This window comes from Brevundimonas pishanensis (genome assembly GCF_022750635.1).
In the GTDB taxonomy this organism is placed as follows: Bacteria; Pseudomonadota; Alphaproteobacteria; order Caulobacterales; family Caulobacteraceae; genus Brevundimonas; species Brevundimonas pishanensis.
On sequence record NZ_JAJKBG010000003.1, the window covers coordinates 109,690 to 165,504 of the forward strand.

Below are 55,815 nucleotides of genomic sequence, written 5' to 3' on the forward strand. Positions count from 1 at the left end.
CGCTCGTATTGCGGTGCGCGTCGAAGGCCTTCTTGTAGATGCTGTAGTATTTGGGCCAGACGTCCTTGGCGAAGCGGTCGTGCTCGCTCTTCAGATAGTCGGTATCCTTGGCATCCGAGGCCTTGGGCTGGGTCGCTACTTCGCGCGCCAAGGCCGCCGTATCGACGGCAGTTGCCTCGGGCGCGACCTCCGTTTTGACGGCGAGACGCCACAGGGCGTCGCCTGCAAAATAGAGGGCACCCAGCAGACACAAGGTGGCGACCAATAGGCCGCCAATACGCAGAGCCTGAAGATAAGCGGTCTCGATACGTTCGAGCCGCTGCTCATTAAGCCACGGTTTCCGTTTCATTTTCCCCCCAAAAGAAACATCCGGCAAAGAGAATCGCCGGATGTCTAATTGTGGCGGAAAAGTGGTAAAGAAGCCTGAATGGTTAAGCTTAGGAGAGGGCTGACTTCTTCTCTTCGAGTTCGAGCCATTCCAGTTCGATAGCTTCGAGATCGGCGCGGGCCTTTTCGGCGGCCTTCATGGCCTTGTCGAAAGCGGCGGGGTTTTTGCTGTAGAGATCGGGGTCGGCGAGTATAGCGTCCTGCTTTTCGATCTCTGCGGGCAGGGTTTCCAGCAGCTTTTCGATCTCTTCGAGACGGCGAGAGTCTTTGTACGAAAGCTTGGCTTTCTTGGTGGGAGCGCGATCAGAAGGCTCCGCCTTCTCGACCCGACGCGCTCCTGCCGGCGCTGTTGCTACGGGTTTGGGCGGCTGGATGAAGCCCGGGTTCTGGCGCACGAAGTCCTGCCAGCCGCCGGGAGTTTCCACGATGTCGCCACGGCCGTTCATAGCGATGGTCGAGGTGGCCAGACGGTCTACGAAGTCGCGGTCGTGGCTGACCAGGATCAGGGTGCCGTCGTAGCCGTCGAGCAACTCTTGCAGCTTGTCCAGTGTGTCGATGTCGAGGTCGTTGGTCGGCTCGTCGAGCACCAGCAGGTTGGCGGATTTCGCCAGAGCGCGGGCCAGAAGGAGGCGGTTACGCTCGCCGCCCGACAGGGTGGAGATCGGCTGGCGCAGTTGGGCTTCGGAGAAGAGGAAGTCCTTGGCGTAGGCGGCGACGTGTTTGGGGAAGCCGCGCACGATGATGCTGTCACCGCCGCCCGGCGTCAGGGCGTCCCACAGGGTCATGTCGGACTTCAGGCCTTCGCGGGACTGGTCGAGGTAAAGCGGTTCGAGGTTGGCACCCATGCGGACGGTGCCCTCGTCGGGAGCCAATTCGCCCAGCAGCACCTTGACCAGAGTGGTCTTGCCCGCGCCGTTGGGGCCGACAATCGCCAGACGGTCGCCGCGGATGATGCGGGTGGTCAGGTTCTTGAAGATGGTGCGTTCGCCGAAGGACTTTGAAACGCCTTTCAGATCGGCCACCAGCTTGCCGGAGATGGCACCGGAATCCACGCCCATATAGAGGTCGCGCGGCACGTCCTTCATCTTCTCTGCGCGTTCGGCGCGAAGGGCGGCAAGGCTGCGCGCACGGCCTTCGTTGCGGGTGCGGCGGGCAGTGATGGAGCGGTAGAAGGTCTCGGTCTCGCGCTCGATGGTCTTGGTGAGCTTTTCGAGAGCGATGGCTTCTTCTTCCAGCACCTTGGCGGCCCAGTCGTCGAACTCGGCAAAGCCCTTGGACAGGGTACGGACCTTGCGGCCTTCAAGCCAGTGGACGGTGTTGGTGACGCGGTTCAGGAAGGCGCGGTCGTGGCTGACGACCAGAACAGCGAAGCGGGCCGCGATCAGCTCTTCTTCGAGCAGTTCGATGGCCAGAATGTCGAGGTGGTTGGTCGGCTCGTCGAGCAGCAGGACTTCCGGCTCTTCGGCGAAGGCCTTGGCCAGCGCCGCGCGGCGGATCTCGCCGCCGGAAAGGCCTTGGGTCGATTTCTCGGGGTTGAGGCCGAAGGTGGTCAGCCAGCTTTCGGCCGTCCACGTCTCGGCAGCGCCGGAGGAGGCATAGTCGAGCAGGGTCTCGCCGGTGATGACGGGTTCTTGCGGCACATAGGCAAAGCGGGTGCCGGCCTGCACGGCGCGGTCGCCGCTGTCGGCTTCGATATAGCCCATGACCACCTTCATGAGGGTGGACTTGCCGGCACCGTTGCGGCCCACAAGGGCGGCACGAGAGCGGGGCTCTACGGCAAGGTCGACGCCGGAAAACAGCGGGCGCTGTCCGTCCTGAAGGTGGATGTCTTTAAGTGCAACGAGGGGAGGTCTGGCAGCCATGGGGCCGCCTATAGCCGATGGGGCGTGCGGCGGCTATGGGGCGCTTGTTGACGCCGGATCATGGTTGCACGCAAGGCTTACCGATCAAGACCGCGCGTTATTTGGGGGCGTGTAGCATCCAGATCCTGGTGCGGGCGTTGCAGGTCTGGTGACTGCGCGGGTTAAAGTAGTGCGGGTTTGTAGGATTTTAGGGAGGGGCGCTATGTCTCCGATGACGTGGTTGACGCTGGGTGGGGCGATTGTGTGCGAGGTGATCGGCACCAGCCTGTTGCAGGCGTCGAACCAGTTCACCAAGCCCTTGCCGACTATTGGTATGGCGATATGTTATGGCGCGGCGTTCTATCTGCTGAGTTTGACGCTGAAGGCCATGCCGGTGGGGTTGGCCTATGCCATCTGGAGCGGGTTGGGGGTGGTGTTGATATCCGCGATTGGTCTGGTGGCGTTCAAGCAGCGTCTGGATCTGCCTGCTATCCTTGGGCTGGTGATGATTGTGGGCGGCGTGATCGTGATTAACCTGTTCTCCAAATCGGCCGTGCACTGACCTATGGTCAAGTCGGGGGCGACAGGGGGCGGATTAGGGCCTATAGGCCCCGCCATGTTGCCTTTCTGGAAAACCAAGTCTCTGTCCGAAATGTCTCCACAGGAATGGGAGAGCCTGTGTGACGGTTGCGGACTGTGCTGTCTGGTGCGGTTCGAGGACGAGAATACGGGAGATGTCGTGCCGACGCGCGTACACTGCCGTCTGTTCGATCCCATGAAATGCACCTGCACCGATTATCCGAACCGTAAGGAACAGGTGCCAGACTGTATCAAGCTGACCCCGAACAACATCGAGGCCCTGGGCTGGATGCCGAAGTCGTGCGGCTATCGCCGCGTGCACGAAGGACGTGATCTGGCCTGGTGGCACCCGCTGGTGTCGGGCGATCCGGAAACGGTCCATCAGGCAGGGGTGTCTGTGCGTCGGCAAACCGTCAGCGAGACTGCGCTGAAAGAGGCCGAGGACGCTTTGGACTTCGAGGCCGAAGAGTGGAACGAGGAACGGGGACTGCTCAGCCCCGAAGAGGCCGCGAGGCTGACAGACGAGGGCTAAACACTCTCGGGGGAGGGGGCGTCATGTTGAGAGCGTACGCAGAAGAGATCAGCGAACGAGTCCGGTTGACCGCGCACTGGCCGCCTGTGCAGGCGGAGCATTGGTTCAAGCAGTTGGAAGTCCTTGGCGAAATGCTGCTGGACGCCGAGCCGCGCGTCGTGGTGATGCCCACTGACGGGCAGATGCAAATCTGTCTGGCCATCAAGCGCACCATGCAGGTGCAAGAGGGCGTGATCCTGTCGGGCGCGGCGCTGGAGGGAAGTTCCTATCCGGTCTGGGCAAGTACGCCTATTTTCCGCGAAGGCAGCCTGCACGGGGCGATGGTATTTCTGGCACCGCCAGAGCGGCCCGAGCCCGATGTGCGCGAGCGGGAGCTGATCCTGCAATTGGCCCGCGTGGCTGCCGACCTGTCGGCGGGCGAACAGGCCGACCGCAAAGTGGCGCAGCGCGATGAGATGCTGACCATGATCGAGGAAATGTCCGGCGTGGGTTGGTGGAGTGTCGATAAGGCCGACAACCACCAGACCTGGTCCAAGCGGGTATTCGAAATTCACGGAATGGACCCTGCGGAGGGGCCTGTTCTGATCGAGGAAGGTTTCGACTTTTACGATGCCTCGGAGCTGAACCAGGTCAGCAAGGGGATCCAGCACGGCCTGCAGACGGGCGAAGGCTACACGCTGCGCATGCATTTGAGGCGCAAGGACAATGAGCGGCGGATCGTGGTCAGTCGTTCTGCGGCGGTGAAGAATGCCGCGGGCGAGTACGTCGGAATGTTCGGCGTTTTTCGCGACATTACCGACGAAGAAGCGCTGCTGGACAAGCTGAGGCGCAACGAGGCGCGTTACCGCCTGCTGGCCGAGAACCTCAGTGACGTGATCACCCGCGTGAAGATGGACGGCTCCAGCAAATACATCTCGCCCGCGATCAAGCAGTTGCTGGGTTGGACGCTGGAGGAGATGTCGGGCCAGTCGACCGACTATGTTTACGAGGAAGATCGCAAACACGTTCTGGCCGCGATCAAGCAGGCGGTGAAAACCGGCACTCCGACGCGTCTGGAGCACAGGGCGGTGCATCGCGATGGCCGCATTATGTGGGTGGAGTGCACCTTCAAGGCAGTCGGTGACGAGCAGGGCAAGGTGGATGACGTTGTCGTTGTGATCCGCGATGCAACCCAGCGCAAACAACTGGAGGCGGACGTCATCGAGGCCAAGGATCGGGCCGAGAAGGCGGCTGCGGCCAAGAGCGAGTTTCTGGCCAATATGAGCCATGAATTGCGCACTCCCCTGACCAGTGTGGTGGGGTATGCCGGTTTGTTGAAAGACTCTGCCGGTTTGACCCCCGAGCAGAAACTGTATGCCGCCCGGATCAGCGCCTCATCGGAAGCGCTGTTGTTGGTCATCAACGACATCCTTGATTATTCGAAGCTGGAAGCGGGCGCGGTCGAACTTGACAAGTCGCCTTTCTATCTGCGCGAGCACATCGCCCAGACCGTGGGGATCATTGCCAACCAGTGCGATGCCAAGGGACTGGAGCTGAGAACGGAGCTGGATGCCCGACTGCCGGAGGTGCTTTCGGGGGATGCCGGACGTTTGCGGCAGGTGACGCTGAACTTCCTGTCGAATGCGGTGAAGTTTACCAGCAGCGGTTCGGTCTCATTGAGGGCGTTCGGTACAGAGACGCCGGAGGGCCGGTATCGCGTCAGGGTCGAGGTGGCCGATACGGGGATCGGGCTTAGCCCCGAGAAGGCCGATCTGGTCTTCGGGCGCTTTACGCAGGCTGATGCGTCGACCACACGAACCTATGGCGGGACGGGGCTGGGCTTGGCCATTTCCCGGCATCTGATCGAACTGATGGGCGGGAACATCGGCTATGAAAGCGCGCCCGGCGAGGGGGCGACCTTCTGGTTTGAAGTGCCTCTGGACTTCGACTTTGCGCTGCCGGTTTCGGTTGCGGTTGAGACGACGCCGGCAATCGAGGTGCAGGGGCGCATTCTTCTGGTCGATGATGCAGCGGCGAACCGTGAACTGGTGACGATTATTCTGTCGTCGCTGGGGCTGGAGGTCGAGGCGGCAACCAACGGGGTCGAGGCGGTGACGGCTGTGCGTCGTGGCGGCTTTGATCTGGTGCTGATGGATGTGCACATGCCGGAGATGGATGGCTTGGCGGCAACGCGCGAAATCCGGCGCGGCGAGGGAGCCGGACGGAGGCTGCCGATCATTGCGTTGACGGCCAATGTTCAGTCGGAACAGATCGAGCGGTGTCTGGCGGCGGGGATGGACGATCACTTGTCCAAGCCGATTCAGGTCGGGGAACTGGCCGAGGCGATACGGCGCTGGCTGGCGCAGGACTAAGGCGGAAGGCCCTCGCAGATGCGGGGGCCTTTTTGTTTTGGTGCGCCCATTGGGCGGGGCCAATGGCTGTAAAAATAAGGGATTGGTGAAGGGAGGCGGGCGTTTTCGCGCCTGTGGACGCTGGTGCCCTATGGTTTGGGTATGGCGGGAAATGGGGCAGCGGAGATCGGAACTGTTCAGCAGTGGCTGGATCAGGTGTTCGGGCAGCTGCAGGCCATGGTCGATCAGGCGGTTGAGGTTCTGATTGAGGCTGGCCCGCCGAAGGATGTGGCGGAAGCGGAAAAGCGGGCGCGGGCGGTGGGTGTGGTGGCACGCACGGCCAAGGCGGTGGCGGCGCTGAAGACCAAGCCCACTAAGGTTTCGGGAGAGGCGGAGGATGATGTGGCTGGACAGGGTGAAGTGATTGATGAGGCCGAGGAACAGCGCCTGCGAGCTGAGCTCTTCGCTCGCGTCGATCGTCTTTTCGAGGTTGCCGAACAGAAGGGATATGGTCCGAAGCCTGATCGAACAGGTGGAGGCGGAGCGGCTGTCGCGGGTGTTGGGGACGACGCCGCCTGTGAGGCCCGAACAGGTTTGTAATCCGCCCGACGAAGGGTGGCGGACCTGGGTGCTTTTGGGCGGTCGGGGCTCTGGCAAGACGTTTGCTGGCGGGTTCTGGATGAACGAGTTGGCGCGCAAGGGGGCGATGAGTTTCGCTCTGGTCGGGCCAGCGTTTCATGATGTGCGCGAGGTGATGGTCGAGGGGCCGTCAGGACTGCGTGCGCTGGCGGGGCCGGATAATCGGCCGCGCTGGGAAGCCAGTCGGCGGCGGCTGGTTTGGCCTTCGGGGGCGGCGGCCTATGGGTTTTCGGCAGAGGACCCCGACAGTCTGCGCGGGCCTCAGTTTCATGCGGCGTGGGCGGACGAGTTCTGTGCGTGGCGCGAGCCGGAGAAGGTTCTCAGCAATCTGAGATTTGGGCTGCGGCTGGGGGATGACCCCAAGCTGGCGGTGACGACGACGCCTAGGCCGATTGCGGCCTTGCGGCGGTTGTTGGCCGAGAGCGGCGTGGTGACCAGCAGGCTGTCCACGCGGGATAACGAGGCCAATCTGGCTCCGGGTTTCTTGAGCCATCTGCGGGCGCTTTATGCGGGGACGCGGCTGGAAGCGCAGGAGATGGAGGGGCTGATCGTCGAGGCGGACGGCGCTCTGTTTCGTGCGGAGGATTTGGCGCGGGCGCGGGGGAATGTTCCGGTGCGGCTGGAGCGCGTGGTGGTGGCGGTGGACCCGCCCGTCACGGCGCATGGCGATGCCTGTGGGATTGTCGTGTGCGGACGGCGCGAGGGCAGAGCCTATGTGCTGGCTGATCGGTCGGTGCGGGGCTTGTCGCCTGTGGGCTGGGCCAAGGCGGCGGTGAAGGCGGCCGAGGATTTTGATGCCCAGTTGGTGCTGGCCGAGGCCAATCAGGGGGGCGAGATGGTGCGGACCCTGATTGCGCAGGTGGACGGCGAGGTGCCGATCAAACTGGTGCATGCGACGCGGTCCAAGAAGGCGCGGGCGGAGCCTGTGGCGGCTTTGTACGAACAGGGACGGGTCGTTCACTGCGGGGCGTTTCCGGCGCTGGAAGAAGAGCTGATGGCGATGGGGAGCGAGCATCAGGGGCACAGTCCGGATCGGGCGGATGCCTTGGTGTGGGCGGTGACGGATTTGCTGTTGGCGGGAAGAACACAGCCGAGGTTGCGGGCTTTGTGAGACGCGCAGGCCGCGTCGGGTCGAGAAGGCGGAGCCTTCTGACCGCGGCCAACCAAGAAAGATACCCCCTCCGTCATGGCGGTGCCATGACACCTCCCCCGCAGGGTAGGGGAGGAGAAAACATCAGGCCGTGTCGGGTCGAGAAGGCGGAGCCTTCTGAGCGCGGCCCACTCAAAATGGAGAGCATGAAATGGGTTGGTGGCAGGGACTGGGCCGCAATGGCGGAGCTGTGCGTGAGGAGAAGGCGAGCAGGGCGGGGGCTCTGATTGCGCTGTCGGGTGTGGGACGGGCGCAGTGGACTCCGCGCGATTACGGGCATCTGGCGCGTGAGGGGTTCGGGAAGAATCCGGTGGCCTATCGCTGTGTACGGCTGATTGCCGAGGCGGCGGCGTCTTGTCCGATGAAGGTGATGGTCGGGGGCGTGAGGGATGATGCGCATCCGCTGGCCAGGCTGATGGACAACCCCAATCCGGAGCAGTCGGGGGCGGAGTTGCTGGAGGGGCTTTATGCGTCGTTGCAGACTGCGGGTAATGGTTATCTGGAGGCGACCGGGGATGCCGATGGCGATGGGGCTCCGGACCAGATCTGGGGCTTGAGGCCGGATCGGGTGAAGGTGGTGCCGGGGGGCGATGGCTGGCCGGTGGCGTGGGAATATGGGGTGGGCGCAAAGAGCGTTCGGATCGGGCGACACGGCGATGGCTGGTCGCCCGTTTTGCATCTGAAGCTCTATCACCCGACGGATGACCACTATGGCTTCTCGCCACTGGAGGCGGCGGCGTTTGCCATTGATGTGCACAATGCCTCGGGGGCTTGGAACAAGGCGCTGCTGGACAATGCGGCGAGGCCGTCCGGGGCGCTGGTCTATGGCAGCCGTGATGGCGAGCGGCTGACGGGCGAGCAGTTCGAGGCGCTGAAGGCAGAACTGACGGAGGCGCATGCAGGGGCGCGGAATGCGGGCCGTCCGCTGCTGCTGGAAGGCGGGCTGGACTGGAAGCCTATGAGTATGAGCCCTGCCGAGATGGATTTTGTCGGCGGAAAGAATGCGGCAGCGCGGGAGATTGCGCTGGCGTTCGGGGTGCCGCCGCAGCTGCTGGGTGTGCCGGGGGATAGCACCTATGCCAACTATCGCGAGGCGAATGCGGCGTTCTGGCGCGGGACGGTGGTGCCGCTGGTGCGGAAGGCGGCGGGGGCGATGACGGGTTGGCTGGGCGGTCGATTTGCGGACTGCCGGATCGAGGCGGATCTGGATGCTGTGCCGGCGCTTCAGGTGGAGCGCGATGCGCTGTGGGCGCGGGTGGATGCGGCAAGTTTCCTGACGGTGGAAGAGAAGCGGAAGCTGGCGGGGGTGACCTCATGACAGTGATCAAGAAGATACCGGTCGCGCTGCTGGTCGCTTTGGTGGTGCAGACGATTGGCGGGTTGGTGTGGGCTGGCGGGGCGGCCGCGCGGATCGGGGCGCTGGAGGTGAAGGTGGCCGAGCAGGCGCTGGTGGCGGAGCGGCTGGCGCGGCTGGAGGCGCAAGGGGAGGCGATGCGGGCCTCGCTGGAGCGGATTGAACGTCAGCTGGAGGGGCGCAAGTGAGGATCGAGGGCTATGCGTCGCTTTGGGGCGTGGCGGACCTGAACGGCGATGTGGTGCATCGCGGGGCCTTTGCCGAGAGCTTGGCGCGGACCGGAGCCGAGGGGGTGCGGATGCTGTGGCAGCATGACGGGCGCGCCGTGATCGGGCGCTGGGAGCGGATGACCGAGGACGAGCGGGGCCTGTTCGTCGAGGGCTTTATCGGTGACTGGTCGGCGGAGGCTCGAATGGCCAAGGCCGTGTGTAAGGCAGGCGCGGTGGATGGCTTGTCGATCGGCTTTCGCACGGCGCGGGCACGTAAGAGCGGACGGTTGCGGGTGCTGAGTGGGGTCGGGTTGTGGGAGGTGTCAGCGGTGACGTTTCCCGCCTGTCCGGGCGCAAGGCTCAAGGTTGTGAACGCGGTAGCGGCGGCTTAGGTTATCGTTGCTACTTGAAAGGGCAGGCTAATGCGGGCGAATCCTTGGGTTGTAATGGTGGCGAGCGGGTTGGCGCTGATGGCTTGTAAGCCTGAAAGGGAGGCGCGTGGGCCGCGAGCCACGAACGTCGAGGGTGCTGCGCCCAATACCCGCTGGACCCTGTGGGATGGTCGGGCACCAAGCCTTATGTATTTCGACGCGGGCCTGTCGGTGATGTCGTTTGGATGTGCGGGCACCGGTTTCGTAGCCTCTGTGAATGGGTTCGAGGCGGCGCAGGCGTGGCCTCAGCCGGAACTGTCATTCCGGTTTGGCGATGAAGTGGTCACGGGCTTGCCGGATGCGGCGGTTCAGGAGCGCGGTGTAAGCCTGTCGATCCGTAAGTCTGTGAGCGACAGACTGCTGATGGCTATGGATACCGCGTCCGAGGTCAAGGTTAGCTTCAATGGACAGGAGCGCGAGGTTGCCCTGCCCGAACGCACGGTCGACGCATTTTTGGGGCTTTGCAGGACGATGACGGCACCGGCAATGCGTTGACGCTCAGGCGGTGAGAAGGGCGCGGAAGGAATCGCTGAGCGGCGTGGATTTGCCGTTGATAGCGCGCACATAGGTCAGAGTGATCTCGGTGAGTTCTGTGTCTTCGCGCGAGATGCGAATGGTGAGTTGCAAGCTGGAGTTGCCGATGCGGGTGGGGGTGACGTGACAGGTGATCAGGTCGTCCGGCTTGGCAGGTGATTTGAAAGCCAGATGGGCGTCAACGACGTAGAGCTGGAGGAAGTCTTCGACGGTGGAGGTACTAGCACCCAACTGGCGGAAGTAGTCGGTGCCTGCGACGTCGGCGTAGATCAGATAGTTGGCGTTGAAGACGACGCCTTGGGGGTCTGCCTCGTTCCAGCGGACGCGGATGGGCGTGGAGAAGGTCATAGGATTTGCATTGGCCGTTTGGGAAGGGGCGCGAGGTGGCTATCGGGTAGCGACCGGGTTGCGAGGTGTGCCTGATGCGGAGGTGTGGCGCGGCAAAACGGCCAGCGCGCGACCGGCATATGGTGGAACAGACACGACTACCCCCTCAGGTATGAACTGGGGGGACTATGGAACGGTGGTCTGCGTTTGTCGCGAGGAAATGCGCGGTTGAGATCAGCGGCGGGCGGGGGCAGCTCCGGCGTCGGTGATCGAAGCGCCTTGGACGGACCAGAGCTTGCCGCCCGCAACCGCGTAGATTGGAATGCGCGCGTAAAGGGACAGGAAGACATGCACCTCGAGCGGTTGGGGGGCGACCACGATTGAAGTGGTCAGCGCGACGGAGTTCGCCGGTTTCTCCAGATTTAGGCACGAGGTGGAGAGTTGTTCGCGCTTTAAGACAGTCTTGCCGTCTGCACTGATGTGGAAGCGATAGTGTCCGCCCATAGGAACGACGGTCGACTCGGTGGTGGAGGCGAGCAGCCAGACCAGCCAGCCGTCGCTGTCAGGATCATCGAGCATAACGGCATTGTAGCGGGCGGCGCAGCGTAGATCAGAGGTGGTGAGGTTGGTTCCTGCGGTCAGGCGGGCGTTGAACTGGGCCCGTTGTTCCGGCGGGAGTGTGGGGTCGCTTGCAGCGGTGACGCGACCAGCGCGGCCATCCGCATCGACGGAGATGTCGAAGGCGGCGCTCGGGTTCGAGGTGTCGCCGGTGAGGAACCGGACCAGATGGCCCTGGTTCTTGGGAATGACGATCCAGCCGATCAAGCCCTGAGGTGGGGTGCCATTTGAGCTGGCCAAAAGTGCGTCGGTGGCGCGGGCGGCGGCGCGATCCTGAAGGTAGATGGCTGAGCCGAGAGCGCCCGTCTTTTGTAGGGACCAGGCTTCGACCTGAGTCACCGGCGTTTGGGCTTGGGCGAGCGGGGCAACGAGGGCCGCGACCAGGCCGAGGAGGGGGAGATAGGGCTTACAACGCATGACACGCTCACCAGTGGCTGTGGAGGAAAGATCTCGCACGCCGACGGTACATGCGGTGGTGTGGGATGCAACCTTGGGTTTATTATGCGGTTAGCGGCGAAGCGCAGGGAAGGCGTAGCGTCCGGTTTTGGCGGCGTCGGCGGTGTAGATTTCGTAGAGGCGGCGGAAGGCGCTGCGATAGGCCGTGCAGATAATAAGCGCAGCGAGCGCTGCTACGACCCAGATGTACTGGGGGTGAGCCGACTTGTTGGATCTGAACCAGAAGATTTCGAACCAGACGACGGCGAAAAGCCCGAGGACTGAGAGAATGCTTGGAAAATTTCTCAGCCAGTTCAGAGAACGAGGCAGAGGAAGCGGGGCACCCAGTTTGTAAATCAGCATTTGAATGATGTGAGGCCCAGTGTCGATTTCCGGAAGACGGACGTAGGGGGCACTCGCTCCAAGACGTTTGGCACCGAAGAGGCCGCTGGTAACCTTTTGCAGCGGGGACGCGACCATGAAGGCGGGATCCTCTCCGCGAGGTGGAGACGGCCGGTACAATCTGGAGTCGCTGTACATCGATTGCGGGATCGCAAGGGGCAGTAGCGCGATCACTGTTCCGAGGGGCCAAATGGGAACGTCGTTGAGCAACCGGCCAAGCTGCAATCCTAGGTAGCTGAACGGCACAAGGCTGACGATTGCTGGTCTCAGGAGCTCGCGAAACCAAGACGCATCTGACTGATTTTCGGTGCGTTTGGTGCGGTTCCACATGCGACTGACAGTATCCGCGTAGCGCGGGTTTTCAAGGGGAAAAGATGAAAGAAGTCAAAAACGTATCGGGTTCGCCTGAGGCGCGTGAAGTCGTGCGCGAAATGATGGTGGCGTTTGAGGCGTTCAAGAGCGCCAATGACGAGCGCGTGGCGCAGATCGAGAAGAAGGCTGCGTCCGATACTCTGCTGGAAGAGAAGGTGGCGCGTATCGATCGGGCGGTGGTTGCGGCGCAGGCGAAGCTGGATCGTATGGCGTCGCAGGGGCGTCGTCCTTCGCTGGCTGGTGAAGGTGGCGAGGTGAACTCGGCTCCGGAGGCGAAGGCTGCGTTTGATGGCTATCTGAAGACGGGCTCGGTGGGTGGTCTGGAGATGAAGGCAGGCATTTCGACGGGCGCTTCGTCGGGTGGTTATGTGGTGCCGGCGGAGACGGAGCGTGCGATTGAGCGCCGTCTGATGGCGGTTTCGCCGATGCGGGAGATTGCCTCGGTGCGTACGGTCTCGGGAGGTGTGTTCAAGAAGCCGGTCTCGACGGCGGGTGTGGTTGCGGGCTGGGTCGCCGAGACGGCGGCACGACCGGAGACCGATCCGGCGACGCTGGCGCTGTTGGAGTTTCCGGCGGCTGACCTTTACGCAAATCCGGCGGCCACGCAGGCGCTGCTGGATGACGCGATGGTCGATCTGGACGAGTGGCTGGCGGGCGAGGTTGAGGATGCCTTTGCAGCCCAAGAGACATCGGCCTTTGTGACCGGTAATGGTACCAACAAGCCCAAGGGTTTCCTGAGCTATGACACGGTGGCTGATAGCGCCCATGAGTGGGGCAAGATCGGCTATGTGGCCAGTGGTGCGGCGGGTGCGTTTGCGACCGAAAATGCGGCGGATAAGCTGATCGATCTGATCTATGCGCCCAAGGCCCAGTATCGTGCCAACGGCCGCTTTGTGATGAACCGCAAGACGCTGTCGGCGATCCGCAAGTTCAAGGACAGCGAGGGCAACTACATCTGGGCTCCGGCGCAGCGTTTGGGCGAGACGTCTTCGGTGCTGGGTTATCCGGTGACCGAGATCGAGACGATGCCGGATGTGGCGGCGAACAGTCTGTCGATTGCGTTTGGTGACTTCCAGCGCGGTTATCTGATTGTCGATCGTGCGGGTGTGCGTGTGCTGCGTGATCCGTTCACCGCCAAGCCCTATGTGCTGTTCTATACGACCAAGCGTGTCGGCGGTGGTGTGCAGAACTTTGATGCGATCAAGGTGATGAAGATGGCGGCTTCTTAAGGCCGCGTCGGGTCGAGAAGGCAGAGCCTTCTGACCGCGGCCAAGCATGAAAGTGCCCTAGCGTTCGTGCCGCGGGCACGAACTGCTTGAGGGCGCCCGCCGGAGGCGGAAGGGCCGCGTCGGGTCGAGAAGGCAGAGCCTTCTGACCGCGGCCAAGTGTGAAGCGTAGAGCCAAAGGGCGGTCCGTGGGGGCCGCCCTTTGGCGTTCTAAAGGGGTGAACGATGGCTGCTGCAGTCTCTCTGGCGGAGGCCAGGGTGTTTTTGAGGGTGGAGCATGAGGCGGAGGATCAGTTGATCCAGACGCTGATTGATGCGGCGGTGGCGCGGGTGTCGGGGGAGGTGGGGTTGAGCCTGACTTCGACGTCGCCGGCACCGTTGAGGCTAGCGGTGCTGATGCTGGTGCTGCGGGCGTATGAGCGGGGTGAGCAGGCGATGGATGTTGCGCCGGTGGAGGCGTGGATTGCGCCTTATCGGGTGGTGCGCCTTTGAGGGTTTTAGCGACGGTTTGGCGGGGTGCGGAAACGCGCACGGCGCAGGGGGGCGTGGCGGTCTTCTATGAGGCGGTCGGGTCGGTTTGGCTGAAGCTGGGGGCGCGACGTCGGACGACCAAGGGCGAGGCGGAGGCTGCGGTGGTGGTTGAGACGCTGAGGGCCGAGGCGCGAGCGGATCCTAGGTTGGAGGAAGGTCTGCGACTGAGGTTTTCGGGCGCGGAGTGGTCGCTGGTGATGGTGGATACGTCGGAGGCTGCGGGGCGTGTGAAGCTGGAACTGGAGCGGGTGCGATGACGGATTTCGCGGGCGTTCTGGCTAAGGGCGTGGTGGCGGCGCTGTCGGCGGAAGCGGGGGTACAGGCGCTGCTGGGTGATCCGGTGCGTGTGTTCGATGCGGCACCCAAGGGGGCGGTGGCTCCGTATCTGGTGATCGGGCGCGGGGGCGAGGTGCCGCTAAAGGGCGATGGCGGGGGCTGTGAAGTCCTGCTGTCGCTGACGGGGGTGAGCCGGTTTGCCGGACAGGAGGAGGCGCGGGCCGTGGTGGCGGTGGTGCGCGAGGTTCTGGACGGACTGGCCGTATCGGATGGCGGCGTGACGGGTGTCGTGCGGGTGCGCGGAGCCGAGGTTTTTGCGGGCAGCGAGGGGCGGGTGTCTTACGGGACGGTGCGTCTTCGCGCGGTGATGGAGGGATAGATGGCGGTGCAGAGCGGGCGCGACATGCTGCTGAAGATTGCGGGCAGCGGCGGGACTTTTGTGACGGTGGCGGGTCTGCGGGCGCGCACGATTTCGCTGAATGCCAAGACGGTGGATGTGACCGATGGGGATAGCTCTGGGCGCTGGCGCGAACTGCTGGCCGGGGCGGGTGTGAAGTCTGCGGCGGTGTCGGGGCAGGGGATTTTCAGGGATGCGGCGTCGGATGCGCTGATCCGCGAGGCCTTTTTCGAACAGTCGGCCAAGCGTTGGCAGTTGGTGGTGCCGGACTTTGGTGTGCTGGAGGGGCCGTTCCTTGTCAGCGCGCTGGAGTATGCGGGCGAGCATGAGGGCGAGGCGAGCTTTGCGCTTTCGCTGGCCAGTGCGGGCGCGGTGGAGTTTTCGGCGCTGTGACCAATGCGGTGAGGGGCGAGGTCTGTGTGGAGTTGGCCGGAGCGCCGCGCCGTCTGTGCCTGACGCTGGGGGCGTTGGCGGAGATGGAGGCGGGGTTGGGCGTTGTCGGCATGGGGGCCTTGGCCGAGCGGATGGTGTCGATGTCGGCGGGCGATCTGATGGTGGTGCTGGCGGCCCTGCTGCGCGGGGGCGGTGAGGGGGAGTTGGCGGATCGGCTGGGGGCTGCGGCGGTGGAGCCTAGGTGCGCAGCGGAGGCTGTGGCGGCGGCGTTCAGGGCGGCGGTGTGACGGCGGATGCCAAATCCGCACATGTCTGGGGCGTGATGCTGAGGCAGGCGCAGGCGATGGGGATATTGCCCGAGGCGTTCTGGCGGCTGTCGCTGAGGGAATGGCGGATGCTGACGGAGAGCGCGGGGGGCGGTGGTGTGAGCCTGCCGCGCGGGGTGTTGGACGAGATGATGGAGCGGTGGCCCGATGGCGGACGAGTTTGACGGTTTGGGCGTGGCCACGGCTGAGGCTGCGGCGGCGCTGGAGGGGCTGAAAGAGCCTGCGCAGAAGGCGGCGGGGGCGATCGAGGAGGCGTTTTCGAAGGCGGGGGGATCGCTGTCGCGGTCTCTGATGCGGGCGGCCAAGGATGGCGAGGTCTCGATGGCCGAACTGGCGCGGGCGGTGATCGGGGCGATCAATGCCAGTGCAGGTGTGCTGGCCAAGAATGGCGGGCTGGGGGAGGCGCTGTCGGCGGCGGTCGGGGGCGTATTTTCGGGAGCGCGAGCTGATGGCGGCGCGGTTGCTGCTGGCGGGGCTTATCTCGTGGGGGAACGCGGGCCGGAGGTGTTTAGGCCCGGTGTTGGCGGGAGTGTGGAGCCGATGCGCGGCGCTTCGCCTGTCGTCGTCAATGTGATGGTGGATGGCGGGCCGCAGGCATTGCTGAGATCGGAGGCGCAGGTGGCGCGGATGATGGCGCGGGCGGCGGCGCTGGGGATGCGCTGAGCCTGCGGGGCCCTAGTGATCTGATAGGCGGTTCACTGTCTGCGAAGGGGAGCATGGGTGGATTCATTTGGACCTGACGAAAAAAGGGCAGCCGTGGCTGCCCTTTTCTGTGGTTGTGACCCGATTTAGAGGCCCTTGGGATTGGGGCCGTATTGGTTGGTGCCCGGTTGGCTGTCGGTGACGCCGATCCAGATCAGGAAGCCGATGCTGGTAACCAGCATGATCAGGACGCCGAGGCCGATGGCTCCCAGACCGCCTGCTGTGGCGAGCGCAGATGCGTCGCCGGTAGCAGCCGCCGCGAGGAACGCACCAGCCCCGCCGGCGAACATCACGAATGAGCCAATGATGACGCCTGCATAAGGGATGAGGGTGAGCCAGCCGGACTTGCCCATGTCATGCAGGCGTTTGACGGTGATGGCCACGTTCGGCCAGATGAGGGCCAATCCGATGACCATGTTGATCAGCGGAATGAAGCTGGTGACGAAGCTTACACCAAAGAGGATCAGGAAGCTGATCCAGAAGTCCTGACGGCGCAGGCGGCCATCAAACTTCAGTAGAGCATATTGCCAGTCGTAGCCGCTGCCGTTGAGGGCGGCGGCTGCTGTGCCGCCGGAAGCCGCACCGAAGGCCGCGGCAGGAGCCGTTGCCGTTGTCGCACTGGCGACTGCATCGCCGAGGATAACGATCTGGGTAGCGGTGGAGCCGGTGGGCACGAAGTCCACGGATTGGCCGACTTTGATTTCACTGCCGGTGTGGATGTCGTGACGGGCGAACAGGTAGGGCTGTCCGTCCTGACCCTTGATCGATCCGGTGCTTGAAACGGTGTCGTAGCTGGTGATCTCGCCGCGCAAATTCATCTCCTGAAGGAAATCGACGTCTGCCGAAATGGGGCGGAACAGTGGCGCAGGCGCAGGGGCACTGCAAGCTTAGGTTTAGAGGTATTTTCAATGTTTGATGAAGTACGTTTGCCCGCGCGCCTTGCGTTCGGGTCAACAGGCGGGATCGAGCGTCGCACCGAAGTGGTGGAATTGGCGTCCGGTCACGAGCGGCGGTCGACGCCCTGGGCGATGGGGCGCAGGCGTTATCTGATCGGCGCGGGCCTGCGTTCGCTGGACGATATGGCTGCGCTGACGGCCTTCTTCGAGGCGCGGCAGGGGCGGTTGCGCGGCTTTCGGTTCAAGGACTTTGCGGACTTCAAATCGTGCATGCTTTCAGGCGAGGTGACGCCTTACGATCAGGTGATCGGGACCGGCGGCGGTGACCTGAAATTGTTTTCGCTGGTTAAGGCGTACGGGGACATGGTTCGTCCGATTGTGAAACCCGTTGCGGAGACGGTGTGCGTGGCGGTTGATGGGGTCGAAACGCACAGCTTCAGCGTTGATGGAGCGAGCGGACAGGTGACGCTTTCGGAGGCACCGCCTGCGGGGGCTGTGGTGACGGCGGGGTTCTTGTTCGACACGCCGGTGCGGTTCGATACGGATCGGCTGGAGGTGACGCTGGAGAGCTTTGAGGCGGGACGAATGGCGGCGGTGCCGCTGAAGGAAATACGCGGGGCGTGAGCTGCGCGACGGGATGATGATGGGGAGCTGTTTGGCTCCCCTTTTTTGTGCTTGGGGGATCGATGCGGGAGTTGGAAGGGGCGCTGGCAGCGCGGATCGAAAGCGGGGCGGCGAGGCTGTGTCACGTCTGGCTGTTGGAGCGTCGGGACGGGGTGAAGCTGGGGTTCACGGATCACGACCGCGATCTGGAGTTCGAGGGTGTGGTCTGTCGGGCGGGAAGTGGCTGGACCCTGGGCAGTGGCGAGGCTGTGTCTGGAATGGAGGCGGGTGGTTGGTCGGCGTCGGGGGCGCTGGACGATGAAGCGCTTTCGGAAGCGGACATCCAGGCAGGGCTATTTGATGCCGCTGATGTCGAGCTGTGGCGCGTCGACTGGGCCGATGTTTCGGCGCGGGTGAAGCTGTGGGCTGGAACGTTGCGGAAAATCCGGCGTGAGGCGGGAGCTATTGTGGCCGATCTGGAAGGCCCGATGGCGGTGCTGGATCGCGTGGTGGGGCGAACATACGGGCGCGACTGTGACGCGGTGCTGGGGGATGAACGGTGTGGGCTGTCGGCGGAGGTGATCGGGGGGCGTCGGTGTGACCGGACGTGGAGAACCTGTGTTGAAGAATTCGCCAATGGTCTGAACTTTCGTGGGTTTCCGGATATGCCGGGCGCTGACTTTGTCCTCACGCGGGCGACGGGCGGCGTGCGCCGTGACGGGGCGAGTCGCCGATGAAGGGCGAGGCGATGGTGAAGTCGGCGAGGGGTTGGCTGGGGACGCCCTACCGACATCAGGCCAGCGAGAAGGGCGTGGGTGCGGACTGTCTGGGTCTGGTGCGCGGCTTGTGGCGTGAAGCTTACGGGGCGGAGCCGGAAACTGTGCCGCCGTATCGGCCCGAGTGGGCCGAAATGGGTGGCGAGGAGACGCTGTGGGCGGCGGCGAGGCGTTGGCTGGTCGAGAAGCCGCTGGAAGAAATGGCGATTGGCGATGTGCTGCTGTTCCGAATGGAGGCGGGGAGCGTGGCCAAGCACTGTGCGGTTCTGTCGGACGTATCGGGGCCGGAGCCGAGGATGATCCACGCCTATTGGGCGCGGTCGGTGGTGGAAAGCTGGATGGGGGCATGGTGGCAAAGGCGGCTGGTGGCTGTCTTTGGCTGGCCCGAGGGAGTGTAGGCGATGGCCAGTGTGACTTTGTCGGCGGTGGGCGGTCTGTTCGGCGGGGCGCCGATTGGCGGGATGCTGGGCCGGATGGTGGACGAGCGTATCGTCAGCAGCTTGCAGCCGACGCGACAGATCGGGCCGAGGCTGGAGAGCCTGAAGCTGCAAGGCTCGGCCGAAGGTGCGCCGATGGCCTGTGTGTTCGGGCGGGCGCGGGTGACGGGGCAGGTCATATGGGCTGCGCGGTTTTTGGAACACAAGCGAAAGGCGTCGGGCGGCAAGGGCGGACGTAAGACGGTCGACTATGGGTATTCGCTGAGTTTTGCGGTGGCGCTGTGTGAGGGCAAGATCGACGGCGTGGGTCGCGTTTGGGCTGACGGTATGCCGATGGACCTAACGGGCGTGACGTGGCGGTTGCACCGTGGTGGCGAGGGGCAGGTGCCCGATCCGCTGATCGAAGCGATTGAAGGGGCGGCTCCCGCCTATCGCGGGGTGGCCTATGTGGTGTTCGAGGATCTGAGCCTTGAGGCCTTTGGCGATCGTGTTCCGCAGTTGGCGTTCGAGGTGTTTCGTCGCGCGCGAGGAGATGAGCCGAGGCTGGAGGACCGGCTGGAGGGCGTGTGCCTCATTCCGGGGGCGGGCGAGTTTTGTCTGGCGGATGAGGTAGTGCTGAGGCGCGAGGGGTTTCTGCGCCACGTGCCGGAGAATGCGGGATCGGGGCTGGCGCGGCCGGACCTTGAGGTGTCGCTGGATCAACTGACGGCGCAACTGCCCAATGTGAAGCGGGTCAATCTGGTCGTGGGTTGGTTCGGGACGGATGCGCGGGCCGAACATTGCCGGATCAAGCCGGGGGTGGAGCGTCGGGACAAGCCGACCGATCCGCTGGAATGGGGCGTGGCGGGGCTGGACCGCGCCGGTGCGCACCTGATTTCGGATGTGGACGGGGCGGTGGCCTATGGCGGGACGCCGTCGGACCAGACGGTGCGGCAGGCTATCCGTGCGCTGAAACGGCGCGGGCTGGAAGTGGTGATCTATCCGTTCGTGTTCATGGATTGCGAGGGCTATCCGTGGCGCGGGCGAGTGACAGGGCGCGATGGTGCGCAGGCGGCGGCGGATGTGGCGGCGGTGTTCGGCACGGCCTCGGGATGGGGGCTGAGGCGACAGGCGTTGCACTATGCGAGGATGGCGCAGGAGGAAGGTGCAGACGGGCTGATTATCGGCTCGGAGATGCGAGGACTGACGCTTACGCGTGATGCGGCGGGCGGGTTTCCGGCGGTGGCGCAGTATCAGGCGCTGGCGGCAGAATGTCGGGCCGAGGCGGGGGCGCAGGTGAAGCTGGGCTATGCGGCGGACTGGTCGGAATATGCGGGCCTGAGGGATGGTGGGGAGGTGAGGTTTCACCTTGACCCGCTATGGGCCGATCCGAATATCGATTTCGTGGGGATCGACTGGTACCCGCCGATGGGGGACTGGCGTGAGGGCGCGGGCGGCGCGGATTCGGAAGCGTTCGCGGGGCCGTGGGATGCGGACTATCTGGCGCAGCAGGTGGCCGGCGGGCGCGACTTTGACTGGTACTATGCCAGCGCGGCGGATGAGGCGGCGCAGGTGCGCACGCCGATTGTGGACGGGGCCTATGGCGAGGACTGGGTCTGGCGGGTCAAGGACCTGAAGGGCTGGTGGTCGAACCGTCATTACGAGCGGGTGGACGGGGTGCGGGAGGCAACGCCGACCGCCTGGGTGCCGGGGATGAAGCCGGTGCGGCTGACCGAGTTTGGCTGTGCGGCAGTGGATCGCGGGGGCAATGCGCCCAATCTGTTTTCGGACCCCAAGAGTACGGAAAATGCCCTGCCGCCCTATTCAACGGGGGCCCGCGATGACCGGATGCAGAGGACGTTGCTGGAGGCGGTGCTGGGGCATTTCGATGATTCGGCCAACAATCCTCTGTCCGCGGTCTATGGCGGGCGGATGCTGGAAGGGGCGGACGCGTGGTGCTGGGATGCGCGGCCCTATCCGGCGTTTCCGGCACGGGGGGACCTGTGGGCCGATGCGGGGGCGTGGCGTACGGGGCACTGGCTGAACGGGCGTATGCAGGGTCAGGCGGCGGATGTTGTCGCGGCGCTGTTGAAACGTGCGGGGCTGGAAGACGGCGACTACCGCGTCGAGGGGATTGTCGGGACGGTTTCGGGCTTGGTGATTGACAGACCTATGACGACGCGGGCGGCGCTGGGGCCGTTGCTGATGGCGGTAGGTGCGGTCGCGGCGGACAAGAGCGGTAGGATCGTTGTGTCTGGAACCGGCGCTGTGGACGTCGAGTTCGGGCTGGACGCGCTGGCTATGCCGCAAGAGGGCGGGCCGGTGGTCGCGACGCGCGAACTGGTCGATCAGCCGCAGGGCGTGCGCGTGCGGTTTATCAGCGAGGCACAGGACTACAGCACCGGAGCGGTGATGGTGCAGACCGACTACGTGGTAGAGCGGGCCCAAGGCGCTGCGCCCTTGGGGCATGTGCTGGATATGGACCTGCCCATGGTGGTGGGGCCGGGTTTCGCTCGTTCGGCGGCAAGGCGGGTGCTGGAGGCGGTAAAGGCCGAGACGCTCACGGTACATCTGGGACCACTGGAGGCTTTGCGGCTGGAAGCGGGAGACAAGGTCTCGCTGGAGGGCCGTGACGGTGTCTGGCGCGTGGAACGGCTGGCCTATGAGGAGGAGGTGAAGGCCGAACTGGTGCCGTGGTTGGCACTGGACGAGGAGGACCTTGTCGAGGATTGGCGCGGCGGAAGCGGGGACGTTGAAGTCGTCGGTGCGCCCTGGTTCCGTGTGCTGGATCTGCCGGGACTGCCCGGTGAAGAGGATGATGCGCGAGCTGTTGTGGCTGTGGCGGCTGATCCTTGGTGGCCGATGGTGGTTCACGGTGGGGCGAGCGCTGAGGCGTTGACCGCTAGAGCGGAGATCAACGAGTCGGCCGTCGTTGGCGAACTGTTGTCGCCGCTGGGGGCTGGACCTGTGGACCGGTGGGATCGGGCTAATGCCGTTCGACTGCGATTAGGTGGAGGCTCTCTCCAGAGCCTAGGGGGCGGTGCGGTTCTGGATGGCGGCAATGCGCTGGCTATCGAGAGCGGCGAAGGCTGGGAGGTTATGCAGTTCCGTGATGCGCAACTGGTTGGCGAGGATGAGTGGGTTCTGACCAACCTCTTACGGGGCCGGTTGGGTACCCGAGCGGAAGCCGAGCGGGGAGCCGTAGTCGGGGCTGCTGTCGTGGTGCTGGGCCGCGATATGCCGCGTTTGACGGTGGACGAGGGTGAGCGGGGGCTGTCGAGGATTTGGCGTGCTGGTCCCAAGGGGCTGGCACCGGCGGGCCCGCGCATTACCCAGAGCGATGCGGTGTGGCGAGGACGTGCGTGGATGCCGTGGCGACCTGTTCACTTGCGGCTGACACAGGTTGAGGACGGGCTGAGGCTGACCTGGACGGCGTGTGTGCGCGGAAGTGGTGACGGATGGCACGATGACGACGCGGTGGCCGGTGTCGTGCGGTTCCGTGTGCGCGTGCTGTCAGGCGGGCAGGCGGTGCGCGAGTGGGAAGTAGAGGGGGGCGAGGCGCTCTATTCCACGGCTGATCTTGCTGCCGATTTTCCCGAGGGGATGGCCGGAGGTACGTGCTTTGGTGTGTCTCAATGGGGGGATCGATGGGGTTGGGGCGATGAGGCGTTAATCATCCCCTGAACATCAGGCTCTTCCGGAAGCCAGTCCGATGCCCTAACTGACGGGGGAGTGTTTATTAGAACCCCGGAGTGCAACGAGCGTGGCTGGTGATCCCTACAAGGAACTTGGCGTTTCCAAAGGCGCGAGTGCCGACGAGATCAAGAAGGCCTTTCGCAAGCTGGCGAAAGAACTGCATCCGGACAAAAACCCCGGAGACAAGGCAGCCGAAGAGCGTTTCAAGCGCGTAACCGGGGCCTTTGATCTGTTGGGTGATGCTGAAAAGCGGGCCAAATATGATCGCGGCGAGATAGATGCCGACGGGCGCGAGCAGTTCCGTGGCTTTGGCGGCGGCGGTGCGCGTGGTGGGCCGGGCGGCGGCTTCTCGGGCTTTGGCGGTTCGGGTGATCGCGGCGGCTTTGAAGATATCGACCTGTCGGATCTGTTTTCCGGATTTGGTGGGGGCGGGGCCGGTCGCGGTTTCGGCGGCGGCAAGGGGCAGGACATCCGTGCCACGCTGGAAGTCAGCCTTGAGGAAGTGATCGCCGGCACGACGCGTCGTATCCAATTCTCGGATGGTCGCATGGTGGATGTTGCGATTCCGAAAGGGGCATCGGACGGTCAGGTCGTTCGTCTGAAAGGGCAGGGCGCACCGGGTCGGACCCAGTCGGGCGATGCCATGATCGAACTGCGCATCCTCCCGCATCCGCTTTATCGCCGTGAAGGCGCGGACCTGCATATGGACCTGCCGGTCTCGGTACCGGATGCGGTTTTGGGCGGCAAGGTCACTGTGCCAACGCCTGAGGGCAAGGTGATGATGAGCATCCCCAAAGGCTCGAACTCGGGCAAGGTTCTGCGTCTGAAAGGGCGCGGGGCGTTCGCCGAGGGGCGTCGCGGGGACCTGCTTGCCAAGCTGATGGTGACGTTGCCGGAAGAGTCCGACGAGTTGCTGGAGCGCTTCGCCGAGGACTGGCGCAAAAATCGGCCCTACACGCCGGGCAAGTGATGGCTTATGGCAGGGCTGCGTCTCTTGGCGGGTGAGTCACGGGACGTTTGACCATAGCGCTAGTTCCGGGGCCGGATATGACTGCCAAGCCTGTAGTGAAGCCTGAACGTCCGTGGTTTTCAGCGGGGCCGACGGCCAAGCGTCTGGGCTATAAGCTGTCGGCGCTGCCGGAGAACCTGCAGGGGCGCGGTATTCGTGCGCCCGAGGTAGTCGAGCGGTTTGCCTATGGCCTGCGCCTGACGCGCGAGGTTCTGAACCCGCCTGAAGATTACGTCATGCTGTACACGCCGGGGTCGGACACCGGTGCTGTCGAGGCGGCGCTGTGGGGCATGTTGGGGCCAAAGCCGGTGACGGTGGTGGCCTATGAGAATTTCGGCCTGACGTGGGCCGAGGATGTCCGCGATCATCTGAAGCTGAACCCGACGGTGGTGAAGGCCCCGTGGGGAGAGTTGCCGGACCTGTCGCAGGTCGATTGGTCGAGCGATGTGGTGTTCCCTTGGAACGGGACCACCTCGGGCGTGAAGATGCCGGATGGCGACTGGATCGCTGCGGACCGCGAAGGTCTGAGCATTTGCGATGCGACGTCGGCGGCATTTGCCCAGCCACTGCCTTGGGACAAGCTGGATGTGACGACCTTTAGCTTCCAGAAGGCGTTGGGCGGCGAGGCTGGCATCGGCGTGATGGTGCTGTCGCCGCGTGCGGTGGCGCGTTTGGACGAGAATGTGCCGGCCTGGCCTGTGCCGAAGGTGCTGCGTCTGACGGGCAAGGACGGCAAGTTCGATAGTGGTCTGGCCGATGGCGTGGCGATCAACACCTTCTCGGTGCTGACGATCGAGGATTGGATCGACGCGCTGGAGTGGGCGCGCGAGATCGGCGGGCTGGATGCACTGATTGCGCGGACAAAGGCCAACTACGAGGCGCTGTCGGCATGGGTGGAACGGACGGACTGGATCGATTTTCTGCCGGAACGCGAGGACATCCGATCCACGACCTCGGTGTGCCTGAAGTTTACCGATGCACAGGTTTCGGCGTTGGATGACAAGGGCCAGAAGGCTTTTGTGAAACGGTTCAAGGCGCTTCTGGAAGGCGAGGGGGCGGTGTTTGACATGGAGCCGCACCGTAATGCGCCGCCGGGTCTGCGCCTGTGGTGCGGATCGACCGTGGAGACGGCCGATGTGGTGGCGGCAGGGCCGTGGCTGGAGTGGGCGTTCGCGACGGCGGTTAGCGAAATCGGCTAATGCTGCTTTCCAAGCGCGACAGCCGATGATTCAGGGGCTATAGGCTGCTACCGCGTTTTACTCGCGGAGATCAGTGCAGTGGCTAATGTTGCGGTAGTCGGCGCCCAATGGGGTGACGAGGGCAAGGGCAAGATCGTGGACTGGCTGTCCAATCGCGCCGATATGGTGGTGCGGTTCCAGGGCGGCCACAACGCGGGGCACACCCTCGTTGTCGATGGCAAGGTCTACAAGCTGGCGCTGCTGCCTTCGGGCGTGGTGCAGGGCAAGCCGTCCATCATCGGTAATGGTGTGGTCGTGGACCCGTGGCACCTTGTGAACGAGATCGAGAAGATCGAGGCGCAAGGCGTGCATATCGGTCCGGATATCCTGACGATTGCCGACAATGCCTGCCTGATCCTGCCGGTCCATCCGGCGCTGGATGTAGCGCGTGAAGCGGCGGCGTCGGCTCCGGGGGCCAAGATCGGCACGACCGGTCGCGGTATCGGTCCGGCCTATGAAGACAAGGTTGGCCGCCGTGCGATCCGCGTCTGCGATCTGGCCAATGAAGAAGACCTGAAGGTCAAGATTGACCGTTTGCGCTCGCACCATGATCCGCTGCGTGCGGGTCTGGGGCTGGAGCCGATTGATCCGCAGGCTCTGTTGCAGCAGCTTCTCGAGATCGCGCCGAAAATCCTGCCCTATGTGAAGCCCGCTTGGCGTGTGCTGGATCAGGCCAAGAAGGACGGCAAGCGCGTGCTGTTCGAAGGTGCGCAGGGTGCCTTCCTTGATGTCGATCACGGCACTTATCCCTACGTGACTTCGTCCAACACTGTGGCCGGTCAGGCTGCGGCAGGATCGGGTCTGGGACCGCGTGGTGTGGGCTATGTGCTGGGCATCGTGAAAGCCTATACGACTCGCGTGGGTGAAGGCCCGTTCGCGTGCGAGCTGAACGACGAGGTGGGTGAGCATCTGGCGACCGTTGGTCGCGAAGTGGGTGTGAACACCGGTCGTGCCCGTCGTTGTGGCTGGTTCGACGCCGTGCTGGTGCGCCAGTCAGTGGCGATCAATGGCATCGACGGTATCGCCCTGACCAAGCTGGACGTTCTGGATGGCCTGAAGACGCTGAAAATCTGCGTCGGTTATCGGATCAACGGCGAAGTGTTGGATTACCTGCCTTCGAGCCTGAAGGATCAGGCAGCGGCCGAGCCGGTGTTTGAAGAGATGGAAGGCTGGGACGAGAGCACGGGCGGTGTCCGCAGCTTCAAGGACCTGAACGCCAAGGCGACGAAATATGTGCGCCGTATCGAGGAACTGATCGGTGCACCGGTGGCTCTTTTGTCGACCAGTCCCGAGCGTGACGACACCATTCTGATGCGTGATCCGTTCCAGGGATAAAACGGCGAACAAGCGTAGCAGAAACAACCTATGCTTAACCGGTAATAGCTAAGGCTGATCTCCTGACAGGAGGTCAGCCTTTGTTCGCTCTAGACACCAAATCCATGCAAAAGATCGCGCCCGTTGTGCGGCGCGTGGTGATTGTCGATCCCAATCCGGCAGCGGCCAAGCTTATGGCGGACCTGCTGAAGGGGTTTGGTAGTCGTGATGTGGCTATCGAGGCGGACGAGGCGCGGGTGATCGATCTCGCCCGTGAAATGGAGCCCGGTCTGTTTATTCTGGAGCGGAGCGGGCCGCGTCTGGACGGGGAGCATCTGGCCAAAAGAATCCGGCGCTCGTCGCTATCGTCGCGTCGCGCGCCGATCATCATGGTGACGGCTGAGGCGACGGCTTCCTCGATCAAGGGCGCTCGCGATGCGGGTATCCATGAGTTTCTGAGAAAGCCGTTCACGAGCGGCGACCTCTATCGTCGGGTCGAGAACCTTGCCACCAAGCCGCGCGACTGGGTCGAAGCGGTAGGCTACGTCGGGCCCGATCGCCGCCGCTTTAACTCGACCGATTATGCGGGGCCGCGCAAGCGCAAGGCTGACAACGATTCCACGCCCTCGATGGAGTCGATGAAGGAGCAGGCGCTGCGGATTCTGGTCTCTGCAATCAACCAGTTCGCGAATGACCCTGCGCAGGCGGTTCGCGCCATTCGGGAACAGGCGCGCACGCTGAAGGCTATCGCGGTGAAGACCGGCGATGCCAATCTGGCGATGGCTGCGGTAGGGCTGGAAGCAGAGATTGATTTAGGGCGGATCAGTCGCGACCAATTGGCGGGGCCAGTGAAGGCCTTGCTGGCGCTGGTTCCAGACTTGAACGTTTCCCGAGCGGGATAAGAAAAAGGGCGGCTGGAGTGATCCACTCGCCCTTTCGCTTCGGGGGGGGAGGTCGTAAGGCCGGTCAGGCCGTAGCGAGATTGCGCTCGAGTGCGGCGGCCTGCATGGCCTTTTGCAGCTTCTCGAAGGCGCGGACTTCGATCTGGCGGACGCGTTCGCGGCTGACGCCATATTGGCCAGCCAACTCTTCCAAGGTGACTGGATCATCCTTGAGGCGACGCTCGGTCAGGATGTGCTTTTCGCGGTCCGTCAGTTCTTCCATGGCTTCCTGAAGGAGCGTCATGCGGATGCCGCGCTCTTCGTTCTCGGCCAGTTGGGTTTCCTGGCTCACGGCCTCGTCGTCGGCCAGCCAGTCTTGCCATTCGGACTCACCATCGGCGCGCATAGGAGCGTTCAGCGACGAGTCACCGCCGAGGCGGCGGTTCATGTCGATGACTTCCTGCTGGGTCACGCCCAGCTTGGTTGCGATCTGTTCGAGGTGTTCAGGCAGAAGGTCGCCTTCTTCAAAGGCCGAGATCTGGCTCTTGGCTTTGCGCAGGTTGAAGAACAGCTTCTTCTGGGCCGCGGTCGTGCCCATTTTGACCAGCGACCACGAGCGCAGGATGTATTCCTGAATGGACGCACGGATCCACCACATGGCGTAGGTGGCCAAGCGGAAGCCTTTGTCGGGGTCGAACTTTTTGACAGCCTGCATCAGGCCGACATTACCTTCGGAAATGACTTCGCCGATCGGCAGGCCGTAGCCGCGATAACCCATGGCAATCTTTGCCACGAGGCGAAGGTGCGATGTCACCAGACGGTGGGCCGCTTCAGGGTCCTCATGCTCGGACCAGCGTTTGGCCAGCATGAATTCTTCGTCTTTGGTGAGCATCGGAAACTTGCGGATTTCCGAAAGGTAACGGGACAGTCCCTGTTCAGGCGACATTACCGTCAGAGTGGTGTTAGCCATGTGGTCCCTCCGACCGTTGCAAGAGCAGGCACTGCGGATGTGGCCACCCCTGTGCACCACTTCCTCGCCTCTCAATGGTTCGAGATAGAAATCCGTTGCATGAATTTAAAGAGGCGAAACCGCGACAGATTTGCCTTTTTTACGTCATCACGCGCCAATCGGATCAATGGCTCGATGTTAGATTAGTAACTAACACAGAGCTTGTTTCTAATCAAGCGCAACGAGACGCTCTTCCAAGGCCTGCATGTCGGCGGGGAGGGGCGTCTCGAAGCGCAGTGCCTGACCGGTCACTGGATGGACGAAGCCCAGTACCGAGGCGTGAAGGGCCTGGCGGTGGAACTGTAGCTCTTCGAGGGCGGTACGGATCGCAAGAACCGGCGCACCTGATCCGTACACCGGATCGCCTAGCAAAGGCGCGCCTTTTGAAGCCATGTGCACGCGGATCTGGTGGGTTCGACCAGTGTGCAGGGTGCAGGCGACGCGCGAGGCCATGGGAGCCGCGCCGGACTTAGCGGGGATGCCGTATCGAGCCTGCACGACATAGTCGGTGATGGCTTGGCGGCCCGAGGATTTCAGCACAGCCATCTTTTTCCGGTCGTGCGGCGAGCGTCCGATCAGGGTCTCGATCCGGCCTTTGTCCGGCGACGGCGCACCCCGCACGAGGGCGATATAGGTGCGTTCGATGTCGTGTGTGGCAAACAGGGCTGATAGACCTGCGTGGGCCTTATCAGACTTGGCAGCGACCATCACGCCCGAGGTGTCTTTGTCCAGACGGTGGACAATGCCCGGTCTGGCCACGCCCCCAATGCCAGAGAGGCTGTCACCGCAGTGATAGAGCAGGGCGTTGACGAGGGTACCCGTCTCGCAGCCGGGAGCCGGGTGGGCCGCCATGCCGGATGGTTTGTCGATGACGATAAGGTGCTCGTCTTCGAACAGGACGGTGAGCGGAACGTTTTCCGGTTCCGGATCGGCGGCGGTGACCGGCGGAAGGGTGATTTCATAGACGCCGGTGGTCGCTTTCGCCTTGCCCGAGGTGATCACTTGGCCGTCTTTGCTAACGGCACCTTCTGCGAGCAGGGCCTGCAGGCGAGCGCGCGACAAGGTCGGGAACGCTTCGGCCAGCGCCTTGTCCAGACGTTGGCCGGCGGTTTCGATCTGCGCTTGTAGGATCTCGGCGCTGTCGTCGTCGGTGTGCAGGGTATCAATGGCCATAGGGCCAGATAGCATGCGTCGCGCCGTGTTGGGCAGGGCCTTAGGACAGGGTGTAGCCCACCAGCCGCCATTGGCCGTCGTCATCGCGGCGGAAGGAGACGACTTCTTCCATCACCTTGGCATTGTTGCCCGTGGTGGCGAAGCGCACAGAAACGTATTGGCCGGGGGGCAGGCCGCCGCTGGCATCGGTCACAGGCACACGCATAACCGACATCCATTCGCGGTTGCGGATCGTGCCCAGAAGGGCGCGTCGTTGGGCGATATTGGCGATGAAGCGATCTTGCGGAACGGACGACTTCATTACTGGCGAGGCCAGTTCCCATACTGTGCCCATCTCGTAGCGATCGATGGCTGCGACGATGACCATACTGGCGTCGAGATACACGTTGGGGCCCGTGGTCTGCGCTTCGACTGCACGGGAGGCAACTAGCGCGGGCACCGCCATGCCAATGGCAAGAACCGCAGCGTATCGAGCTAGGTATCGGGTTCTGATCACGGGAGTTCCATTGGTGAGCTGAGAAAAGACGGGCCGGACAAGCGTAACGGTTGTCCGGCCCAGTTGTTGCGCATCAGAATAAAATGGGCGGGACCAAATGATCCCGCCCGTGAGGTTCCTTAGAACTGGAAGCCTACGCCGACGGCTGCACCGCCCTGGCTGCGGGTGTTGTAGGTACCCGTAGCGCGAAGGACGAAGCGGCCATCAGTGGTGTAACGCGAGTAACCAACGGCCAGAGCCTGTTCGTTACCCCAGGTCGAGACACCCATACCGACCATGTTGGCACCCGGCTCTTGTGCTTGCGGGATCGTGCTCATGGCCATGGCGGCGGCGGTACCGCCGTTGGCATCGCGGCGGTAGTCCTCAAGTTGGCCACCCAGGCGGTTGATCGCAGTATCCGTGTAGTTATTGGCCTGAAGCAGGGTGTTCGACAGACCGGCATTCAGCTGGCGAACGTTCACGGCATCCATCGGGTCGACACCGTCGGCCAGATTGGTGATGCGGTCACCGTTCATGTTGATGCCGTTCTGGTTGATCGTCGGACCGTTGGCGATCGAGATGCTTTCCAGATTGGTCATGTTGCGGTTGACCGAAACGGTCACGCCGTCAGCACTCTGGGTTTTGACGATGTTCTCGCCCGGGATGAACTGTGCATAGCCACCCGGCACAACGAACGACGGTTCCGGGTTGGTCGAGCCACCCGAGCCGTTGTTGCCGCCGTTGTTCGACGACGAGATCGCCGCACGCAGAGCGTCCTGAACATTGTTGTAGACCGTATCGCCGACCGCGATCTGCGCCGAGAAGGTGTTGGTCGCAGGGTCGTAGGTCGAGGTCGAGCTGAAGGCTGCGGCCAGTTGGTCGCCCAGTGCCACCAGTTGGCTGCCGTTAACAGCATGGTTGCTGGTTTGCGACAGGACGCCATCGGTGACACCGGTGATGCGACCGCTCTCGCCGTCATTGATCACCACGTTGCCGAAGCGCGGGGCGCTGGCCATCTGGACAATGACTTCGCCGGTCGAGGCATCGGTAGCGGTGCGGATGTTGCCGGCGTCATAGTTGCCAGCCGTAGAGGCATCGCCGCGGATCGACAGGGTTTGGCCGTTGGTACGACGTACAACGCCGCCGTCATTGCCGGTGAAGTTCACGCCGATGTCGCTAGCGGCTGCCGCGACGGTGTTGTCGACGTAGTCCTTGTTCGCGATGTGGCTGCCGTCGGTGATCGGACCGGTGTATTTCGCACCCGTGCTGTCGACCGTGAAGTTCGGACCGACGTTCAGTGCATTGGTGGTGATACCCGAACCGTCAACCACGGTGCTGCCGACGGTCAGGCTATTGCCGATGGTGACATCGTCGGCCAGATCGAAGGTGACATCGTTCGAGGTGGCGGTCTTGCCGACCACGATGTTGCCATCGGTGTTCGACAGATCGATCGAGTTGCCCGTGGCGCTGGCCGTACCAACCGCGGTGGCGTTGGCACCGTCGGCGCTAATGTTCCAGCCGGCACCGGTGGTGCTGGATAGGGTGTTGAGTGCCTGGTTGGTGGCATGCAGTTGCGAGCCGTTCACCGCGTCGGTCGAGTTCGCGTCGAGGCGACCTGCGGCGACGTTGGTGATGGTGCGCTCGTTGCCGGCCGAACCGATGCTCACCGTGCCGACCGGGGCGGTACCTGCAAAGTTGTAGGTGGTGCCTTGCAGAGTGGTCGAGGCGGTGCCCGCAGCAGCCGAAGTCGATGCATTCGAGCCCAGCGCGATGCTGTCGGCGTGGGTTGCCTGGGCGTTGTAGCCAAAGGCCATCGAACGATCGGCCGTAGCCGTCGAGTTTGCACCGTAGACCGAAGCGTAGTTGCCCGACGCGACGTTGTCCGCACCGAAGGCCTGGGAGTAGTTGCCCGTGGCCTGGTTGTTTTCGCCGACGGCCTGCGAGTTGTCAGCCGAGGCGGTGTTGTTCAAACCGATCGCTTGGGATTGGTTGCCGGAAGCCAAGTTGTTGTTACCGAAGGCTTGCGAGTTTTCACCGCTCGTCTCGTTGTCGGCACCGTAGGCTTGCGAGAAGTTACCAGAGGCCAGGTTGGCAATACCCATGGCCTGGGCGCGTTCACCATCGACCTGGTTATTGGCACCGATCGCCTGCGAGTATTCGGTCGACGTATAGTTCTGATAGCCGATGGCCTGTGAGTAAGCGCCTTCGGTGATGTTTTCACCGCCCATAGCCATCGAACGTTCGCCGTAAGCAAGGTTGCTGGTGCCGAACGCCTTTGCATACTCGCCTACGGCCTCGTTATCGTCGCCGATTGCCTGGCTTTGGGTGCCATTGGCTTGGTTGCCGGTGCCGATGGACAGGCTGTTGTTACCGTCAGCGGAGTTATTGGAGCCGATGGAAGTGCTCTCGTTGCCGATAGCGGTGACATTAGGACCGATGGCGACTGCATCGGCACCCGTGGCCCCGTCCGAGTTGACGTTGCCCTTCGGCGTGCCGGCGTCGTTGATGCTGACATAACGGGCGGTCCCCGATGCTGCCGTCAGGTTTTGGAGAACCTGATTGGTCGCGAACAGCTGCGAGCCATTGACCGCATCGGTCGAGGCCGCATCGATGCGGCCTGCGGCAAGGTTGGTCAGTGTGCGTTCGTTACCGGCAGAGCCGATGCTGAAGGTACCGACCGGAGCGGTGCCCGCGAAGGCATAGGTGTTGCCGCCAATGGTGGTGTTGGCGGTACCGACAACAGCGGACGTCGTTGCGCCATCACCCATAGCGATGCTGCGAGCTTCGGTCGAACGAGCATCGGCACCGAAGGCCAGACCGTTGGTGCCGTCAACGCGAGCCCGTGTACCGACGGCGACACCCTGGTTTACGGTCGACACCGACTGGCTACCCAGAGCCACCGTGTCGGTGACATTTAGCGGAGTCGTGTTGACCAGGATGGGTTGTGCGTTCAGCGGGCTCTCTACGGAGCTAGCAAGCGTACCGGCGCGATTACCGATTGCGATGTTGCTGTTACCGTTCACATACGCACCCGCACCGTTACCCGTTGCGATGTTGTAGTTACCGGTCACGCCTGTACCCGCCCAATAAACCTTGAGCGTTGTTGAAGAAGCCATTGACCTGGGTGCCGGTGTAGCTGCCGAGGGAAACGTTATTGTTTCCGCTGACGGTATTGCCGCTTTCCCAGCCCAGCGCCATGTTGCGCGAACCGGTGACAGTATTACCTGAACGCGTACCGATGGCTTGGTTGTTGAAGCCGTCGACGGTGCGGCCGGCACTGTCACCGAAGGCTTGGTTGTTGTTGCCGGTGACGGTGCTGCCGGCACTGTCACCGACAGCGATATTGCTGTTGCCGCTGACATTCTGGCCCGCGAAGCTACCGATAGCGAGCTGGGTGTTAGAGGTCGCGGTCGTGCCGATACCGGCCTGACGACCGATCACAATGCTGTCCTGACCCTTCGCCTGGGTTTCGTTACCAATAGCGACAGAACGCAGGCCTTCCGCAATCGCGGCACTACCGGCTGCAATCGAGTTGTTGGCCAAAGCTTGGGAACGCTCGCCCAATGCGGTTGCCCGTTCGCCGGTGGTGAGGGTATTGGCACCCAGCGAGGTGCTCAGGCGTGCGGCCTGGGCGTTGTTACCCATGGCTACAGCCGAGTTGCCACCTGCGATGGTGTTTTGGCCGATGGCGATGCCTTCGTTGTTGTTGGCGCGCGCATTGAAGCCCAGCGCGACGGTGTTGTTACCGGTGGAGGCGGCATCCGGACCGATGGCGATGGCATTGTTGCCGGTTGCACCATCGGAGTTGACGTTACCGGCAGCCGCGCCGGTGCGGCGGATGCTGACGTACGGAACCTTGCCTGCCGTAGCAGCAAGCGCGCTGACAGCCTGGTTCGTTGCGAACAGTTGCGAGCCGTTGACTGCATCGGTCGAGGTTGACGTCAGGCGACCTGCGGCCAGATTGGTCAAGGTACGCTCGCTACCGGCGGCACCGATGCTAACCGACGAAGTCGGGGCAACGCCGGCGAAGGTGTAGTTGGTGGTGCCGATAGTGGTGCCGGACGTGGCAACCGCAGCATCCGAGATCGATCCGGAACCCAGAGCTACGCCGTTGGCGACGTTCACTTGGGAGGCATTGCCCAATGCGGTTGCGCCGCTGATGCCATCGGCAATGGCGACGTTGTTACCCAGCACGAAGCTGTTGTCTGCGCCCAGACCAATCGTGTTGTTGTTGCCGACGCTGTACGAGTTAGCGGCGTCGATGATGCTAGGGTCGCCGATCGCACCGGATGCATTGCCCCGCACGATATTGCCGGTACCAATAGAGATCGAGTCAGCGCCCGTAGCTTGGGCGCCTTCACCCATGGCGATGGCGCGTGCGCCGGTGGCTTTGGCGGCTTGGGTGGCGCTGCTGCCGATGGCGATTGAGCCGATACCCGTAGCAATAGCACCGTCGGTGGCGGGGGTGCCATTTGCATTCAAGCGGCCCGAGCCGATAGCGATGGCATAGTTGGCACCCGCTTCGGATCCGTTACCCAGAGACATGCCACTGTCAGCAACGACCTTCGTTGCCGAGGTTCCGCTGCCTGCAAAGGAGCCGATGTTGATGTTGCCGTTACCCTGAGCATAGCGGCCGGCATAGCTACCGACCGAGACGGCGTAGTTGGTCTGGCTGATGCCACCCGCTGCCATACCCAGCGAGGTATTTTCCGAGCCCGTAACATTGTAGCCGGCAAGGAAGCCGAAGTTGGAGTTGCCGCTGCCCGTAACGTTCGAGCCAGTGTTGCCGCCACCAACAGCGGTGTTCATGGCACCGGTGACATCGCGACCCGCGTTGTAGCCGATGCCAACATTGTTCTCGCCTTGGGTGTTATAGCCAGCGCCATAGCCTACGCCCGTGCTGCGTTGGCCCGAGCTATAGGCACCGGCGTTTGTGCCAACGAACGCCGAGAAGTCGCTGCCTGCTGTGGCCGACGTACCGATAGCTACCGACTGCAGACCCGATGCCTTGGCATCGTGACCCATGGCAATCGTGCCGGTATTGGTGGCCGTAGTGTTCATGCCGATGGCGATCGAGTTGTCGCCGGTCGCACCATCTGAGTTCACATTGCCCTGTGCTGTCGGCAGAGCATTGATGCTGACAAACTCGGATTTACCAGCCGAAGCGGCCAGCGCGTCTACAGCCTGATTGGTCGCAAACAGCTGGGAGCCATTCACGCCATCGGTCGAAGCTGCGTCGAGGCGTCCTGCGGCGAGGTTGGTCAGGGTGCGCTCGCTACCTGCCGAACCGATGCCGACCGAGCCTGCGGGGGCGGTACCAGCGAAGTTATAGGTGGTGCCGCCGATCGAAGCGGAAGCCGTGCCTACAGCCGCGTCGGCGGTAGAGCCTGCGCCAAGCGCGACGCTATTTGCGGTCGTGGTGTTGGCAGCATGACCGATCGCTACCGACGAACTGCCTTCAGATACGGACTCTGCACCAAGGGCGATCGTATTGTCGCCGCGTGCTTTGGCACCCGCGACAGCATTACCGCCGACGGCTATAGAGCCTACACCGGTGGCATACGGACCGACCTGGGTCATGTTCCCGGTGGCGGCATCCAGCGTAGCTGCGCCGATGGCGACCGAGTAATCGCCACGTGCTTGTGCGCCCGTACCTACCGAGGTTGCGTAATCAACGTCGACTACATTGCCAAGCGACCCCGGTGCCTGCGAGGTTACCGATGCCGACATTGCCCATACCTGTAAGGTAGCGACCCGAGTTTGCACCGACGGATACGCCGTAGTTCGAGCGCGCGTTCTGGCCTGCGTACGCGCCCATCGACGTGTTCTGGGAACCGATCGTCTGGTAGGCAGCGGCATAACCGAACGAAGAGTTCAGATCGCCGACCACGCCGGTGCCAGTGCTGCTGGAACCGAGGGCAGTGTTACGCGAGCCGACGACGTTTTGACCCGTCGAAAAACCAATAGCGGTATTGGACTCGCCGGTGGTGTTCGATCCCGCGCCAGTGCCTAGACCCGTAGAGCGGATCCCGGCTGCGCCTTGACCAGCCCCCGTGCCGACGAATGTAGAGCTATTGCCCGTCGCGGCCGAGTTATAGCCGATCGCAACCGACGATTGACCACTGGAGGTCGCGGTGTTGCCGATGGCAGTCGCGTTATTCTGGGATGCGGTCGCGCCTACGCCGATGGCGACGGTGTTACCGCCACTGGCAGTAGAGTCTGCGCCCACAGCGGTACTGGCAGATCCCGTGGCATCCGCGCTGTTACCGACTGCGGTGGTGGTGAGCTGGGTGGCAGTCGCGCCATCGCCTACAGCGACGGATCGTCCTCCAGTTGCGACGGCACCCGGCGTGACTTGCTGTGCTTGACCGGCGGTGGCAGTAGTCAGTGCGACCGTCGCAACGGCGCAGAGAAGCGCCTGCTTTTGCGAAATCTTCATAATCCACTCCAGAAACTAATGGTTTGCTGAAGCGAACAAGCGGTCGGTTAGGGATTAGTTCCGACCAAAGTCGGTAACTTGGCCATTATTTACCCTGCTTTGCATTTTTAAATATTTGTAAAATCATGAATCTATTGTTCACCAGATTGCCTATGCGCACGAATATTAATTGAGCTTAAGCATAAATAAAAACTCCCTCGCAGTTGGCTGCGAGGGAGCTTGAAGTCTTCGGTGTCTAATCTTAACCGATTTGCGGATCGAGCGAGCCCGAAGCGTAACGCTTGGCCATTTGGGCGGTGGACAGCGGCTTGATCTTGTCGGCCATGCCTTCACAGCCGAACTGCTGATAACGCTCTTGGCAGAGCTTGCGCATCGCTTCCTTGGCAGGCTTCAGATAGTAGCGCGGGTCGAACTCTGCCGGCTTCTCGGACAGCATCTTACGGATGGCACCCGTCATGGCCATGCGGTTGTCGGTGTCGATGTTCACCTTTCGCACGCCGTTCTTGATGCCGCGCAGGATCTCGTCGATCGGCACGCCCCAGGTCTGCGGCATGGCACCGCCATAGGCGTTGATGATGTCCTGCAGATCTTGCGGCACCGACGACGAGCCGTGCATGACGAGGTGAGTGTTCGGCAGGCGGCGGTGGATCTCTTCGATCACGTTCATGGCCAGCACTTCACCGTCCGGCTGGCGGGTGAACTTATACGCGCCGTGCGAGGTGCCCATGGCGATGGCCAGAGCGTCGACCTTGGTGGCCTTCACAAAGTCGACAGCTTGGTCCGGATCGGTCAGCAGGGCCGAGTGGTCCAGCTTACCTTCAAAGCCGTGGCCGTCTTCGGCTTCGCCCATGCCGGTTTCCAGCGAGCCCAGAACGCCCAGTTCGCCTTCAACCGAAACGCCGCACGAGTGGGCCATTTCAGTGACGCGGCGGGTGACGTCCACATTGTATTCGTACGAGGCCGGCGTCTTGGCATCTTCTTCCAGCGAGCCGTCCATCATCACCGAGGTGAAGCCGTACTGGATAGCGGTGGCGCAGGTCGCCGGACCGTTGCCGTGGTCCTGGTGCATACAGACCGGAATGTGCGGATACAGCTCAACCAGAGCGTCGATCAGACGGGCCAGAACCACATCGTTGGCATAGGAGCGGGCACCGCGCGAAGCCTGAATGATCACCGGCGCATTGACGGCGTCGGCGGCCTCCATGATGGCCAGGCCTTGCTCCATGTTGTTGATGTTGAAGGCGGGCAGGCCGTAGTCGTTTTCAGCGGCGTGATCGAGCAGCTGGCGCAGGGTGATGCGTGCCATCAGAGGTCTCCAGAAACGGTGTGTCTTTGAGGTCGGACTTACAGCGGGTTCGCCGTGAAGTCACGTTATACGGGTGATAAGCAAAGGGACGGACACACCGGGCATCCGTCCCTCTAACAAAATCAGGCGCGGAGCGCTTCGACGCCCGGCAGTTCCTTGCCTTCCATCCACTCGAGGAAGGCACCGCCAGCAGTCGAAACAAAGGTCATGTCGTCGACCACGCCAGCGTGGTTCAGAGCAGCGACCGTGTCACCGCCACCGGCCACAGCTGTCAGCTTGCCAGCGGTCGCCAGCGAGGCGGCTTCCTTGGCCGCAGCCACGGTCGCAGCGTCGAACGGCGGAACCTCGAACACGCCCAGCGGGCCGTTCCAGATCAGGGTCTTGGACAGACCCATAGCGCGGGTCAGGCGGGCCACGGTTTCGGGCCCTGCATCGAGGATCAGGTCGTCAGCAGCGATACGGTCCAGCGCGCGAACGCCGTGCTCGATGCCCGGCTTGACGCCCTTGGCCACAACCACATCGACCGGCAGCAGCAGCTCACATCCCTTCTGGCGGGCTTCTTCCATGATCTCGCGCGCGGTGTCGGCGAGGTCTTTCTCGCAGAGCGAACCGCCGACATCGACACCTTGGGCGTGCAGGAAGGTGTTGGCCATGCCGCCGCCGATGGCGAGGTAGTCCAGCTTGGCGACGAGGTTCTTCAGCAGGTCCAGCTTGGTCGAAACCTTGGCACCGCCGACGATACCGATCACCGGCTTGACCGGCGTGCCCAGAGCCTTGTCCAGAGCTTCCAGTTCGCGGCGCATGGACTCGCCAGCATAGGCCGGAAGAACGCGGGCCAGACCCTCGGTCGAAGCGTGGGCGCGGTGCGCGGCCGAGAAAGCGTCGTTGACGAAGATGTCGCCGATTTCAGCCAGAGCCTTGGCGAAGTCTGCGTCGTTCTTTTCTTCGCCCTTTTGGAAGCGAACGTTCTCCAGCAGCACCACGCCGCCAGCGTCGGTGTCGGCCAGAGCGGTCTTGGCTTCATCGCCGATGCAGTCGTCAGCGAAACGCACCGGAGCACCTAGCAGGGCTTCCAGCGGCGCGACGACCGGCTTCAGGCTCATGGACGGCACGCGCTCGCCCTTGGGGCGGTCGAAGTGGGCCAGCAGAGCCACCTTGGCACCGGCTTCACGCAGCTTGTTGATGGTTGGCAGGGCCACGCGCAGGCGGGTGTCGTCGGTAACAGCGCCGTTCTCCATCGGAACGTTGAAGTCCACGCGGACGAGGGCGATCTTGCCGGAAAGGTCTTTAGCGTCGTCGAGAGTGCGGAAGGTCATTTTTAGCTCTGGGTCAAAGCGTGATCGCATGAGCGATAGTGGACGTCGGGACAGCTAGTCCGGCCGTGTCGAAGGCGTTGCGGTAACGATTACAGGTGCGAGAGTGGCGCGGCGTGGCTTGAGTACCGCATCAGCCTGGGCGAGAAACTCTGGCATAGACGAGAAATGGCTACGGTTTTCTACACCCGGCAAGCCCGGATCACAGGCAACGCCCAAGATGGAGTTTGAGGGCAGGTCCGTCATGGATGTCTCGTTGTTGAGACGTACAAGGGGCTGACCGCTCGCTGCGTAGCTGATTTGCTGCGACCTGCGATAGCGAAGTGATGAACAATCGAAATCGATGACTGTCGAGAGGACGTCGATCTTAATCCCGCGGTGTTGCATGGCGCTGGCCGTTTGGGATGTCAGCAACTCTACGACAATAAGCGCAGGATCTTGCGGGTGTTGGCCTCGAGCGACCAAGCCGTAAACGTCGAGAGGTCCATTTCCGACCACGAGCTGACCTTCGAAAGAAGTCACGGGCTCGGCTGTCAGATCGGCAATCGAGAGGTGTGGCGACTGTTGCGTGTCCTTGCTCTCAGCTTCGCAGGCCGGGAGCAAAAGCGACAACACAACAGCCGCCACAAAACGCATTAGAGGAACTTGGCCATCTGCAGGGCGGTGTCCGACATGCGGGTGGCGAAGCCCCACTCGTTGTCGTACCAGCTCAGCACGCGCACCAGAGTGCCGTCGATGACCTGGGTCTGCGGCAGGGCAGCGGTCGACGAAGCGGCGACGTGGTTCAGGTCGATCGACACCAGCGGATCGGTCGTGGTGAACAGGACACCCTTCATCGGGCCGTTGGCCGCAGCTTCCAGAGCGGCGTTGACTTCTTCCACGGTGGTGGCACGGCCAGCGACGATCTTCAGGTCAACGACCGAGACGTTCGGGGTCGGGACGCGGATCGACGAGCCGTCCAGCTTGCCCTTCAGTTCCGGCAGAACCAGACCCACAGCCTTAGCGGCCCCGGTCGAGGTCGGGATCATGGACTGGGCTGCAGCGCGGGCGCGGTACAGGTCCTTGTGCATGGTGTCCAGCGTCGGCTGGTCGCCGGTGTAGGCGTGGATGGTGGTCATGTAGCCACGCTCGATGCCGACCAGTTCGTTCAGAACCTTGGCAATCGGTGCCAGGCAGTTGGTGGTGCACGAAGCGTTCGACACGATGATGTCGTCGGCGGTCAGGGTCTCGTGGTTCACGCCGAAGACGATGGTTTTGTCGGCGTTGTCAGCCGGAGCCGAAACCAGAACGCGTTTGGCACCTGCGGTCAGGTGGGCCGAAGCCTTTTCCTTCGAGGTGAAGATGCCGGTGCACTCGAGGGCGATGTCGACCTTCAGTTCGGCGTGCGGCAGCTTGGCCGGATCGCGCTCTGCAGTGACCTTGATCTTGCCGGTGCCGACGTCGATCCAGTCTTCACCCGAGGTGATGGTGCCCGGGAAACGGCCGTGGACCGAGTCATAGCGCAGCAGGTGTGCGTTGGTCTCAACCGGACCCAGGTCGTTGATCGCCACGACCTCGATGTCCTTGCGGCCATGCTCGACGATCGAGCGAAGAACAAGACGGCCGATACGGCCAAAGCCGTTAATGGCGACGCGAACGGTCATGGTTGGATCTCCAAGTCAGGAACGACGAAAGTTTGGCGTCTCAATGGGACGATGAGCGCGCAAGTGCAAGCCTTGGGCGCTCACAGATGGCGAACATCAGTTACAGGAACAGTTTTTTCGTCCAAAAAACAGCAGGCCCGACCCGGCTGAGCCGGATCGGGGCGCGTGGCTGTTCGAGAATCAGCAGCATTTGAAACCGCCACCTGCACCAAAGCGTCGCGCTTCATGCAGGCGGAAGAAGGCGGTTCGATCCATAGGCGGATCCTCCGGATGATTAGCTCGGGCATGGGCCACATAGGCCTCATAGTCCGGTTGTCCGATCATCAGGCTGGCCGTGCGACGCGCGTCCTTGCCCCAACGGAGCAGGGTGTCGCGACAATCGCACAGCGTCTGGGTCAGAGCCTGATCAGGCACGGACCGAGCCTTCCAACTGCAGTTCGGCTTCCGACGGGATTTCCACCGCCGTCGGGTTAGGGTTGGCCAGAGCCTTACGGCAGGCCAGCACCGAATAGATCAGGATTACCACCACAACGATCAGGAAGCCGGCCGTCAGTGCCGAGTTCACATAGTCATTGAAGATGATGTGCTGCATGTCGGCGGCAGACTTGGCAGGGGCCAGAAGCTCGCCCGAGGCTGCGGCCTCCTGATACTTGCGGGCGTGCGACAGGAAGCCGACGCGCACATCCGGATGGAACAGCTTCTGGAAGCCTGCCGTAAGGGTGCACACCAGCAGCCACGCCGCCGGCACTGCAGCCACCCACGCGAACCGCTGACGCTTCATCTTGAACAGGACAACCACACCCAACATCAGCGCGATTGCGGCCAGCATCTGGTTGGCGATGCCGAACAGCGGCCACAGGCTGTTGATGCCGCCCAGCGGATCGACCACGCCCGCATAGAGGAAGTAGCCCCACAGACCGACCGTCAATGCGGTGGCGATGACATTGCCGGTCCAGCTTTGGGTATTGCGCATCTTGGGCACGGCCACGCCCAGCAGGTCCTGAATCATGAAACGGCAAACACGGGTACCCGCATCCACAGTCGTCAGGATGAACAGTGCCTCGAACAGAATGGCGAAGTGATACCAGAAGCTCATCATCGCCTTGCCGCCGATGACGCTCGACAGGATGTGCGCCATGCCGACAGCGAGGGTGGGGGCACCGCCCGCGCGCGACAGGATCGAATGTTCGCCGACGTCCTTGGCCAGTTGGTCGAGGGCCTCGGGCGTAATGTGGAAGCCCCACTGGGCCACAGCCGCAGCCGCGGAGTTCACATCGGTGCCGATGACCGCCGCCGGACTGTTCATCACGAAATAAACGGCCGGATCGAGCACACTCGCCGCGATCAGCGCCATGGCAGCCACAAAGCTTTCACATAGCATGGCCCCATAGCCGATGAGCGGGATCTGGCTTTCGCTCTCCAGCAGTTTGGGCGTAGTGCCCGACGAAATCAGGGCGTGGAAGCCGGAGACCGCGCCACAGGCGATGGTGATGAACAGGAACGGGAAGAGTGCGCCCGAGAAGACCGGACCCGAGCCGTCAATAAACTGGGTAACGGCGGGCATCTGCATGTGCGGGCGGACGATCAGGATGCCGATGGCCAGAGCTGCAATCGCGCCGATCTTGAGAAAGGTCGACAGATAGTCACGCGGGGCCAGCAGCAGCCAAACCGGCATAACCGAGGCGAAGAAGCCATAGGCCATCATCGCGATCGCCAGCGTTGTCCCTGACAGGGTAAAGGCCGGACCCCAAACAGGGTGATAGGCCACCTGACCGCCCAGAATGATCGATCCGATCAGAAGCACCACGCCGATGAGCGACACCTCGCCCACACGACCGGGGCGCAGGTAACGGGTGTAGAGGCCCATGAAGATGGCGATGGGAATGGTGGCGGCGACGGTGAACGTGCCCCACGGGCTCTCGGCCAATGCCTTGACCACGACCAGTGCCAGCACCGCCAGAATGATGACCATGATCATCAACACGCCGACTTGCGCGATGATACCGGGGATGGGCCCCATTTCGGTGCGGACCATGTCGCCCAGTGACTTGCCGTCGCGGCGCGTGGACATGAACAGCACCAGCATGTCCTGAACGGCACCGGCGACAACCACACCGACCAAAATCCACAACATGCCGGGCAGATAACCCATCTGCGCTGCCAGTACCGGCCCGACCAGAGGGCCTGCGCCTGCAATGGCCGCAAAGTGGTGGCCGAACAGAACATTGCGCGGGGTAGGGACGTAATCCAGCCCGTCGTTGTGACGGACCGCAGGCGTCGGACGGTTCGGGTTAAGCTTCAGGACCTTACCGGCCAGATATCGCGCATAATAGCGATAGGCGATGGCGTAGATACAAAGGGCGGCCGTTACCAGCCACACGGCGCTGATGCTCTCGCCCTTATGTAGCGCCAAGACCCCGACCGAAATCGCGCCGAGTATGGCAATGGCCCCGAATATGAGGCCGCTCTTTAGCTTACCCAAAATAGTATCCTCCCGCGCCGCCTGAAAAGCGGTCTTGCGGAAGGATACTGTTACCCAAAAACGCGGATGCGCAACCGCCGGTACGGGAATGGGCGACTAAGGTCGTAAGCGTTCTAGCTTAAGCTTTGACAGGCTTGACCTTTCGGGCGGCCTCGGTGGCGCGCGTACGGGCGATATCGGTGGTCTCGCCACGCGCGATTGCGACACCCATTCGACGGCGCTCGAAGCTTTCTGGCTTGCCGAACAGGCGCAGCTCCGAGGTCGGTACGGCCAGAGCCTCGGCCACGCCATCATAGGCAATGCCGTCCGCTTCCATCCCGCCATAGATGACGGCGCTGGCCGCCGGCTCGCGCAAGGTCACATCGACGGGAAGGCCGAGGATGGCTCGGGCGTGCAGGGCGAACTCGCTCTGCTGTTGGCTGCCGAGGGTCACAAGGCCGGTATCGTGTGGACGCGGGCTGACTTCCGAGAACCAGACCTGATCGCCCTTCACGAACAGTTCGACGCCGAACACGCCCCAGCCGCCCAGAGCGTCCGTGACCTTGGCAGCGATGTCCTGTGCGGACTTCAGCGCGGCCTCGGTCATGGCTTGCGGCTGCCAGCTTTCGACGTAGTCGCCCTTGACCTGACGGTGTCCGATCGGGGCGCAGAAGTCCGTGCGGGTGATGCCGTCGACATCGCGCGAACGCACGGTCAGCAGGGTGATCTCGAAGTCGAAATCAATGCGGCCCTCGACGATGACCTTGCCACCCGCCACACGCCCCGACTGCTCGGCATGGTCCCATGCGGCCGCGATCTGGTCGGCGCTCTCGACATAGGACTGGCCCTTGCCCGAGGACGACATGACCGGCTTCACAAAGCAGGGGAAGCCAACCTTCTCAGCTCCCGCAGCCAGTTCCTCGGCGCTCGACGCAAAGGCATAGGCACTGGTCGGCACACCCAACTCCTCGGCGGCCAGACGGCGGATGCCCTCGCGGTTCATCGTCAGCTGTGTCGCGCGCGCGGTCGGCACCACCTTGGCCAGACCGGCATCCTCGATGAAGGCCAGCGCGTCGGTAGCGATGGCCTCAATCTCCGGCACGATGATGTGCGGGGCTTCGGCCATGATCAGGCCGTTCAGCACCTGCGGGTCGGTCATCGGGATGACGTGGCTGCGGTGCGCCACCTGCATGGCGGGCGCATTGGCATAGCGGTCCACCGCGATCACCTCCGCCCCGAGGCGCTGAAGCTCAATCGCCACCTCCTTGCCGAGTTCACCCGAGCCCAACAGCATGACGCGTACGGCGGAATCAGAAAGCGGCGTGCCGAGACGGAAAGGTTGGTTCACGGATTTACGGGCTCCTGCACAGGATAGGCACGGCTGAGGAAATCGATAGCCGAGGCCGAAAAGACGGTAGAATGGGTCTCCGAATGGCGTGGTTCGTACGCCCAGACCAGCCCCTTTGGCGGGTTATTTCGCAGTGCCGCGACCAAACGATCCATGCTCGCCTGCATTTGACCGCCTTCGTCGCCGATGGTCAGCAAGAGTTGCCGCTCGCCCTCGGGATGCGCGGCCAACAGGGCCGCAGCATGTTTGGACAGAGCCTCGCGGTCCCACCACAGGCTCGGACTAACTGCCAAGTACCGGTCGAACAGCGTGGGCTGTCGCAGATAAGTCTCGACGATGAACAGGGCTGCGGCGGACTCCCCCAGCACAGCATCATCGCCATTCGTGCGATAGCGGCCCTCGATCTGAGGTTTGACCTCTGTTTCGATATAGCGGCGGAAACGATCTGACTCTCCGTGGTTGGGCCATTGGCGCGCGATGCGACGGTCGGTCGAGCGCTGGGTCAACTCGTTCTGGCGATCTTCGGTGGCGATGCCGACGAGAATGGCAGGCCGCACGCGGCCGTCAGCCATAGCCGCGCCAATTCGGGCGCTATAGCTAGGCCAGTCCTGCGCCATACCTCCGTCCAGAAGATAGATGACCGGATATCGCTCCTGCGAGGTTTCGTATCCGAGCGGCAAAAGCACATTAACCTCGCGCACCTTGCCCATCACATCCGACAGGATCGTGAGCGGAATACTGCTCGCAGCTGTCGGGGCAGGTGAGGGCTCGGCCTGACCCGTGCTCGCTATGGCGCTCTCACCGCCAAAAACGAGACAGGCAGCAAACATCAACATGCGTAACATTGCGATCTCCGTATGTGCGCGCTGGCCATATCACCGCGTGAGGGCGAGCACGTCACCCCCTGATGGAATAACAAAAGGGCCGGTCAGTTTCCCGACCGGCCCTGCAATGCTGATTAAGCAGCCTGATTTTTAAAGGCGCTGCTTGGCCTGTTCGACCACAGCCTCGGCGGTGATGCCGAACTCTTTGTAGAGCACTTCGGCCGGAGCCGAGGCACCAAAGCCGGTCATGCCGACAAAGCCGCCGTCTTCGCCGATGAATTTGGCCCAGCCTTGTTCCAGACCGGCTTCGACCGCGATGCGGACCGTACCGCGAGCGATGACAGAGTCTTGGTAGGCCTTCGGCTGTTGGGCGAACAGCTCGAACGACGGGACCGAAACCACGCGGGTGGCGATGCCTTCGGCTTCCAGCTTTTCGGCGGCCTTCAGCGCGATGGCGACCTCGGTGCCGGTCGCGAACAGGCTGACCTTGGCTGCGCCATCGGCGGCCTTCAGCTCATAGGCACCCTTGCGCGACAGGTTCTCGCCAGCGTCAGTGGTGCGGACAGCCGGGGTCTTTTGACGCGACAGGCAAAGGGCCGATGGCATGGTCTTGTTCTGCAGGGCGACCTGCCAGCATTCCAGAGCCTCGACCGTGTCCGCCGGACGGAAGACCAGCAGGTTCGGAATGGCACGTAGAGCAGCCAGATGCTCGACCGGCTGGTGGGTCGGGCCGTCTTCGCCCAGACCGATAGAGTCGTGGGTCAGGACGTGCATCACGCGAATGCCCATCAGCGCGGCCAGACGGATCGCCGGACGGCTGTAGTCCGAGAACACCATGAAGGTGCCGCCGTAAGGAATGACGCCGCCGTGCAGGGCCATACCGTTCATGGCGGCGGCCATGCCGAACTCGCGGATGCCGTAGTTCACATAGCGGCCCTGATAGGTCGGGGCGTCAAAGATCTGGGTATTGGCGACGAAGGTGTTGTTAGAGCCGGTCAGGTCAGCCGAGCCGCCCACCAGTTCCGGAATCGCGTCGAAGACGGTGGCCAGAGCCTCGCCCGACGACTGGCGGGTCGCCATGGCAGGCTTATCGGCGACCAGTGCCTTCAGCTTGGCTTCCAGAACGGCGAACGCATTGTTGGGCAGATCGCCAGCCATGGCGCGGGTGAAGTCGTCACGCTGCGGGTGGTTCAGCAGGCGGGCTTCCCAAGCCTTACGGTGCTTGGCACCGGCCTTGCCGATCTTTTTCCATTCCTTGTCCAGATCAGCCGGAATCTCGAACGGAGCTGAGGTCCAGCCCATGGCCTGACGGGTGGCGGCGATTTCGACATCGCCCAGAGCCGCGCCGTGGGTCTTGTGGCTGCCTTCCATGGTGGCAGCGCCCTTGCCGATCTTGGTCTTGCAGGCGATCAGGGTCGGGACCGACTGCTTGGTCGCCCAAGCCAGAGCCTTCTTGATCTGGCCGTGGTCGTGGCCGTCAATGGCCTTTACCGCCCAGCCCGAAGCCTTGAAGCGGGCCAGTTGGTCGGTTGAGTCCGACAGGGCGACCGAGCCGTCGATGGTGATCGCGTTGTCGTCCCACAGCACCGTGAGCTTGTTCAGCTTCAGACGACCGGCCAGCGCGATGGCCTCTTGCGAAATGCCTTCCATCAGGCAGCCGTCACCGGCGATTACCCAGGTACGGTGGTCCACGAGGTCTTCGCCGAAGCGAGCGGCCAGATGGCGCTCTGCCATGGCGAAACCGACCGAGTGGGCAATGCCCTGACCAAGAGGGCCGGTGGTGACTTCAACGCCTTCGAGGTGGCCGTATTCTGGGTGGCCTGCGGTCTTTGAGCCCCACTGGCGGAAGTTTTCCAGCTGTTCGCGGGTGGCCTGCTTGTAACCGGTCAGGTGCAGCAGCGAATAAATCAGCATCGAGCCGTGACCGGCCGACAGAATGAAGCGGTCGCGGTCAGCCCAGTTCGGGGCCGAAGCATCAAACTTCAGGAATTTCGAAAACAGGACTGTCGCTACGTCCGCCATGCCCATTGGCATGCCCGGGTGGCCGCTCTTTGCCTTTTCTACGCCATCCATGGCCAGCACTCGGATGGCGTTTGCCATCATCTGCGGGGAGGGTTTCGAGAACATCGAAAGAGCGTCTGTCACGGCAAAGCCTTTTTCAGAACAGAGAAATGGGGACGGCGCCGCTTTACCCCGCCGCGCCTACGGGTTCTATAGCGAATCTGAAGAAAGGACGCATATGGACGCCTTGACTGCTGCCAAGGCCCGCATTGAACGGGCAATGAATGAGCTGGAGCGAAAGCTTCTGGAACTGCAAGACAAGTCCAAGACGGCAACTTTGCCGGATGATGACCTGTTCGCGCCGGATCCGTCTCAGGCTGGCAGTGCCGCTCGTGTGGCCGAATTGGAAGCTGCCGGACAGGAAGCCGCGTCCGCGCTGGCGGCTGCCGCCTCGGCGGTGCGCGAGATTCTGGAACAGCCAGCCGGCGAATCCATTACAGACCCTAGTGATGTATCCGAAGTGGAGTCGCGTTGATGGCGACAGTAACTGTTGAAGTGAATGGCCGCTCCTATCCCGTTGGCTGTGCCGACGGTCAGGAAGCGCGCGTCACCCAACTGGCGCAAGAGTTCAACAGCCGCGTCTCCCAGGTCGCCGATCAGGTCGGTCAGGTCGGTGACCTGAAGCTGTTCCTGATGGGCGCTTTGATGCTGGCCGACGAATTGTCAGAGGCCCGTCGGGGCCGTGTGGCACCGGCAGCGCCTGTGGCCGAGCCGGCTAACAATGACGGCGTGGCCGAGGCCCTGAACGCTGTCGCTTCCCGTCTCGAGAAACTGGCGCAAAGCTTTTAGCTGATACGCCCCCACTCCGCATCGCTGTCGCCCAAACGACGTCGCAGTGCGGCGCGGGGCAGTGCGCGTGCGCGCAAACGCGACGAACGCCAGTTGGACCTTCTGGACTGGCTGGATTCCCAGCCCAGCTATGATCCACGCACGACGACGCCGAAGGTTAGGCACAAGCCCAAGCTGGTCGCGGGGCTGGATGTGGACGAGGATCAACTGGATTTGGTCGAGCTGATTGCGAAAACTGTTCGGGCGGCCTGATCTTTGCCCCTTGAGCCGCAAGCCCGCTGGCCCTATCTAAGCCATTGGCGGGTCAGCTGCGGCCCTCGTCGGGGACTACATTCCTCCCGGCCTTAATCATCTCGAAGGGAGCTGTCCCTGCATGGGCCCGAGGGCCTGAGTATATGGCGCCCACCTGTCTTTCAGGTTCGAGAGGATTCATCGCCCCACGGTTCTTGTGGCGCCGCCAACCCAAAACCCCGTCCTGTTCCGCAGGGCGGGGTTTTGTGTTTCATAGCGCCATGGACAAAGCCGACATCCGCACCCGTATGCGCGCCGAACGCAAGCTGCTGAACCAGCCTGAGCGCGTCGCGGAGATCGTCGCACGGGCTTTGAGCCTGCCAGCGGGCGAAGTTGTCGCCCTCTATTCCGCCATCGGGGCCGAGGTTCCGACCGATGACTTGGCCACTGCACTGTTGGCCCAAGGCCGCACGCTTTGCCTTCCGGTCGTGACCTCGCGGGACCAGCCGATGGAGTTCCGCCTGTGGTCGCCGGGAGATCCTTTGGAAGATGACGAGGCCGGATGCCCTGCACCGCTGGACCTTGCCAGCACCATCGTCCCTGATCTGGTGATCACGCCGCTCGTGGCTTTCGACGCGCGCGGCTACCGGTTGGGGCAGGGGGGCGGCTATTATGACCGCACGTTTGAAGTCCTGACGGAGGCCGTCCGCGTAGGTCTCGCTTTCGCAGGGCAGGAGGTGGATGCCCTGCCTGTCGAGGCGCATGACATACGTCTGCATGGTGTTCTCACCGAGAACGGGTATAGAGCCTTGCTATGAGACTGGCTTTCTTCGGTGACGTAATCGGCAAGAGCGGACGCGATGGTCTAACAGACCACCTTCCGGGACTTCGCCGCGACCTTAAACTCGACTTCGTGGTCGTGAATGGCGAGAACGCCGCAGGCGGCTTCGGTATCACCGAACACACCGCTAACGAGATCTATGCCGCGGGGGCTGACGTCATCACGCTGGGCAACCACTCGTGGGACCAGCGCGAAGCCCTGACCTATATCGTGCGCGAGCCGCGCCTGATCCGTCCGGCCAACTATCCCAAGCTGATGGACGCACCGGGTCGTGGTGCCGACGTCTTCGTCACGCCTGACGGTATGCGCGTACTGGTCATCAATGTTCTGGGCCGTGTCCACATGGACCCGATGGACGACCCGTTCAGCGCGGTTGAGCGCGAACTGGAAGCCGCTCCGCTGGGCGTCGTGGCTGATGCCGTCATCGTCGACATTCATGCCGAAGTGACCGCCGAGAAGATGGGCATGGGCCATTTCTGCGATGGCCGCGCCTCGCTGGTTGTTGGCACCCACACTCACGTCCCGACCGCCGACGCGCAAATCCTTCCGGGCGGCACCGCCTTCCAGACGGACGCTGGCGGTTGCTGTGACTATGACTCGGTCATCGGCAACGACAAGGAAGAGCCGCTGCGCCGTTTCACCACCCGCCTGTCGGGTGGCCGCTACGCTCCGGCCCACGGTCCGGCCACGGTCTGCGGCGTCTTCGTCGAAACAGACGATCGCACCGGCCTTGCCAAGCGTATCGAACCCATCCGCATCGGTGGCCGCCTGAAACAGGCCATCCCCACGCTGTAAGGCCTCTAAATCTGTAGAAGATTTAATGAGGGCGGCTGCATCTGTGGCCGCCCTTTTTTGCATCTTACCCTCAGTACCAACAGGGTAAGCCTATGCATAAACTCACTGCCGCCGCCTTTGTCGTCGTCTCGCTCTTCATGGCTGGCCAACCCGCCAGTGCTCAATCGCCCGAGCCGGTGAAGGTCATGATTATCGGGGCATACCATTTCGGTAATCCGGGCATGGACCTTAACAACGCCCGCATTGCGCCGGTGACCACACCGGACAAGCAGGTCGAACTGGAAGCCCTGTCCAATCGCCTCATGGGCTTTGCGCCGACGGCGGTCGCGGTCGAGCGCGTGCCCCAGAACACGCAGACCCTGCTGGATCACGTCTATCCGACCTTCACCACCGAAGTGCTGACCACCCAGCCCGACGAGCGTTACCAGATCGGCTATCGACTGGCCGCCAAGATCGGAAACGGCCGCGTCTATGCCATCGATGAACAGTCGAACGAGCGCGACTACTTCCCCTTCGAGCCTGTGATGGCTTGGTGGAATGCAAACGGCCACACCGAAGCCTTTGCCAAGGTGAACGCCCCGATCGCGGCTTCTATGGCTGAACTGGAGCGTCGCCAATCCGTCGACAGCATCGGCGACATTCTGGCCGATATGAACCGGCCCCAAAGCATCCGGAATGATGCCGGCTTCTATTTCTCAGTCTTGACGGCAGGCGATGGGCAGTCACAACCGGGCGCAGCCCTCAACGCCGGCTGGTTCGAGCGTAATGCGCGCATCGTCAGCAAGCTCATGAGCGTCGCTCAGCCGGGGGATCGCATCGTCGTCGTCTATGGTGCCGGCCACGGCTATTGGCTGCGCCAGTTGATCGGCAACACCCCCGGCTTCGAGATCGAGGACGCGGTCCCGTATCTGGCCGAACCTGCCCGCTAAATATCGCGCCTTGCCCGCAAGCGCAGTCGCAGGGTCTCGCGACTGCGCAGGGTGATCTGGTGCACAGGTCTAGGCTCGATAGGCGTGATGGCCTCGACATCCGCCGCCTTCATGATCTCGGCCAGTGCCACTACAGCTTCCTGCATCGCGAACGCCGCACCGATGCAGATGCGCGGGCCGCCACTGAATGGCAACCAGGCATAGCGGTCGATGCTCTTGCGGTTCTCGGGCAGGAAGCGTTCCGGTTTGAACACATCCGGCTCGTCCCACAGCTTCTCGTGACGCTGGATCAGCCAAGGGGCGATGACGATGCTGTCGCCCGCCTTGACCTCATGACCCTCGATGACATCGTCGGCGACGGCCTGACGGATCATGGCGGGGGCAGGGGGGAACAGGCGCATCGCCTCCTCGATCACCGCCTTGTGCCAGACCAGCGACTTGATCGCGGAGGGCGAGCGGTCCCAGCCGTCGGCCTCTTCCTTCAGCTTGCCGGCCACCGCCTTGTCACGGGTGATCAGATGCAGGGTCCAGCCCAGCGTCCGCGCCGTCGTCTCGTGACCGGCAAGGATGAAGGTCAGGATGTTGGACATGACCTCGTGGTCAGACAGGCCCGAGCCGTCACCTTCTTCGTCCCGTGCCGACAGCAGGGCCGTCAGCAGGTCATCGGGCGCGTCCCCATCCTGCTCGATGCGCTTCCTGCGACGCGCCACCAGAGCCGCCACGCGCTCCTGAAAGAAGCGGGCATCACCACGCGTGACGATCTTGCCGAGACGGGGAATCCAGTCGGGCGCTTTCAGTGCATCCAGCGGGCTGATCCGCGCCCCGACATTGAGGAAGTTGTTCAGCGCCTTCTCGAAGCCCGCCGCATCGCCGTCCAGATCGTCCGAGAACATGGTGGCCGACAGGATGTCGAACGTCAGGCCGCTCATCCCGCTGTCGATGTTCAGAACCTTAGCACCGTCCTCCAGATGCCAGCTTTCCACACGGCGGCGACAAACGGCGTCCATGATCTCGGCGGTCTTGGCGGTATAGGCGGGGGTGAACAGCGGGGCCATGATCCGGCGCGCACGACGCCACTGGTCGCCCTCGGTCAGCAACAGACCATCGGCCAGCATTGGCCCCAGTACCCGCCGTTGCAGATCGCCCTTTTCATAGTTGAAGGCGTTGTCAGTCAGTACATGACGGACACCAACAGGATCACTGACCACCAGCGTCCGACCCAATGGCGAGGCACCGGCGACATACAGTTCCTTAAAGTGCAAACGGCCCCACAGCTTAAGCGGGTCACGCCAGCTTTGCAGCAGAAACGGCACCAAAGCCATGGGCTCGGTGCGTTGCTCGGGCACCCACGGGCGAAAACCCTGTGAAACCGATGCAGTCGAGGCGGCGGCGTCAGTCATGAAGCACTCCTTCTCATTACCGGGAGAGCATACTGACGATGTTGTCAAAAAGAAGGGATCAGTGTGACGGCCAGTCTGCGGGCAGTGTCACAGGATAACGTCCGTCAGCGGCGTGCGTTCAACTCGGCGAGTTCCGCAGTGCGGGTTGTGATGGTCCGGCGAGCCAGCGCCTTCAGTTGCACATCATCGCTGGTGGCGATGACCTCGCGCGCCTTGGCGATGGCGGCTTCGTGGTCAGCGATCATCTGCTCGACCAGCGCCTTGTCGGCCTCGGCAGTTTTCACAGGCTCGGGCGAGGAAATCGTCCCGTCCTTCACGGCCTGAGCGTGATAGTTGGCCGAAATCTCCCGTACCGCCTGATCCACAGGGTCGCCGCCGCCTTCGCAGGCAGCGACACCGAGAACAGCCAGGCACAGGAGATATCGACGCATCATAAAGTCCGTTCTTTGGTCAAAGGCCGATCTTGCGATCAGCCCTCGATCCAGTTCGGCATCCAGCTTTCGTGCATTTCTCGCAGGTGAGCGACCGGAATACGGAACAGCTCGCCAGTCGCCGCAGCACCGGCAAAGTCCTTACCGCCGACCTTGCCGACAACCGAAGCGACCAGACCGGCAGCCTTGGCCTTGGCCACGATTTCGTCGGCGTTGGTGACAGCCACCAGATAGCGGGCCTGATCTTCACCGAAGTAGAAGCCGTGGGCCGCAGCCTCTCCAGCGTTCAGTTCGACGCCAACGTCCGATGCCAGAGCGATATCGCCCGCAGCACCAACCAGACCGCCGTCCGACAGGTCGTGGACAACCGTCAGTTCGCCAGCTTCGATCAGCGAACGCACGAAGTCGCCGGTCTTGCGCTCCAGCTTCAGGTCCACCGGCGGCGGTGCACCGTCTTCACGGTTCAGCACTTCGCGCAGATAGATGGATGCGCCCAGCGAACCCTTGGTTTCGCCGATCAGCACAAGGGCATCGCCCTCGGCTGCGCCACCAAAGCCGGTGACAACGTCATAGTTCGGCAGCAGGCCGACAGCGCCGACGGTCGGCGTCGGCGGAATGGCGACGCCGTTGGTCTCGTTGTAGAGCGAGACGTTGCCCGAGACGACGGGGAAGTCCAGCTCGCGGCAAGCCTCGGCCATGCCGTCGGTGGCACGCACGATCTGGCCCATGATCTCAGGGCGCTGCGGGTTGCCGAAGTTCAGGTTGTCGGTGATGGCGATCGGGCGCGAACCCACCGCAGTCAGGTTACGCCAAGCCTCGGCCACAGCCTGCTTGCCGCCTTCATACGGATCGTTCTGGACGTAACGCGGGGTGCAGTCCGAAGTGACGGCCAGACCCTTTTCCGTGCCGTGAACACGAACCACGCCAGCATCAGCGCCGGTGGCCGAATCTTGCAGGGTGTCGGCCATCACGTGACGGTCGTACTGTTCCCAGATCCAGCGCTTGGACGCCATGTCCGGGCAGGTCAGGACCGACAACACTGCGTCGTTCCAGCTTTCCGGTGCCGGAACGTCGGCAGGCGTCAGGGCGGGATGCAGTTCCGGCTGCACCCATGGGCGGTCATACAGCGGCGCATCATCGAACAGCGGAGCCAGCGGCACGTCGCAGACGGTTTCGCCCTTGTGCTTCAGCACGAGGTGTCCGGTGTCGGTGGTCTTGCCGATGATGGCGAAGTCCAGACCCCACTTCTTGAAGATGCGGTAGCCGGTTTCTTCATAGCCCGGCTTCAGAACCGCGAGCATACGCTCCTGCGATTCCGACAGCATCATCTCATAGGCGGTCATTTCGGTTTCGCGCTGCGGAACCTTGTCGAGGTCCAGCTCGACGCCCACGCCGCCCTTACCGGCCATTTCGACCGACGAGGAGGTGAGGCCAGCGGCACCCATGTCCTGAATGGCGGCGACCGCGCCCGATTGCATCAGTTCAAGCGTGGCTTCGATCAGCAGCTTTTCTGCGAACGGGTCACCAACCTGAACGGTCGGGCGTTTGGCGTCCGACTCATCGTCGAACTCTGCCGACGACATGGTCGCGCCGTGGATGCCATCGCGGCCGGTCTTGGAGCCGAAGTAAACCACGTCGTGGCCCGCTTCCGGTGCGGCCGAATAATAGATCTCGTCGGCACGGGCCAAGCCTACGCACATGGCGTTGACGAGGATGTTGCCGTTGTAGCCCTTGTGGAAGTTGGTCTCGCCCGCAACAGTCGGAACGCCGACGCAGTTGCCGTAACCGGCGATACCGGCCACCACGCCCGATACCAGACGCTTGGACTTCTCGTGACCCGGCTCACCGAAACGCAGGGCGTTCAGCAGGGCCACAGGGCGTGCGCCCATGGTGAAGACGTCACGCATAATGCCGCCAACGCCCGTCGCCGCGCCTTGGAAAGGCTCGATGTAGGACGGGTGGTTGTGGCTCTCCATCTTGAAGATGCAGGCATCGCCGTCATCGATGTCGATGACGCCGGCGTTTTCACCCGGACCGCAGATCACGCGCTCGCCCGTAACGGGGAACTTCATCAGCTGCTTCTTCGATGATTTGTACGAGCAGTGCTCGGACCACATCACCGAGAACACGCCCAGCTCGACCTGATTGGGCTCACGGCCCAACCGGTCCAGCAGGACCTGATATTCGTTAGGGGCGAGGCCGTACTCTTCGGCCAGTTGGGCGATGGTCTTTTGGGGCGCGCTCATGGCGCGCGTATTAGCCTTGTACGGAGCATCTGTCAGCCACCGTTTGGCGACTGTTTTGTGTCAACCCACGCGCACCGCGCCACGACGCAGGCCAAAGGCAAAGATCACGCCGCCTACGACCAGCAGAAGCGCGGCACCCAAAGCCGTAAAGGCGAGCGCCGGCTGGGTTTCCTGTTCGGCGACAAAGGCACCGATCAGGCCCCATGCAATGGGCAGGGGATAGGCCAGCGTCCGCAGGGCCCAACTGACGCTCAAGCCGACGATTGTCACGACCACAACTGCTAGAATCGCCCAGCCTAGCGGAGAGAGGGCCGCCGGAAGGGCCTCCAGCCCTGTGGCCGTCGTAATCAGGTTGAGGGGCGATGCCACCGTCAGCCAACCCGCCAGGGCAGCCAGCGGCCAAATCAGCAGCATCCGGTCACGGTGCATCAATGGCGTAGAACGGATCACACCCGCCAGCGCCAACAGCGGCAACAGCACGGCCAGAAGGCTGGCGAAGATAACGATCACGCTGGCAGCCTTGAGGTTCAGCGCCGCCATGATGATCCATAGACCGATACCGAAGAACGCTACGGCTGAGGGCCAGCCCATCCGGTTGATCAGGGTGCTCTCACCCGTGTTGGGCAGTACCTGCCGGATCGCATAGGCCAAAATTCCTGCGTAGATCAGGCCCCAGATCGAGAAAGCATAGCCGGCGACCCGCAACGTCGAGTTGCCATCGGCGGCGAACTCGGCCTGCGTCAGTCCCCAGTTCAGCAGATTTTGCAGCAAGGGCACCACAACCGCGAACACGGCGGCGGCCAGTACCACCAGACGGCGGGTTTTCTGTGCGGGGGACGGACGGACGATCGACATGGCAGCTCCCAACCATGACCTGCGGAGTTACAGGCAACGGCATAACTACGTTTGGCGGGCGCGAAGGTTCACGGAACCGGCTTGGCTGTTGGTGGATTGGAACAGGGTAACCCTCAAAGGAGGCCAAGATGGCTGATCGCCCACAGGACGATTTCGATAACGAACCCGAAGAAGTCGATACCAACCGCGCCGTGCGTCAAGGGCTCGGAGTCGGCGCTCGCGAACTGGCCGCAATCGGCGAGAGCGGCGAGAAGGGGACGTTGGAAACATCCCACCCCGGCAAGAAGAAAGACGACACCATCGAATCGGACAGTGGCCGCGCGGCCAGTGTGCTGGATCGCAAATAGTCACAAGCCCCGCCTGATGGATCAGGCGGGGCTCGTTTTTGACCGGACATTACGTCGGATCAGTTCTCTTCCTTGGTAT

58 protein-coding genes and 1 other RNA gene (2 of these 59 cut by a window edge) are annotated in these 55,815 nt (G+C 62.9%); 33 read left to right on the forward strand and 26 right to left on the reverse strand.

Annotated features, from left to right (window positions below):
* A protein-coding gene (locus LOX95_RS06865; RefSeq protein WP_242913733.1) for a hypothetical protein crosses the window boundary here: on the reverse strand, positions 1 to 349 show its beginning. It extends 593 nt beyond the left edge of the window; 349 of the gene's 942 nt are visible here — the first part of the coding sequence; it begins with the start codon at positions 347 to 349; its stop codon lies beyond the left edge, outside the window.
* An 88-nt stretch (positions 350 to 437) separates the two neighbouring features.
* Positions 438 to 2,249: an ABC-F family ATP-binding cassette domain-containing protein gene (locus tag LOX95_RS06870; protein WP_242913734.1), complete on the reverse strand. Its 1,812-nt coding sequence runs from the start codon at positions 2,247 to 2,249 to the stop codon at positions 438 to 440.
* 211 nt (positions 2,250 to 2,460) lie between these two features.
* On the opposite strand from LOX95_RS06870, the gene LOX95_RS06875 reads away from it, so the two are divergent.
* From LOX95_RS06875 to LOX95_RS06915, 9 genes are all read left to right on the forward strand, one after another.
* The gene (locus LOX95_RS06875; RefSeq protein ID WP_427846575.1) at positions 2,461 to 2,790 is read left to right on the forward strand and encodes an SMR family transporter; all 330 of its coding nucleotides are present in this window, start codon (positions 2,461 to 2,463) and stop codon (positions 2,788 to 2,790) included.
* 54 nt (positions 2,791 to 2,844) lie between these two features.
* Positions 2,845 to 3,339 (forward strand): YcgN family cysteine cluster protein, encoded by a 495-nt coding sequence (locus LOX95_RS06880; protein WP_242913736.1) that lies wholly within the window; start codon positions 2,845 to 2,847, stop codon positions 3,337 to 3,339.
* A 65-nt stretch (positions 3,340 to 3,404) separates the two neighbouring features.
* Positions 3,405 to 5,690, forward strand: coding sequence for a hybrid sensor histidine kinase/response regulator (locus LOX95_RS06885; protein WP_242913737.1), 2,286 nt, complete (start codon positions 3,405 to 3,407; stop codon positions 5,688 to 5,690).
* Between the two features lie 141 nt (positions 5,691 to 5,831).
* On the forward strand, positions 5,832 to 6,269 hold the full coding sequence (locus tag LOX95_RS06890) for a hypothetical protein (protein WP_242913738.1): 438 nt from the start codon (positions 5,832 to 5,834) through the stop codon (positions 6,267 to 6,269).
* Positions 6,178 to 7,419, forward strand: coding sequence for a DNA-packaging protein (locus LOX95_RS06895; RefSeq protein ID WP_242913739.1), 1,242 nt, complete (start codon positions 6,178 to 6,180; stop codon positions 7,417 to 7,419). Before LOX95_RS06890 ends, LOX95_RS06895 begins: the two co-directional genes overlap by 92 nt.
* A gap of 190 nt (positions 7,420 to 7,609) precedes the next feature.
* Positions 7,610 to 8,776, forward strand: coding sequence for a phage portal protein (locus tag LOX95_RS06900; RefSeq protein ID WP_242913740.1), 1,167 nt, complete (start codon positions 7,610 to 7,612; stop codon positions 8,774 to 8,776).
* Positions 8,773 to 9,000, forward strand: coding sequence for a hypothetical protein (locus LOX95_RS06905; protein WP_242913741.1), 228 nt, complete (start codon positions 8,773 to 8,775; stop codon positions 8,998 to 9,000). Before LOX95_RS06900 ends, LOX95_RS06905 begins: the two co-directional genes overlap by 4 nt.
* On the forward strand, positions 8,997 to 9,413 hold the full coding sequence (locus LOX95_RS06910) for an HK97 family phage prohead protease (protein WP_242913742.1): 417 nt from the start codon (positions 8,997 to 8,999) through the stop codon (positions 9,411 to 9,413). The genes LOX95_RS06905 and LOX95_RS06910 overlap by 4 nt, the downstream gene beginning before the upstream one ends.
* A 78-nt stretch (positions 9,414 to 9,491) precedes the next feature.
* Positions 9,492 to 9,947, forward strand: coding sequence for a hypothetical protein (locus tag LOX95_RS06915; protein WP_242913743.1), 456 nt, complete (start codon positions 9,492 to 9,494; stop codon positions 9,945 to 9,947).
* Between the two features lie 3 nt (positions 9,948 to 9,950).
* On the opposite strand, the gene LOX95_RS06920 is transcribed toward LOX95_RS06915, so the two are convergent.
* The 3 genes from LOX95_RS06920 to LOX95_RS06930 all read right to left on the reverse strand — a co-directional run bounded on the left by LOX95_RS06920 (position 9,951) and on the right by LOX95_RS06930 (position 12,098).
* Complete coding sequence (locus LOX95_RS06920) at positions 9,951 to 10,334, reverse strand: acyl-CoA thioesterase (RefSeq protein WP_242913744.1); 384 nt, start codon at positions 10,332 to 10,334, stop codon at positions 9,951 to 9,953.
* A 213-nt stretch (positions 10,335 to 10,547) separates the two neighbouring features.
* Positions 10,548 to 11,348, reverse strand: a complete 801-nt coding sequence (locus LOX95_RS06925) for a hypothetical protein (RefSeq protein WP_242913745.1) — start codon at positions 11,346 to 11,348, stop codon at positions 10,548 to 10,550.
* A gap of 90 nt (positions 11,349 to 11,438) precedes the next feature.
* Positions 11,439 to 12,098 (reverse strand): hypothetical protein, encoded by a 660-nt coding sequence (locus LOX95_RS06930; protein WP_242913746.1) that lies wholly within the window; start codon positions 12,096 to 12,098, stop codon positions 11,439 to 11,441.
* A gap of 44 nt (positions 12,099 to 12,142) precedes the next feature.
* Here LOX95_RS06930 and LOX95_RS06935 point away from each other — a divergent pair, with 44 nt between their 5' ends.
* From LOX95_RS06935 to LOX95_RS06970, 8 genes are all read left to right on the forward strand, one after another.
* Positions 12,143 to 13,369 (forward strand): phage major capsid protein, encoded by a 1,227-nt coding sequence (locus LOX95_RS06935; RefSeq protein WP_242913747.1) that lies wholly within the window; start codon positions 12,143 to 12,145, stop codon positions 13,367 to 13,369.
* 222 nt (positions 13,370 to 13,591) lie between these two features.
* Positions 13,592 to 13,858 carry a head-tail connector protein gene (locus tag LOX95_RS06940; RefSeq protein WP_242913748.1) on the forward strand — a complete coding sequence of 89 codons (267 nt, stop codon included), beginning with the start codon at positions 13,592 to 13,594 and terminating at the stop codon, positions 13,856 to 13,858.
* A 53-nt stretch (positions 13,859 to 13,911) separates the two neighbouring features.
* A complete protein-coding gene (locus LOX95_RS06945; protein WP_242913749.1) occupies positions 13,912 to 14,154 on the forward strand; it encodes a phage head-tail adapter protein in 243 nt (80 codons plus the stop codon).
* A complete protein-coding gene (locus LOX95_RS06950; protein ID WP_242913750.1) occupies positions 14,151 to 14,552 on the forward strand; it encodes a DUF3168 domain-containing protein in 402 nt (133 codons plus the stop codon). Before LOX95_RS06945 ends, LOX95_RS06950 begins: the two co-directional genes overlap by 4 nt.
* Positions 14,553 to 14,963: a phage major tail protein, TP901-1 family gene (locus LOX95_RS06955; protein ID WP_242913751.1), complete on the forward strand. Its 411-nt coding sequence runs from the start codon at positions 14,553 to 14,555 to the stop codon at positions 14,961 to 14,963.
* Positions 14,960 to 15,250 carry a GTA-gp10 family protein gene (locus LOX95_RS06960; RefSeq protein WP_242913752.1) on the forward strand — a complete coding sequence of 97 codons (291 nt, stop codon included), beginning with the start codon at positions 14,960 to 14,962 and terminating at the stop codon, positions 15,248 to 15,250. Before LOX95_RS06955 ends, LOX95_RS06960 begins: the two co-directional genes overlap by 4 nt.
* Positions 15,205 to 15,453, forward strand: a complete 249-nt coding sequence (locus LOX95_RS14285; RefSeq protein ID WP_242913753.1) for a phage tail assembly chaperone — start codon at positions 15,205 to 15,207, stop codon at positions 15,451 to 15,453. Before LOX95_RS06960 ends, LOX95_RS14285 begins: the two co-directional genes overlap by 46 nt.
* Positions 15,437 to 15,952: a phage tail tape measure C-terminal domain-containing protein gene (locus LOX95_RS06970; protein ID WP_242913754.1), complete on the forward strand. Its 516-nt coding sequence runs from the start codon at positions 15,437 to 15,439 to the stop codon at positions 15,950 to 15,952. Before LOX95_RS14285 ends, LOX95_RS06970 begins: the two co-directional genes overlap by 17 nt.
* Before the next feature lie 125 nt (positions 15,953 to 16,077).
* Here the strand turns inward: LOX95_RS06970 and LOX95_RS06975 are convergent, their stop codons facing one another.
* Positions 16,078 to 16,803: a DUF805 domain-containing protein gene (locus LOX95_RS06975; protein WP_242913755.1), complete on the reverse strand. Its 726-nt coding sequence runs from the start codon at positions 16,801 to 16,803 to the stop codon at positions 16,078 to 16,080.
* Positions 16,804 to 16,899: 96 nt separating this feature from the next.
* Here LOX95_RS06975 and LOX95_RS06980 point away from each other — a divergent pair, with 96 nt between their 5' ends.
* From LOX95_RS06980 to LOX95_RS07015, 8 genes are all read left to right on the forward strand, one after another.
* Positions 16,900 to 17,511 carry a DUF2460 domain-containing protein gene (locus LOX95_RS06980; protein WP_242913756.1) on the forward strand — a complete coding sequence of 204 codons (612 nt, stop codon included), beginning with the start codon at positions 16,900 to 16,902 and terminating at the stop codon, positions 17,509 to 17,511.
* Between the two features lie 62 nt (positions 17,512 to 17,573).
* The gene (locus LOX95_RS06985; RefSeq protein WP_242913757.1) at positions 17,574 to 18,227 is read left to right on the forward strand and encodes a baseplate hub domain-containing protein; all 654 of its coding nucleotides are present in this window, start codon (positions 17,574 to 17,576) and stop codon (positions 18,225 to 18,227) included.
* Positions 18,224 to 18,664, forward strand: coding sequence for an NlpC/P60 family protein (locus LOX95_RS06990; protein WP_242913758.1), 441 nt, complete (start codon positions 18,224 to 18,226; stop codon positions 18,662 to 18,664). The genes LOX95_RS06985 and LOX95_RS06990 overlap by 4 nt, the downstream gene beginning before the upstream one ends.
* 3 nt (positions 18,665 to 18,667) lie before the next feature.
* Positions 18,668 to 22,366, forward strand: a complete 3,699-nt coding sequence (locus LOX95_RS06995; protein WP_242913759.1) for a baseplate multidomain protein megatron — start codon at positions 18,668 to 18,670, stop codon at positions 22,364 to 22,366.
* Positions 22,367 to 22,445: 79 nt separating this feature from the next.
* Complete coding sequence (locus LOX95_RS07000) at positions 22,446 to 23,348, forward strand: DnaJ C-terminal domain-containing protein (protein ID WP_242913760.1); 903 nt, start codon at positions 22,446 to 22,448, stop codon at positions 23,346 to 23,348.
* A gap of 77 nt (positions 23,349 to 23,425) precedes the next feature.
* Complete coding sequence (locus LOX95_RS07005) at positions 23,426 to 24,586, forward strand: phosphoserine transaminase (RefSeq protein ID WP_242913761.1); 1,161 nt, start codon at positions 23,426 to 23,428, stop codon at positions 24,584 to 24,586.
* Positions 24,587 to 24,664: 78 nt separating this feature from the next.
* Complete coding sequence (locus LOX95_RS07010) at positions 24,665 to 25,960, forward strand: adenylosuccinate synthase (RefSeq protein ID WP_242913762.1); 1,296 nt, start codon at positions 24,665 to 24,667, stop codon at positions 25,958 to 25,960.
* Positions 25,961 to 26,040: 80 nt separating this feature from the next.
* Positions 26,041 to 26,841 carry a response regulator gene (locus LOX95_RS07015; protein WP_242913763.1) on the forward strand — a complete coding sequence of 267 codons (801 nt, stop codon included), beginning with the start codon at positions 26,041 to 26,043 and terminating at the stop codon, positions 26,839 to 26,841.
* Between the two features lie 64 nt (positions 26,842 to 26,905).
* Here LOX95_RS07015 and rpoH read toward each other — a convergent pair whose 3' ends face one another.
* From rpoH to tkt, 15 genes are all read right to left on the reverse strand, one after another.
* Positions 26,906 to 27,790, reverse strand: a complete 885-nt coding sequence (gene rpoH, locus LOX95_RS07020; RefSeq protein ID WP_242913764.1) for an RNA polymerase sigma factor RpoH — start codon at positions 27,788 to 27,790, stop codon at positions 26,906 to 26,908.
* Positions 27,791 to 27,997: 207 nt separating this feature from the next.
* A complete protein-coding gene (locus LOX95_RS07025; RefSeq protein ID WP_242913765.1) occupies positions 27,998 to 29,002 on the reverse strand; it encodes an RluA family pseudouridine synthase in 1,005 nt (334 codons plus the stop codon).
* 40 nt (positions 29,003 to 29,042) lie between these two features.
* Entirely contained in the window at positions 29,043 to 29,498 is a 456-nt protein-coding gene (locus LOX95_RS14200) for a DUF4019 domain-containing protein (protein ID WP_242913766.1), read from the reverse strand.
* Positions 29,499 to 29,617: 119 nt separating this feature from the next.
* On the reverse strand, positions 29,618 to 32,593 hold the full coding sequence (locus tag LOX95_RS07035) for a YadA-like family protein (RefSeq protein WP_242913767.1): 2,976 nt from the start codon (positions 32,591 to 32,593) through the stop codon (positions 29,618 to 29,620).
* Positions 32,538 to 35,207: a beta strand repeat-containing protein gene (locus LOX95_RS07040; protein ID WP_242913768.1), complete on the reverse strand. Its 2,670-nt coding sequence runs from the start codon at positions 35,205 to 35,207 to the stop codon at positions 32,538 to 32,540. Before LOX95_RS07040 ends, LOX95_RS07035 begins: the two co-directional genes overlap by 56 nt.
* Complete coding sequence (locus tag LOX95_RS07045; RefSeq protein ID WP_242913769.1) at positions 35,149 to 35,916, reverse strand: hypothetical protein; 768 nt, start codon at positions 35,914 to 35,916, stop codon at positions 35,149 to 35,151. Before LOX95_RS07045 ends, LOX95_RS07040 begins: the two co-directional genes overlap by 59 nt.
* Positions 35,917 to 36,157: 241 nt before the next feature.
* Positions 36,158 to 37,222 (reverse strand): class II fructose-bisphosphate aldolase, encoded by a 1,065-nt coding sequence (gene fba / locus LOX95_RS07050; protein ID WP_242913770.1) that lies wholly within the window; start codon positions 37,220 to 37,222, stop codon positions 36,158 to 36,160.
* A gap of 122 nt (positions 37,223 to 37,344) precedes the next feature.
* Positions 37,345 to 38,538, reverse strand: coding sequence for a phosphoglycerate kinase (locus tag LOX95_RS07055; protein WP_242913771.1), 1,194 nt, complete (start codon positions 38,536 to 38,538; stop codon positions 37,345 to 37,347).
* Positions 38,539 to 38,592: 54 nt separating this feature from the next.
* A complete protein-coding gene (locus LOX95_RS07060) occupies positions 38,593 to 38,781 on the reverse strand; it encodes a hypothetical protein (protein WP_242913772.1) in 189 nt (62 codons plus the stop codon).
* A gap of 389 nt (positions 38,782 to 39,170) precedes the next feature.
* A complete protein-coding gene (gene gap, locus LOX95_RS07065) occupies positions 39,171 to 40,178 on the reverse strand; it encodes a type I glyceraldehyde-3-phosphate dehydrogenase (protein ID WP_242913773.1) in 1,008 nt (335 codons plus the stop codon).
* A 180-nt stretch (positions 40,179 to 40,358) separates the two neighbouring features.
* Positions 40,359 to 40,592, reverse strand: a complete 234-nt coding sequence (locus LOX95_RS07070; RefSeq protein WP_345791439.1) for a YbdD/YjiX family protein — start codon at positions 40,590 to 40,592, stop codon at positions 40,359 to 40,361.
* Positions 40,585 to 42,660: a carbon starvation CstA family protein gene (locus LOX95_RS07075; RefSeq protein ID WP_242913774.1), complete on the reverse strand. Its 2,076-nt coding sequence runs from the start codon at positions 42,658 to 42,660 to the stop codon at positions 40,585 to 40,587. Before LOX95_RS07075 ends, LOX95_RS07070 begins: the two co-directional genes overlap by 8 nt.
* A 118-nt stretch (positions 42,661 to 42,778) precedes the next feature.
* Positions 42,779 to 43,987: a formate-dependent phosphoribosylglycinamide formyltransferase gene (gene purT, locus LOX95_RS07080; RefSeq protein WP_242913775.1), complete on the reverse strand. Its 1,209-nt coding sequence runs from the start codon at positions 43,985 to 43,987 to the stop codon at positions 42,779 to 42,781.
* Positions 43,984 to 44,832, reverse strand: a complete 849-nt coding sequence (locus LOX95_RS07085; RefSeq protein WP_242913776.1) for an alpha/beta hydrolase — start codon at positions 44,830 to 44,832, stop codon at positions 43,984 to 43,986. The genes purT and LOX95_RS07085 overlap by 4 nt, the downstream gene beginning before the upstream one ends.
* A 129-nt stretch (positions 44,833 to 44,961) precedes the next feature.
* The gene (gene tkt, locus LOX95_RS07090) at positions 44,962 to 46,938 is read right to left on the reverse strand and encodes a transketolase (RefSeq protein WP_282452731.1); all 1,977 of its coding nucleotides are present in this window, start codon (positions 46,936 to 46,938) and stop codon (positions 44,962 to 44,964) included.
* A 112-nt stretch (positions 46,939 to 47,050) separates the two neighbouring features.
* Here tkt and LOX95_RS07095 point away from each other — a divergent pair, with 112 nt between their 5' ends.
* The 7 genes from LOX95_RS07095 (at position 47,051) to LOX95_RS07125 (ending at position 50,457) form a co-directional block, all read left to right on the forward strand.
* Positions 47,051 to 47,347: a hypothetical protein gene (locus LOX95_RS07095; protein ID WP_242913777.1), complete on the forward strand. Its 297-nt coding sequence runs from the start codon at positions 47,051 to 47,053 to the stop codon at positions 47,345 to 47,347.
* Positions 47,347 to 47,661, forward strand: a complete 315-nt coding sequence (locus LOX95_RS07100) for a cell division protein ZapA (RefSeq protein WP_242913778.1) — start codon at positions 47,347 to 47,349, stop codon at positions 47,659 to 47,661. Before LOX95_RS07095 ends, LOX95_RS07100 begins: the two co-directional genes overlap by 1 nt.
* 93 nt (positions 47,662 to 47,754) lie before the next feature.
* On the forward strand, positions 47,755 to 47,913 hold the full coding sequence (locus tag LOX95_RS07105) for a hypothetical protein (protein ID WP_242913779.1): 159 nt from the start codon (positions 47,755 to 47,757) through the stop codon (positions 47,911 to 47,913).
* Positions 47,914 to 47,963: 50 nt separating this feature from the next.
* Positions 47,964 to 48,120, forward strand: a non-coding RNA gene (gene ssrS / locus LOX95_RS07110) — 6S RNA.
* Positions 48,121 to 48,173: 53 nt separating this feature from the next.
* Positions 48,174 to 48,710 (forward strand): 5-formyltetrahydrofolate cyclo-ligase, encoded by a 537-nt coding sequence (locus LOX95_RS07115; protein ID WP_242913780.1) that lies wholly within the window; start codon positions 48,174 to 48,176, stop codon positions 48,708 to 48,710.
* Positions 48,707 to 49,528: a TIGR00282 family metallophosphoesterase gene (locus LOX95_RS07120; RefSeq protein ID WP_242913781.1), complete on the forward strand. Its 822-nt coding sequence runs from the start codon at positions 48,707 to 48,709 to the stop codon at positions 49,526 to 49,528. Before LOX95_RS07115 ends, LOX95_RS07120 begins: the two co-directional genes overlap by 4 nt.
* 92 nt (positions 49,529 to 49,620) lie before the next feature.
* Entirely contained in the window at positions 49,621 to 50,457 is an 837-nt protein-coding gene (locus tag LOX95_RS07125) for a DUF5694 domain-containing protein (protein ID WP_242913782.1), read from the forward strand.
* Here LOX95_RS07125 and LOX95_RS07130 read toward each other — a convergent pair.
* From LOX95_RS07130 to LOX95_RS07145, 4 genes are all read right to left on the reverse strand, one after another.
* Complete coding sequence (locus LOX95_RS07130; RefSeq protein ID WP_242913783.1) at positions 50,454 to 51,857, reverse strand: cytochrome P450; 1,404 nt, start codon at positions 51,855 to 51,857, stop codon at positions 50,454 to 50,456. The two genes, LOX95_RS07125 and LOX95_RS07130, sit on opposite strands and share 4 nt — an antisense overlap.
* 104 nt (positions 51,858 to 51,961) lie before the next feature.
* Positions 51,962 to 52,291 carry a DUF305 domain-containing protein gene (locus LOX95_RS07135; protein WP_242913784.1) on the reverse strand — a complete coding sequence of 110 codons (330 nt, stop codon included), beginning with the start codon at positions 52,289 to 52,291 and terminating at the stop codon, positions 51,962 to 51,964.
* Between the two features lie 35 nt (positions 52,292 to 52,326).
* Positions 52,327 to 54,534 carry a phosphoribosylformylglycinamidine synthase subunit PurL gene (gene purL / locus LOX95_RS07140; RefSeq protein ID WP_242913785.1) on the reverse strand — a complete coding sequence of 736 codons (2,208 nt, stop codon included), beginning with the start codon at positions 54,532 to 54,534 and terminating at the stop codon, positions 52,327 to 52,329.
* 60 nt (positions 54,535 to 54,594) lie between these two features.
* Positions 54,595 to 55,389, reverse strand: a complete 795-nt coding sequence (locus LOX95_RS07145; RefSeq protein ID WP_242913786.1) for a hypothetical protein — start codon at positions 55,387 to 55,389, stop codon at positions 54,595 to 54,597.
* 128 nt (positions 55,390 to 55,517) lie between these two features.
* Here LOX95_RS07145 and LOX95_RS07150 point away from each other — a divergent pair, with 128 nt between their 5' ends.
* Positions 55,518 to 55,736, forward strand: a complete 219-nt coding sequence (locus tag LOX95_RS07150; protein ID WP_242913787.1) for a hypothetical protein — start codon at positions 55,518 to 55,520, stop codon at positions 55,734 to 55,736.
* Positions 55,737 to 55,795: 59 nt separating this feature from the next.
* Here LOX95_RS07150 and LOX95_RS07155 read toward each other — a convergent pair whose 3' ends face one another.
* Positions 55,796 to 55,815: the 3' portion of a MalM family protein gene (locus LOX95_RS07155; protein WP_242913788.1), read on the reverse strand. 631 nt of this gene lie beyond the right edge of the window; the window shows 20 of its 651 coding nt (coding positions 632–651); the start codon falls outside the window, past its right edge; it ends in the stop codon at positions 55,796 to 55,798.

Excerpts from the sequence above, each read along its gene's own strand:
- fba (WP_242913770.1), bottom strand. The coding sequence starts at position 37,222 with ATGGCACGCATCACCCTGCGCCAGCTGCTCGATCACGCCGCTGAAAAC.
- purL (WP_242913785.1), bottom strand. The coding sequence starts at position 54,534 with ATGAGCGCGCCCCAAAAGACCATCGCCCAACTGGCCGAAGAGTACGGC.
- LOX95_RS06980 (WP_242913756.1), top strand. The coding sequence starts at position 16,900 with ATGTTTGATGAAGTACGTTTGCCCGCGCGCCTTGCGTTCGGGTCAACA.
- LOX95_RS06880 (WP_242913736.1), top strand. The coding sequence starts at position 2,845 with ATGTTGCCTTTCTGGAAAACCAAGTCTCTGTCCGAAATGTCTCCACAG.
- LOX95_RS07135 (WP_242913784.1), bottom strand. The coding sequence starts at position 52,291 with ATGATGCGTCGATATCTCCTGTGCCTGGCTGTTCTCGGTGTCGCTGCC.
- LOX95_RS06905 (WP_242913741.1), top strand. The coding sequence starts at position 8,773 with ATGACAGTGATCAAGAAGATACCGGTCGCGCTGCTGGTCGCTTTGGTG.
- LOX95_RS07150 (WP_242913787.1), top strand. The coding sequence starts at position 55,518 with ATGGCTGATCGCCCACAGGACGATTTCGATAACGAACCCGAAGAAGTC.
- LOX95_RS07055 (WP_242913771.1), bottom strand. The coding sequence starts at position 38,538 with ATGACCTTCCGCACTCTCGACGACGCTAAAGACCTTTCCGGCAAGATC.
- LOX95_RS07100 (WP_242913778.1), top strand. The coding sequence starts at position 47,347 with ATGGCGACAGTAACTGTTGAAGTGAATGGCCGCTCCTATCCCGTTGGC.
- rpoH (WP_242913764.1), bottom strand. The coding sequence starts at position 27,790 with ATGGCTAACACCACTCTGACGGTAATGTCGCCTGAACAGGGACTGTCC.
- LOX95_RS06925 (WP_242913745.1), bottom strand. The coding sequence starts at position 11,348 with ATGCGTTGTAAGCCCTATCTCCCCCTCCTCGGCCTGGTCGCGGCCCTC.
- LOX95_RS06985 (WP_242913757.1), top strand. The coding sequence starts at position 17,574 with ATGCGGGAGTTGGAAGGGGCGCTGGCAGCGCGGATCGAAAGCGGGGCG.
- LOX95_RS06930 (WP_242913746.1), bottom strand. The coding sequence starts at position 12,098 with ATGTGGAACCGCACCAAACGCACCGAAAATCAGTCAGATGCGTCTTGG.
- LOX95_RS06870 (WP_242913734.1), bottom strand. The coding sequence starts at position 2,249 with ATGGCTGCCAGACCTCCCCTCGTTGCACTTAAAGACATCCACCTTCAG.
- LOX95_RS07145 (WP_242913786.1), bottom strand. The coding sequence starts at position 55,389 with ATGTCGATCGTCCGTCCGTCCCCCGCACAGAAAACCCGCCGTCTGGTG.
- LOX95_RS06890 (WP_242913738.1), top strand. The coding sequence starts at position 5,832 with ATGGCGGGAAATGGGGCAGCGGAGATCGGAACTGTTCAGCAGTGGCTG.
- LOX95_RS06940 (WP_242913748.1), top strand. The coding sequence starts at position 13,592 with ATGGCTGCTGCAGTCTCTCTGGCGGAGGCCAGGGTGTTTTTGAGGGTG.
- gap (WP_242913773.1), bottom strand. The coding sequence starts at position 40,178 with ATGACCGTTCGCGTCGCCATTAACGGCTTTGGCCGTATCGGCCGTCTT.
- LOX95_RS07060 (WP_242913772.1), bottom strand. The coding sequence starts at position 38,781 with ATGACGGACCTGCCCTCAAACTCCATCTTGGGCGTTGCCTGTGATCCG.
- LOX95_RS07130 (WP_242913783.1), bottom strand. The coding sequence starts at position 51,857 with ATGACTGACGCCGCCGCCTCGACTGCATCGGTTTCACAGGGTTTTCGC.
- LOX95_RS06995 (WP_242913759.1), top strand. The coding sequence starts at position 18,668 with ATGGCCAGTGTGACTTTGTCGGCGGTGGGCGGTCTGTTCGGCGGGGCG.
- LOX95_RS07085 (WP_242913776.1), bottom strand. The coding sequence starts at position 44,832 with ATGTTACGCATGTTGATGTTTGCTGCCTGTCTCGTTTTTGGCGGTGAG.
- LOX95_RS07095 (WP_242913777.1), top strand. The coding sequence starts at position 47,051 with ATGGACGCCTTGACTGCTGCCAAGGCCCGCATTGAACGGGCAATGAAT.
- LOX95_RS07045 (WP_242913769.1), bottom strand. The coding sequence starts at position 35,916 with ATGAAGATTTCGCAAAAGCAGGCGCTTCTCTGCGCCGTTGCGACGGTC.
- LOX95_RS07040 (WP_242913768.1), bottom strand. The coding sequence starts at position 35,207 with ATGTCGGCATCGGTAACCTCGCAGGCACCGGGGTCGCTTGGCAATGTA.
- LOX95_RS06935 (WP_242913747.1), top strand. The coding sequence starts at position 12,143 with ATGAAAGAAGTCAAAAACGTATCGGGTTCGCCTGAGGCGCGTGAAGTC.
- LOX95_RS06990 (WP_242913758.1), top strand. The coding sequence starts at position 18,224 with ATGAAGGGCGAGGCGATGGTGAAGTCGGCGAGGGGTTGGCTGGGGACG.
- LOX95_RS06895 (WP_242913739.1), top strand. The coding sequence starts at position 6,178 with ATGGTCCGAAGCCTGATCGAACAGGTGGAGGCGGAGCGGCTGTCGCGG.
- LOX95_RS06875 (WP_427846575.1), top strand. The coding sequence starts at position 2,461 with ATGACGTGGTTGACGCTGGGTGGGGCGATTGTGTGCGAGGTGATCGGC.
- LOX95_RS06920 (WP_242913744.1), bottom strand. The coding sequence starts at position 10,334 with ATGACCTTCTCCACGCCCATCCGCGTCCGCTGGAACGAGGCAGACCCC.
- LOX95_RS07115 (WP_242913780.1), top strand. The coding sequence starts at position 48,174 with ATGGACAAAGCCGACATCCGCACCCGTATGCGCGCCGAACGCAAGCTG.
- LOX95_RS07025 (WP_242913765.1), bottom strand. The coding sequence starts at position 29,002 with ATGGCCATTGATACCCTGCACACCGACGACGACAGCGCCGAGATCCTA.
- LOX95_RS06915 (WP_242913743.1), top strand. The coding sequence starts at position 9,492 with ATGGCTTGTAAGCCTGAAAGGGAGGCGCGTGGGCCGCGAGCCACGAAC.
- LOX95_RS07125 (WP_242913782.1), top strand. The coding sequence starts at position 49,621 with ATGCATAAACTCACTGCCGCCGCCTTTGTCGTCGTCTCGCTCTTCATG.
- LOX95_RS07035 (WP_242913767.1), bottom strand. The coding sequence starts at position 32,593 with ATGGCTTCTTCAACAACGCTCAAGGTTTATTGGGCGGGTACAGGCGTG.
- LOX95_RS06955 (WP_242913751.1), top strand. The coding sequence starts at position 14,553 with ATGGCGGTGCAGAGCGGGCGCGACATGCTGCTGAAGATTGCGGGCAGC.
- LOX95_RS06970 (WP_242913754.1), top strand. The coding sequence starts at position 15,437 with ATGGCGGACGAGTTTGACGGTTTGGGCGTGGCCACGGCTGAGGCTGCG.
- LOX95_RS06950 (WP_242913750.1), top strand. The coding sequence starts at position 14,151 with ATGACGGATTTCGCGGGCGTTCTGGCTAAGGGCGTGGTGGCGGCGCTG.
- LOX95_RS07120 (WP_242913781.1), top strand. The coding sequence starts at position 48,707 with ATGAGACTGGCTTTCTTCGGTGACGTAATCGGCAAGAGCGGACGCGAT.
- LOX95_RS07005 (WP_242913761.1), top strand. The coding sequence starts at position 23,426 with ATGACTGCCAAGCCTGTAGTGAAGCCTGAACGTCCGTGGTTTTCAGCG.
- tkt (WP_282452731.1), bottom strand. The coding sequence starts at position 46,938 with ATGTTCTCGAAACCCTCCCCGCAGATGATGGCAAACGCCATCCGAGTG.
- LOX95_RS06900 (WP_242913740.1), top strand. The coding sequence starts at position 7,610 with ATGGGTTGGTGGCAGGGACTGGGCCGCAATGGCGGAGCTGTGCGTGAG.